This is a genomic window from Sphingomonas sp. HF-S4 (assembly GCF_032911445.1).
In the GTDB taxonomy this organism is placed as follows: domain Bacteria; phylum Pseudomonadota; class Alphaproteobacteria; order Sphingomonadales; family Sphingomonadaceae; genus Sphingomonas; species Sphingomonas agrestis.
The window spans coordinates 1,776,663-1,834,333 of sequence record NZ_JAWJEJ010000001.1 but is presented as its reverse complement, the minus strand read 5'-3'; the positions used below and the strand labels follow the sequence as shown (position 1 = coordinate 1,834,333).

Genomic DNA, 57,671 nt, shown 5'->3' with positions numbered 1-57,671 from the left:
TCGCGAATCCAGCGGTCGGACAGAATGCTCATGGTTTCCCCTCGAATAGGGTGTCCGTTTCGCCGGAAGCGCGCGGCGGAGCAAGCGGGCAATTCCTCCCCGAGACAAGCTGGGGGAGGAATTTACTTCACTTCCAGTTCGAAGGGCGTCGCCGGCAGGCCGGTGGCATCGGTGAGGTTGCAGATCGGGCTGTCGCCCCAGCAGAAGCGGACGCGGCTGGCGGAGCCGGGGCTCACAGCGACGAGTACGTCACTGGCGTCGATGGTTGCGGCGGCAAAGCGGCAGCTGCCCGGGGTGGTGCCGCAGAGCTCGAAACCGATCGGCTGCGCGGCACTGAGCGCGACCAACCCCTTGTCGACGCCGGTGAAGCGGATGCGGATGACCTTGCCCTCCAGTCGTGCCTCGACCGGCCAAGGCCCTGAGGGCGAGGCCTTGCCACGATAGGTCAGCGCCTCGGCGCCGCGGGCGAGGCGATGGCCGACATCGGCCTTGTTGGCCGGGTGGATATCGACAACGTCGCCGAGATCGACCGTCACCGCGAGCGCGGCGTTCCTGTCGGCTAAGACGGCCTGGCGCTGCTCGTCGCGGATTTGCGCGAAGCCGCTTTCGACCGGCCGGGGCACGCGCGGCCCCCAGCTCGATAGCTGGGCGATGAGGAAGGGCATGTCGGGCTTGGCGAACTGGCCGCGCCACGCCGCCATCATGCTCGCGAGTTTTTCGGCATAGCGTTCGGGGGTGCCGGCATTGGCTTCGCCCTGATACCAGGCGACGCCGCGCAGGCCGTATGGGCCGATAGGGGCGATCATCGCATTGTAAATACCCGAGAATCCGGCGATGGCCTCCCACGGCGCGTGCGGCGGGTCGCCGACGCCTGCCGGGGCGCGAAGCCATTGCCAGTCGGCGGGGTCGGGCAGCGGTATGCTAGTGCCGTCGACGAAGCGGAGCGCGCGCTGGTCGGCGCTTCCGAGCAGTCCGCCCTCAGCCCAGGTGTCGAGCACGCCGACGGCGATCCTGTTCTTGCCGGTCTTGAGCGTGCCGGGCGCGAGCGCATAATGCCGCGGTACACCCCAAGCATAGGTGACGCCTACCGGCACGCCGTTGACAAAGCTCGCATCCATGTCGTCGGCAGGACCCAGCGCCAGCGTGGTGCCCGTGGCGGCCTGCTCCGCAGTCAGCGTAACTTCGGTGCGATACCAGAGCATGCCGTTATACGCAGCGAGCTCGGCGAAGCCCCATCGCTCCCAAGGATCGAACGAGGGCAGGGGCCGCCACTTTCCCGGTGCAGCCGATTGCCACGGCTCCGCGCCGACGGCGTCGCCCGACGTTGCACGATACCAATCCGTCCACCGCGCGCCGAATTGTCGGCTCGCGGCGGCGGGATCGGTGCGATAGGTGCGCAGCAGTGCGAGATCCGCCTGCGCGGCGGGATCCTTGACGAGCGCGGTCTCGGGGCGCCACGCATCGATCGCAGTGCCGCCCCAACTCGCGTCGATCAGCCCCATCGGCACCTTTTGCGAGGCGCGCAGGTCACGCGCCATGAAATAGCAGGCGGCAGAGAATTCGCGCACGGTTTCGGGCGTGGTGCGTTGCCACTGGACCGAAGCAGGGAAGTGACGCTCGGGGACGAGGCTCGTCTTCTTCTCGATCGTCATCAGCCGGAGGTCGGGATCGTTGGCCTTGTCGATCTCGCCCGACGCACCGAGCGCCCGGGAAACGGGAAATTCCATGTTGGACTGTCCCGAGCACAGCCAGACATCGCCGATCATCAGATCCTCGGCACGCTGGCTTTGGCCGCCGCGTATGGTGGCGGTGAGCGTGTACGGTCCCCCGGCGGGAAAGGCAGGAAGGTCGGCACGCCAATGGCCGTCCGCATCGGCGCGCACCAGCGTCTTTCGGGTGCCGAGCGTGACTTCGACGCGGTCGCCGGGCGCAGCGTCGCCCCAGACCGCGATCGGCCGGTCGCGCTGGAGCACGCCGTGATCCTGGAACATCGGATGGAGCAGCGGAGCCTCCTGCGCAGCCGCAGGCGTGGCGAGCAGCAGCAGCGCGGGCGCGCACCGGGACATCGGCCTCATAGCATCTCCTCCGTTAGCGCTACCAGACAGGCTCGCAGAGCGTATTGCAAGCGTTCGCGAAACTCAGCCGTCGGGCTGTTGCCAGTGCGGGTAGGTGACATAAGCGGTGACCGCGCCTTGGGCGTGCGAGCGGATAGTGACCTTTTCGCCTTTCGGCATGTGGACGATCTCGCCGGGGCCGGCGGTGACTTCGACACCGTTGCTCGACACCGAGAGGCTGCCTTCGAGCACAATCATCACGTCGTCGACCGCCATCGTCTCGTCGAGGCGCTGGTCGGGCCCATAGCGGCCATAGCCGATCGTGATCGGCGCGCCGTGGCGCTGGTCGACCACGTTGCCGGCATAGACTTCGCCGTCCTGTCCGGGAGAGCGCTCGAACGGCGCGTCGGCGAGGGCGAATTTGCGGACGGGCATCGGGTTTCCCTTCGTTGCGGTTTTTGCTGCAACGCACGCCGATGCTTATGGGGCTCAGGCCATCCCGAGGTCGGCGGGACCAAAGGCGTGGGGCAGGAGTTCGGAGAGCGTGTAGCTGGCGAAGTCGTCGCCCGCCGCGCCGCCGCAATAGATCGGCAAGTCGCGGCCGCCTAGTTGGGCCGCCTCGTTGATGATCTGGCGGCAGCGACCGCAGGGGTTGACCGGAGCGCTATCGGCATGGCCGATCCGTCCGCCGATCACCCCGATCGCGACCACCTCGCGGAACTTGCCCTGCGCGTTGACCGTGGCGAGCGCTACCGTTTCGGCGCAGAGCGAGAGGCCGTAGCTCGCATTCTCGAAATTGGCGCCAGTCACCACGCTGCCGTCGCTGAGCAGCACCGCAGCGCCGACCGCGAAGTTGGAATAGGGTGCGTAGGCGTTCTTTGCCGCGTCGCGGGCCGCCTCTATCAGGCTGCGGGGGTCGGTCATGGTCATCCCTTGATATGCAGCACGCAGATTAGTGTGAAGAGCCGGCGGGCGGTGTCGAAGTCGAGGTCGATCTTGCCTTCGAGCCGCTCCTGGAGGAGTTCGGCGGACTGGTTGTGGATGCCCCGCCGCGCCATGTCGATCGTCTCGATCTGGGCGGGGGAGGCGGCGCGGATCGCCTGGTAATAGGAATCGCAGATCGCGAAATAGTCGCGGATCGGGCGGCGGAAGCGGGCAAGGCCGAGGACCAGCGTTTCAAGCGGCGTATCGTCGGCGCGGTGGATCTCGAGCGCGAGCCGGCCTTCCTCGACGCGGAGATGGAGCTTGTAAGGGCCTTCATAGCCATCGGGATGCTTGCGCTGCGGAGCGAAGCGATTTTCCTCGAGCAGGTCGAAGATCGCGATGCGGCGCTCCTGCTCGATATCGGCCGAGCGCCACAGGATCGTGCGTTCGTCGAGCGTCACGTCTATGATGCGCGGATCGGCCATTCCGGCAGTGCTTTGCGGCCTATCACCGCTTTTCACAAGCGGGGCAGTTGATGCCGGAGCTCGGCTGCGCGACTAGGGTCTCACATGGCACAACCGATTCCCTTTCCCGCCCCCGAGACTCCCGAGGGCGTCAGCCTCCCGCAGAATGTCGAGGCGGAAGCCGCTTTGCTCGGCGCGATGATGATCGACAACCGCGTCGCCGAGGACGTGCTCCAGAAGCTGCGGCCAGAGCATTTCTTCGAGCCGCTGCACGGGCGGATCTACGAGACGATTTCGGCGATGGTCGGCGACAACCGGCTGGCGACGCCGGTGACGTTACGGCCGCTGTTCGCGACCGATGCGGCGATGAAGGAAGTCGGCGGGCCGGCCTACCTAGCGCAGCTTACCGGCAACCCGGCGAGCCTGATCGGCGCGCGCTCGTTTGCCGACCAGATCTACGACCTCGCGATGCTGCGCGCGCTGGTGAGCGTGGGGCGCGACCTGGTAGAAGGGGCGCTCGACACGAGCCAGGACATCAACCCGGCCAAGCAGATCGAACAGGCCGAAATGAAGCTCTACGAGGTCGCCGAGAAGGGCGATTCGGACGCGGGGCTCAAATCGTTCACGCGGGCGGCGACGCTGGCGGTGAAGCAGGCCGAGAAGGCGATGAACTCGGGCGGCGGCATCTCGGGCATCACCACCGGGCTGACCGACCTCAATGCGAGCACCGGCGGGTTCAACCGATCGGACTTGCTAATCCTCGCCGGGCGCCCGGGCATGGGCAAGACCTCGCTCGCGACCAACATCGCGTTCAACGCCGCCAAGCGCTGGGCCGACGACATGGAAGCCGGCATCCCCGAGGACAAGTCGATCGGCGCACCGGTGGCGTTCTTCAGCCTCGAAATGTCGGCCGACCAGCTCGCGATGCGTATCCTGTCCGAGCAGGCCGAAGTCGTTTCGGAGAAGCTGCGCACCGGGCAGATCAGCCATAGCGAATTCCAGAAGTTCGCGCGCGCGGCGGGCGACCTCGAACGGCTGCCGCTGTTCATCGACGACACGCCGGGCCTGACGATCGCGGCACTGCGTACGCGCGCCCGCAGGATGAAGCGGCAACATAAAATTGGGATGGTGATCGTCGATTACCTCCAGCTGCTGAGCGGCAGCGCCAAGGCTTCGGGCGACGGGCGCGTGCAGGAAATCTCGGAGATCAGCCGCGGCCTGAAGACGCTGGCCAAGGAGCTCCATCTGCCGGTGCTGGCGCTGTCGCAGCTAAGCCGCGGCGTCGAGAGCCGCGAGGATAAGCGCCCGCAGCTTTCCGACCTTCGTGAATCGGGATCGATCGAGCAGGACGCCGATATCGTGCTGTTCGTCTATCGCGACGAATATTATCACGACTTCAAAGCGCCCACGAAGACGCCCGACGGCACCGAGACCGCCGAGGAGCGGATGGCGTACGAGGCGTGGCAGGCCAAGCAGCTCGAGGTTTCGGGCAAGGCGACGGTGATCATTGCCAAGCAGCGCCACGGCGCGACCGGATCGGTTCACATGCGCTTCGACCGTCAATTCACCAAGTTCAGCGATCTGGCGCACGAGGATTATTGACGCGCGAATGGTTGCCCAGTCGGTGGCATCGCTTTCCGGGATTGGGCAATAATTTCTGCCCATCATCCGGTGGAGATCGCGCTCGAATCCCCTTCGAAGAATGACTGAAGATTCCATCGGGAAGCAACTTCTCCGGTAGAGTTGCCGTCGTTGTACAAATGTCACGTTTGTTACATTTTGTTTCCATCGTCGGCGAGTATATTGCTGTCGCGTTTCATCCCATGCAACATTGACGCGCTGCACTATGATGCGGCCGGATCGCCAAGAAGCGATCACGTCATGTTAGGGGGCTTTCATGAAAAATAGCATGCGCCAGACGCTTCTGGCATCGACTTTCTGTGTCTCGCTTTGGTCAGTACCGGCATTTGCCCAGGTGGCCGTCCCGGCCGAAGGTGCTGTAGCGCAGGCAGAAGACGGGCAACCCAGCGGCGACATCGTCGTTACTGGATCGCGCATCGCCCGGCCGGATCTGGAGCTTGCAAGTCCGGTCAGCGTCATAGGTCGGGAGGAAATTCAGTTTCGGCAGCCGGGTAGCGCTGACGATCTGCTCCGCAGCCTGCCTGCGATCCGCCCGTCGATCGGCGCCGGGGTCAATAACGGTTCGGACGGCTCCTCGACGCTCAACCTGCGCGGTATTGGCGAGGAGCGCACGCTGGTATTGCTCGATGGCCGCCGGCTGGTGCCCTATGGCCTCAACGGCTTGACCGACACCAACAACATCCCCGTCGCGCTGCTCGAGCGGGTCGAGGTCCTGACCGGCGGTGCTTCATCGACTTATGGCGCAGACGCAGTGGCCGGCGTGGTCAACTTCATCACCCGGCGCGACTTCAACGGCATCGATGCAACGACGAGCTACCGCGTCTCCGAACGCGGTGACGCCCAGCGGTTCAAGGCCGACGTCACCGTCGGCGGCGACCTCGGCGACCGCGGCAACGTGGTGTTGAGCGTCGGCTATACCGACACCAAGCCGCTGCTGCACACGGCGCGCGATGTCAGCCAGGTGCCGATCAGCTCGACGACCGGCCTGTTCTCGGGAGCGACCGCAGCGCAGGTCACTATATTCGCGTCGCCGACCAATGCGGCGCTCGGCGTACCGGCAAGCAGCTTCGGCGCAGTGGTCGATCCGGCGACGGGCCTGCTGCGCGCGGCGACCGCGGCAGATACCTACAACACCAATATCGGCACCTACTTCCAGACCCCGCTGGACCGCGTGAACGTCTATGCGGCCGGGCACTACGAGGTTACCGACGGCGTGGAGTTCTACGCCAATGCGATGTTCACGCGAAACCGGATCGCGACGCAGCTTGCGTCTTCGGGCACGTTCGGCAACACGTACCAACTGTCGCTGAACAACCCCTATCTCCCGGTTGGCGTCCGCAACCAGCTGTGCACCGCGCGCAGCATCGCCGCTCCGGCCTGCAGCGCGGCGGCGGCGGTCCAGGGAGGACCAGGCACCCCAGGCTATATCGAGGTGCCGGTCATCGCCCAGCGGCGCTTCACCGAATATGGCCCGCGCGGCAATCTCTTCGAATCGCAGATGTTTCAGGTCGCGGGCGGCTTCCGCGGCGATCTGACGCCCAGCCTCACCTATGACGTCTCGGCGCAATATGGCGAGACGACGCAGAACCAGACCCGTGAGAATTGGGGCTCGTTCAGCAAGGTGCAGCAGGCGCTCCGAGCTTATCGGACGCCCGGCGGCATCCGATGCGTGGATACGGCGAACAATTGCGTCCCGCTGAACCTGTTCGGGCCCAATGGCTCGATCACGCAGGAGCAGCTCGGCTTCATCGATCTGGATGCGATCATCAACCGCAAGGTGCGCCAGACGGTGGTCACCGCCAGCTTGGCGGGCGACCTGTTCACCTCGCCCTTTGCATCGACCGACATCGGCTTCGCGGTAGGCGCGGAGTATCGCAAGATCAGTGCGGCCAGCCAGCCCGACGGCCCGTCCCAGATCCAGGGCGAAGTGCTCGGCACCGGCGCGCGTACCCCGCCGGACGTCGGCGAATACAACGTCAAGGAAATCTTCGGCGAGGTCATCGTGCCGCTGATCGAGGACCAGCCCTTCTTCCACAGCCTGACGGCCGAAGGTGGTATTCGCTATTCGGATTATACCACCACCGGTGCCAGCACGACGTGGAAGGCCGGCGGCACCTGGGAGCCCTATCAGGGGATCAAGCTGCGCGGCACCTATCAGGTCGCGGTCCGCTCGCCCAACATCCAGGAACTGTACCAGTCGCCGGTCCAGGCGCTGGGCAACCTGACCGTCGATCCGTGCCAGGGCGCGATCTCGGCCGCGCTCGCGGCGCTCTGCGTCGCCACGGGCGCTCCCGCGGGAACGATCGGATCTATCCCTGCGCCAACCTCGGGCCAGATCAACAACACCACGTCTGGCAATCGTGATCTCGACGTCGAGCGCGCGAAGACTTGGACGCTGGGCGGCGTGATCGCACCGGCGACGCTGCTCCCAGGCTTCGCGCTCACAGTCGATTACTTCAACATCCGCATCGATCAGGCGATTACCCAGCCGGCACAGGCCGACATCCTGAACGGCTGCTATTCGGCTACGCTCAACCCGAGCCTCACCGCCAATGCCTTTTGCCAGCTGATCGGGCGCAATCCGCTCACGGGTAGCCTGAACGGCGCGGGCGAGACCCCGGGTGTAATCCTGAGCTATTCGAACCTCGGTAGGATCGAGACCGCGGGCATCGACCTCGGGGTGAGCCAGCGGATCAAGATGGAAGACCTGGGCGTCGGCGGCGGTGGCGCCTTCACCCTCGGGTTCAACGCGACGCGCCTGAACTATTATCATTTCCAGGCGACGCCCAACGCGATCAACCGCGACTGCACCGGCTATTACAGCGCCGGCGGCTGCACCAATCCGCGCGCCAAGTGGCGTTGGAACGGTCGGGCCACCTATGGCAACGACATGTTCGACGTGTCGCTGCTGTGGACGCACATCAGCGCCGTGCAGCTCGAGCCGTTCCGGGCGACACGCTTGGCCGGCGACGTCCCCCAGCCGGGCGGTCCGAACCCCAGCACCATCCTCGATGCGTACGAACGGATTCCCGCCTATGACTATTTCGATCTCGCGCTTCGTGCAGCGCCGACCGAGAATATCGAATTGGCGCTGACCGTGAACAATTTGTTCGACAAGGATCCGCCACTGGTGGGCTCGGGCGTCGGCGGTACGGCTTACAATAGCGGCAACACCTTCCCGACGATCTATGACCCGATCGGGCGTTCGTTCACCCTGAGCGTGCGCCTCAAGATGTGAGCGTTGCAAGCTGCAGCGGCCGGACCGGCTGCTGCAGCTAGCAGACCCGTACAGCGATCGAGACCCGGCCTGCCGAATTGCGGGCCGGGTCGCATTCGTATCTTGCCCAGCGGTGCCACGGGCGGCCATAGGCGCCGTCCGCCTTGCTATCGATTGGACGCCGACGTGATCGCCACTGCCCTTGGGCTCGATTTCGGGACCACCAACAGCGTGGTCGCGCTGGCCGGGGCGGGGGAGGCGCCCGAGATGGTCGAGTTCGCCGGTCCCGAGACGACCAGCGCGGTGTTCCGCTCGGCGCTGTGTTTCTGGGAGGATGGTGGGGTTCAGGTCGAGGCCGGGCCCTGGGCTATCGCCGAATATCTCGAATATCCCGAGGGCAGCCGGTTCCTCCAGTCGTTCAAGTCGGTCGCGGCGAGCAGCGCGTTCGAGCATGCCTCGGTCTTCGACAAGCGCCTGCGCTTCGAGGAACTGGGAAGGACCTTCCTGCGGAAACTGGTCGAGCATTCGGGTGGCAGGCTCGATCATCGGCCCGAGCGGATCGTGGTCGGGCGGCCGATCGAATATGCCGGGAGCCGGCCCGATTCCATGCTGGCGCGCGAACGCTATGATGCAATGTTCGCGGGGTTCGGCGCCGAGATCCACTATGTCTACGAGCCGATCGGCGCGGCGTTCAGCTACGCCAAAAGGCTGAGCGACCCGGCGACCCTGCTGGTGGCGGATTTCGGCGGCGGCACCAGCGACTTCTCGGTGGTGCGCGTCGATGCGCCGGGAGCGGCGCGGCGCTGCACCGCGCTGGGGCATGCCGGTATCGGCATCGCCGGTGACCGCTTCGACTATCGCATCCTCGATCAGCTCGTGATGCCGATGCTCGGCAAGGGCAGCGCATATCGCTCGTTCGACAAGATACTCGAGATCCCGGGCGGCTATTTCAGCGACTTCGGCGACTGGTCGCGGCTGGCGCTGATGCGTAACCGGCGGACGCTCGAGGCGCTGCACAAGCTCCAGCGCTCGGCCGAGGACCCGGCAGCGATCGGGCGGATGATCGCGATCATCGAGAACGAGCTTGGTTATCGATTGTACGACGCCGTGGGCAAGTTGAAGCGCGCGCTGTCGGGCGTTGCGCAGGCCGAGTTCCGGTTCGAGGGCGGCGGGATCAAGATCGCTACCGAAGTGCAGCGCGAGCAGTTCGAAGGCTGGATCGCACCCGAACTCGCCAAGATCGAGGCGACAGTGGACCGTGCGTTGGCGGCGTCGGGCGTCGGCGAGGCGGGGATCGACCGGGTGTTCCTGACCGGAGGATCGTCGCTGATCCCGGCGGTGCGCGAAATCTTCGTGCGGCGCTTCGGCGAGAACCGGATCGGCAGCGGCGGCGAACTGACGTCGATCGCGCACGGGCTGGCGATGGTGGCGCAGGAAGACGATATCGCCGCCTGGGCGAGCTAATCGAAGCGATTACCCCGCCTAGTCGGAACGCGGAGCGCGCGGCTCGCCGTGCGGCGGTACCGTCCTGTCGAACTCAAGGACAGGGAACCGCGACATGACTGCCATCGGTGCGAACGCCAACGCTTCCTTCGGCGCCTTCCAGGCGCTTGCCGCCGGATCGGCCTCGGCCAATTTCGTGCTGGCGGCCGGGATCATGGGCAAGATGCTCAGCCCGCTCGGCGCCGGGCCGTTCGCGTCGGGTTGCCTGCCGCGTGACTGGAACGTCGATGCGCGCTGCGGCGGCGAGACCAAGGCGAGCTGGAGCGTGCAGACCGGCGGCGACGGCAAGGCCGCGATTGATCTCGGCGACGGCTACAGCCTGAAGCTCAACGAGCATAACAGCGAGATCACGATCACCAACGCTAATACCGGCGAGACCACGCGGATCTGGGGCGATCCGCATGTCGAGATCGACGGCAAGCAGGCGTACGATTTCTGGGGTACGACGACCTTCACGCTCGACAACGGCACCAAGATCACGATCAACACCGAGCAGGGCCACGACAATCCGAACGTCTATTTCGCCAGCTCGGTGGCGATCACCAAGGGCGACCAGGCGATCGAGGTGACCGGGATCAGCCAGCAGGAGATCGGCGATCTCCAGGTGACAATGGGCAATAACGGCCGCGCGCTCGACCGCGCCAATGCCGATGGCTTCGTGCTCCACGAGAATGACAGCGGGGCGGGCTGGCGCTCGGCCTATACCGGCGAGGTAGCAACGCAGGCCGATCTGAACGCGACCAAGCCGGGCGAGATATTCGGGCCGGGTTCGAACGAGGGTGAGACGCTGGCCGGGCTGAGCCTGCTGCTCGGCGCGTTCTTGGGCGGGGCGCTGCTCGCCGGGTTCGGCGTCAGCGCAGATGCGCGCGGCGGCGACCGGGTGCGCGACCTGATCGTGCCGCGTTCGCCGATCTTGTTCTAAAGTTCGTCAGCGGGCGCCGCCGGGGTCATCGCGAGGTGGCGTCGGCGGCATTTTCACCTTTCCCCGAGCGGGAAGTAGCTGCATTCGGCGGCGGGCGCTCGAGGATGCGGGGCAATCCGCTTCCTCGTGCCATCGGGTCGAACGCTAGTTCAGCAGGGCCTTGGCTGCGGCGTATTCGCGCGCGAGCCGCTCGATCTTGACCACGGCAGGCTCGACGGCGGTCACGGCACCGATACCCTGACCCGACCCCCAGATTTCCTTCCAGGCCTTGGCGCCGCCGAAATTCATTGCGCTGGGATCGCTCTCTGGCAGCTTGTCGGGGTCGAGCCCGGCGGCGACGATCGAACTGCGGAGATAGTTGCCGTGGACGCCGGTGAACAGGTTCGAATAGACGATATCCGACGCGCGCCCCTCGACAATGCCCTGCTTGTAGGCGTCGACCGCATTCGCCTCGTCGGTCGCGATGAAGGGCGAGCCGATATAGGCCAGGTCGGCACCGAGCACCTGCGCGGCGAGCACCGCGCGGCCGGTGGCGATCGCGCCCGACAGGATCAGCGGCCCTTCGAACCAGTCGCGGACTTCCTGGACGAAGGCGAAGGGGTTTAGCACGCCGGCATGGCCGCCCGCGCCGGTGGCGACGAGGATCAGCCCGTCGGCGCCCTTTTCGATGGCCTTGTGCGCGAAGCGATCATCGATGACGTCGTGGAGGGTGATCCCGCCCCAGCTGTGCACCGCGTCGTTGAGCTCGGGGCGTGCACCCAAGGAAGTGATGACGATCGGCACCTTCCACTTGGCGCAGGTGTGGAGATCCGCTTCGAGCCGGTCGTTCGAGCGGTGGACGATCTGATTGACCGCGAAGGGCGCCGAGGGCGCGTTGGGATTGGCGCGGTCCCAGGCGGCGAGTTCCTCGGTGATGCGGTGGAGCCACTCGTCGAGCAGGCTCTGCGGGCGCGCGTTGAGCGCGGGGAACGAGCCGACGATCCCCGCCTTGCACTGTGCGATCACCAGATCGGGCACCGAGATGATGAACAGCGGCGAGCCAATGACGGGAAGCCGAAGGCGATCGAACAGCGGAGGAAGGGCCATGGACCAGTTTTGTAGCGCAACCGGGTCAGCTGTCTATCCCGCCGCCGGCGACGCTACGGCAGGGCCACTTGCCTCTGCCGGCTGCTCAATCGACTCGGCGGAGTTCCCGCGCATAGTCACGCTGCTTGGTGGCATAGAGCGTCGCGGACGCCTTGAGCATCGCCTTCTGCATGTTGTCGAGCGGGCGGATCGCCTTGGCGGGCGAACCGACGATCAGGTGGCCGGGCGGGAAGGTCTTGCCCTCGGTGACCAGCGCGCCGGCGCCTACTAGGCAATCCTCGCCGATTACCGCGCGGTTGAGGATCGTCGCGCCCATGCCGATCAGCGTGCGGTCGCCGATCGTGCAGCCGTGGAGGATCGCGTGGTGGCCCACAGTGACGTCGTCGCCGAGCATGCACGGCGCGCCGGGATCCGAATGGAGCATCGCGCCGTCCTGGACATTGGTGCGCGCGCCGACCCGGATCGGAGTATTGTCGGCACGGATCACCGCGCCGAACCACACGCTAGCCAGTTCGGCGAGATGGACGTCGCCGATCAGGTCGGCGCTCGGGGCGACCCAGGCGTCCGGCGCGATCTGTGGCTGCTGGCCGCCCAGTTCGTAGAGCGGCACGGCCTCAGAACAGCGGGGCGTTGAACGTCGCGGGAAGGGGCATGTGCAGCCCCAGCATCAGCGCGAGGCCGACGGCGCCGAGCAGGATTGCCAGCGTCGAGGAAAGAGAAAACAAGCCCCAGCCTACCAGCGTCACCATCTGCGGATTGGGCCGCTGCTCGCGCTGGTTGCGCTGCATCGCGAACAGGACGAACATCGCCAGCATCGCATAAAGTGAAATGAAGAATTCGGTCATCGTCTCCAAACACCGCCCCCGCGTGATCTCGCGGATTTGGATAGCCGGACAAGGTTAATGCTTCAATGCCGAGCGCCTGCGGATCACCGCGTAGGGATGGGCTTTCACCGTAGACGGCTGAATTGAAAATGCATAGCATAGATAAAAAGCAGGAGACTTGGCTTGAAGAGGATGTTGGGGGGCGTGGCGTTTGCGGTGCTGCTGTCGGGCACGGCGCTGGCGTCTGAGGTCGAGCGCGTGCCGCACGGCGTTGTGGTGACCCCCGACCAAGGCGCCGCCAAGCGCGTGCGCGTGCTGGCCTATGGCGATGCGGGCTTTCGCGTAACTGCGGTGCCGACGAGCGACCTCACTTTGCCTAAAAGCTTGATGGTGACGGCGGACGCTGTGGGCGATCCGGTGGTCAGCGAGGCGCGCGGGCTGGTGACGCTCAAGCTGCCCAAAGCGAGCGCGGAAATCCGGCTCTCGGACGGGCGGGTGCAGTTTCGCGATGCGAGCGGCAAGCTGGTGCTCGACGAGGCGCGGCGGCGCTTCACCGCAACCAGCGCCGACGGCAAGCCGTTCCTCGCCACCGAGCAACAGTTCAACCGAGGGACCGACGAAGGGTTCTACGGCCTGGGCCAGCACCAGAACCGGCAGATGAACTACAATGGCGAGGACGTCGAACTCGCCCAGCACAATATGGACATCGGCATCCCGTTCCTGGTGTCGACGCGCAATTATGGGGTGCTCTGGGACAACAACTCGATCACGCGGTTCGGCAACCCGGTGCCCTATGCGCATGTGGGGCAGGGGCTGAAGGTTTCGAGCGGGGGCAAGCCTGGGTGGAAGGCCGAGTATTTCCTGGGCGAGAAGCTGGCGGTGACGCGGCAGGAGCCGTTCATCGACTATCAGTTCATCAAGGACCAGGCGAACTGGCCCGAAGCCGCCAAGGCGCAGACGGTGGCCTCCCCGCAGAGCGGGCAGAATACCGCCGGCGTGGTCGTCGGCAAGCAGAGCGTCGTCTGGTCGGGCAGCGTGACACCGGACAAGACCGGCACGCATAAATTCCGGCTTTATTCGTCGAGCTATGTGAAGGTGTTCGCCGACGGCAAGGAAGTGCTGTCGCGCTGGCGGCAGAACTGGAACCCGTGGTTTCACAATTTCGAGCTGGCGATGACAGCGGGCAAGCCGGTCGACCTGCGTATCGAATGGGAACCCAATGCGGGCTATCTGGCGCTGTTTCATTCCGATCCGCTCGCCAAGCTCGACCGCAACTCGCTGTGGTTCTCGTCGGACGTCGGCCGCGCGATCGACTATTATTATGTCGGCGGGCGCAGCATGGACGAAGTGATCGCCGGCTATCGCGGGCTGACCGGCAAGGCCGAGATGATGCCCAACTGGGCGTACGGCTTCTGGCAGAGCCGCCAGCGCTACGAGACGCAGGAGCAACTGCTCGGCGTCGTGCGCGAGTATCGCAAACGCGACATCCCGATCGACAATATCGTCCAGGATTGGTTCTACTGGCCCGAGGACCAATGGGGCTGCCATTGCTTCGACGCCAAGCGCTTCCCCGATCCGGTGGGAATGGTCAACGAGGCGCATGCGCTCAACACGCGCGTGATGATCTCGGTCTGGCCCAAATTCTATCCGGGGACGAAGAATGCGCAGGAACTGATGGCGAAGGGCCATCTCTATCTCGGCAACCTCAAGGCCAAGGAGAAGGACTGGGTCGGCCCGGGATACGAGAATACCGACTACGATCCCTATGCGGCCGAGGCGCGCGCGATCTATTTCCGCCAGATGAAGGAAGGGTTGGCCGACAAGGGCTTCGACGCGTGGTGGATGGACGCGACCGAGCCCGACATCCATTCGAACCTGTCGATCGAGCAGCGCATCGATCGAATGGGGCCGACCGCGCAGGGGCCGGCCGCCGCCTTCTTCAACAGCTTCCCGCTGGTCCATGCCGAAGGCGTCGCCAACGGGCTGCGTGCAGCATTCCCCGACAAAAGGCCGTTCATCCTGACCCGCTCGGGCTATGGCGGGATCCAGCGGACCAGTTCGGCTTTGTGGTCGGGCGATATCACCGCGCGCTGGGACGATCTCCGCGATCAGATCTCGGCGGGCATCAACCTGTCGATGTCCGGCGTGCCCAACTGGACGCACGACATCGGCGGCTTCGCCCTCGAGGATCGCTATACCAATCAGGAGCCGGCGCATGTCGCCGAGTGGCGCGAATTGAACCTGCGCTGGTTCCAGTTCGGTGCCTTCTCGCCGCTGTTTCGCAGCCATGGCGAGAGCCCCAAGCGCGAGATCTTCGAGATCGCCGCCGGCGATCAGGCGATGTACGAGTCGATGATCGCCTATGACCGGTTGCGCTACCGGCTGATGCCCTACATCTACACGATCGCCGCCGACACCTGGCACAAGGACGGCACGATGATGCGCGGGCTGGTGATGGATTTCCCGCGCGACAAGCGGACCTGGAACATCGACGACCAGTACATGTTCGGGCCCGCATTCCTGGTAGCGCCGGTGACCGAATTCGGGGCACGGACGCGCGACGTGTATCTGCCCGAGGGGGCGGGGTGGTACGACTTCGCCAGTGGCGTGCTCTACAAGGGCGGGCAGACGGTCAAGGCGGCGGCGCCCCGCGAGACGATGCCGCTATTCGTGCGGGCGGGATCGATCGTGCCGACGGGCGCGGCGATCAGCCATGTCGGCGAACAGCCCGATGGGCCGATCGTGCTTCATGTCTTCACCGGGGCGGACGGCGCCTTCTCGCTCTATGAGGATGACGGCGTCAGCCCGGCGTACAAGCAGGGCAAGTTCGCCCGCGTGCCGGTCAAATGGGACGAAGGTGCGGCCACGCTGACGATCGGCGCGCGCCAAAGCGGGTTCGACGGCATGGAGAAGAAGCGCGCGGTCTCGGTGCGCTTCTACACGCCGGGGCGGGCGGTGGTCCCGGACTTTGCCGAGTCGCCGCAGAATTTCGTCTATGACGGGACGGCGATCACGGTGCGGCGACCTTGAAAGGTGTGCCGCACTGGTAAAGCGCAGTCCGGCACCCCATATCGAGATCACTGCGCCGACCGATATTCGAGCATGGCGCGGCTGAGAGATGCGTGCGCTCCCGCTCTGACGGGAGACTCATGTGTCGCGAGCAATCAACATCGATGCCGAGCAGGCCGACGTCGTCGCGATGGCGGCGAAGCACCAGGCCGCGATCAGCGCGATCGAATCGCTGCACCCGCGTGGCACTCGCGTCGTGCTGATGAACATCGACGGCGCCAATGCCGTCGCCAAGGCGTTCGGCAAGCGCGTCCTCACCGGCGCGGTCACCCGGACCAGGCTGCGGCCATGACACTGTCCGCGGACCCGCACCCTTTCGGGCAGGACGGGCCGGCGGACAGAATCGAGCAGGATCTTCGCCCTGCCGGCCAGGCCATGTTCGAGATATACCGCGCCAATCGCATCAAGCTCACCTCGATCCTGTTCTCGGGCGAGGACTGGCGCTGGCGCTTCCGTTCGGAGACGGGGCTCGTCGTCGCATCGGGCGACGGATTTGCCAGCGAGCGCGAATGCCGGGCTGCGGTGGACGCGCTGCGCGCAGGCGCCGGCACGGCGATCGTGCGCGAACTTTCTGTTCCCGGCTGATCGCTCAGCCTATCCGAGAGGAAATTCCCATTCCCCCATCATCGATCCTGTGCCGCGCGCAGGAAGCGCTCCAGCGCGCCCGCGCAGCGGCCTCGACGCTCAATAGCGTCCGCATTCAGGCCGAAGCCGCGGCGACTGCCTGGGGCAAGGAAGCCGTGGCCGCCGAGCACCGCGAGCGCCGCAAGCTGCGCGTGGTCGCGACGCGCGACGCCGAGGCGGAAGCCCGCAGTTTCAGCGAGAACCCCGATCGCGGGCTCGCCAACGCCTGATCAATTGGCGGTCGGCTCGCGCCGTACCGGTGCCGGCGCCGTCTCCCAGCCGCCGCCGAGCGCATTGAACAGCGCGACCTGGGCCTCGGCCAGCGCGGCGTTGGACTGGGCGAGCTGGGCGCGGGCGCTGGCGCGGTCGCGTTCGGCGTCGATGCGCTGGAGCAGGGTGTCACGGCCGGCCGAGAAGCGCAGGCCGGCGATGCGCGCGGCGTTGCTCGCGGCGGTCTCGGCGCGGCGGAGCGCGACGTTGCGCTCGATCTCGCCCGAATAGCGCGCGAGCGCCTGCTCGACTTCACGTAGCGCGGCCAACACCGCACCGTCGAAGCTGGCGAGCGAACCCTCGGCGGTCGCCTCGGCCTGACGCAGGCGGCTGCGCGCCTGGCCCATATTGGGGAAGCTCCAGCTGATCAGCGGCCCGAGCGAGAAACCAAACGAGTCCGACTTTGCGAGATCGCCGATGTCCTGCGCGCCGAGCGTCACCGAACCGAGCAGCCGGATCGACGGGTAGAGCGCGGCCGTGGCGACGCCGACGCGCGCGGTGTCGGCAGCGAGCTGACGCTCGGCCTGGCGGACGTCGGGTCGGCGGGCGAGCAGCGCGGTGCCGTCGCCGACCGGGATCAGCCCGCTGACCTGCGGCGCGGCGGTGCAGCTCGCGGCCGCAGCGTCGGTCTCGGCAGGCGGGCGGCCGGTAAGCGTGGCAAGCGCGTAGAGCGCGGCGCGGCGCTCGGCTTCGAACTGCGGAACCTGGGCGCGGGCGCTTTCGGCAAGGACGAGGGTCTGGTCGACGTCGCGCTGGGTGCCGCGGCCGGCCTCTAGCAGGCGGCGGGTGAGGCCGAGCGTCTGATCCTGGAGTCCGGCGGTCTCGCGCGCCACCGCGGCCTGCGCGGCGAAGCTGCACGCCTGGGCGTAGGTGCGCGCGGTCTCGGCGGCGATCGCGATGCGGGCGGCGTCGAGCCCGGCCTGCGCGGCGGCGACGTCGCCGCGCGCCGCCTCGATCGCGCGCGTGACCTGGCCGAAGATGTCGACCTGGTAGCCCGCATCGAGCCCGACCTGGAAGAAATCGAACTCGCTGCTCTGCACGCCGGGGAAGTTGACCGCGTTGCCGCCCTGGCGCTGGCGCGTGTAGCTCGCGCTCAGATCGGTGGTCGGCAATCGCTGGTTGCGCGCTTCCGACAGCTGGGCGCGGGCGCGGCGCAGGTTGGCCGCGGCGACGCGAATGTCGGTGTTGTGCGCCAGCGCATCGAGCACGAGGCGGTCGAGCACCGGATCGCGGAACAGCCGCCACCATTCGCCCTCGACCGCGCCGAGCGACACCTTGGTCACGCCCGGATCGACGAAGGTGCCGGCTGCGGTTTTCGGCGTCTCGGGCCGTTCGTAGTTCGGGCCGACGGCGCAGCCTGCGAGCAGCCCGGCGGCGAGGAGCGTCAGGCGCTTCATGCTGCGGCCTCCGGCGTGGGGGCATCGTGCGGCTTGCGGCGGAAGCGGTCGCGCTGCTTCTCCGACCAGCCCGCGAGCTTGCGGACCATCACATAGAAGGCCGGGGTGAAGAGCAGGCCGAAGAAGGTCACGCCGATCATCCCGAAGAACACCGCGACGCCCAGCGCCTGGCGAAGCTCGGCCGCGGCGCCGCTGGCGATCACCAGCGGCAGCACGCCGAGGATGAACGCGATCGAAGTCATGATGATCGGGCGCATGCGCTGGTGGGCGGCCTGTTCGGCGGCGGCGCGCGGCTCGAGCCCCTGCTCCTCTTCGCCCTGGCGTGCGAACTCGACGATCAGGATCGCGTTCTTGGCGGCGAGGCCGATCAGCACGACGAGGCCGATCTGCGTGAGGATGTTGTTGTCCAGCCCCATCACGTTGACGCCGAGGATCGCGGCGAGCAGGCACATCGGCACGATCAGGATCACTGCCAGCGGCAGCACCAGGCTCTCATAGAGCGCAGCGAGCAGCAGGAAGACGAACACCACGGCGAGGCCGAAGGCGATCATGCCGGTATTGCCGGCCTGGCGCTGTTCGAAGGCGAGCTCGGTCCATTCGAAGCCCATGCCCTTGGGAAGGGTCTGGTTGGCGAGCGCTTCCATCGAATCGAGCGACTGGCCGGTCGAGAAGCCGGGCTTGGTGTCGCCCATCAGCTCGGCCGCCGGATAGAGGTTGTAGCGCACCACGCGATAGGGGCCGGCGTCGTTCTTGAGCGCCATCACTGCGCTCATCGGCACCATCTTGCCTGCCGCCGAGCGCGTCTTGAGTTCCTGGATGTCCGAGGCATCGTCGCGATAGGCGGCATCGGCCTGCGCGGTAACGCGGAAGGTGCGGCCGAGGTAGTTGAAGTCGTTGACGTAAGCCGAGCCGAGATACGAACCGAGCGTCGAATAGATGTTCTGCACGGGCACGCCCATCCGCTCGGCGCGATCGCGATCGACTTCGGCTGAGAGGCGCGGCGTGCCGACGTTGAACAGCGAGAAGGCGCCGGCGACGCCCTCGGCCTGGTTGGCGCCCATCATCATGCCGAACGACGCCTGCGCCAGCGCCTGATAACCCATGCCGCTGCGGTCCTGGATCATCATCTTGAAGCCGCCGCCGGTGCCGATCCCGGGAACAGGGGGCGGGGCGATGATCATGATGTCGCCACCCGTGATCCCGCCGAGCGCCGGATAGAGCGCCTGCTGGATATCGTCGGCGCTCTGGTCGCGATCCGCGTGCGGCTTCAGCGCAAAGAAGATCACGCCAGCATTGGGCGCGGTGGAGAAGCTGGCGCCGTCGAGACCGGCGAAGCCGATCGAAGTCTGGATGCCGGGGAGCTTGAGCGATTCCTTGATCGCCTCGCGGACCACGGCGTCGGTGCGCTGGAGCGACGAGCCGGGAGGCAGCGAGACCACGCCGATCAGATAGCCCTGATCCTGTGGGGGGATGAACCCGCTCGGCGTGGCGGAGAAGCGCCAGCCGACGACGACGATCAGCACGAGATAGATCACGCCGACGATGACGAGCATCCGTACCAAGCGCGCGGTGAGGCGGCTATATTTGTGCGACAGCCAGGTGAAGCCGGCATTGAACTTCTTTCCGGCACGCGTCGGCAGCCCGCGCCAGCCGGGACGCGGCTCGCGGCCATGCTCGGGCTTCTTGAGCACCAGCGCGCAGAGTGCGGGCGATAGGGTCAGCGAAACGAACGCCGAGATGATCGTCGCCGATGCGATGGTGATCGCGAACTGCTGGTAGAAGGCGCCCGAGATGCCGGGGATGAACATCGTCGGCACGAACACGCCGACGAGGACGAGCGAGATCGCGATGATCGCGCCCGACACCTCGTCCATCGTCTTGTGCGCGGCTTCGCGCGGGCCGATGTCTTCCTCTTCCATCAGGCGTTCGACATTCTCGACGACGACGATCGCGTCGTCGACGACGATGCCGATCGCGAGGACGAGCCCGAACAGCGAGAGGGTATTGAGCGAGTAGCCGAAGGCGAGCAGCACCGCGAACGCACCGACCAGCGAGACGGGGATCGCGATGATCGGGATCAGCGCGGTTCGCCAGCTCTGCAGGAAGATCAGCACGACGAGGACGACGAGGATCAGTGCCTCGATCAGCGTGTGCTCGACCGCGGTGATCGATTCGGAGATATATTCGGTCGGGTTGTAGTCGATCGAATATTTCATCCCCGGCGGGAAGCTCTTCGACAGCGTGTCTAGCTCCTTCTTGACCGCGTCGGCAGTGGCGAGCGCGTTCGAGCCCGGCATCTGGAAGATGCCCATGCCGACGGCGCTCTTGCCGCCGAGATAGCCGTTGAAGCTGTAATCCTGCGCGCCGAGCTCGATCCGCGCGACGTCGCGCAGATAGGTCAGGCGGCCCTCGGTATCGCGCTTGACGACGACCTTGCCGAATTCCTCGGGCGTGCTCAGGCGGCCCTTGGCCTGGACGCCGAGTTCGAAGGCGGGGCTGGCCTTGCCGTAGGGCGGCTGGCCGACCGCGCCAGCGGCGACCTGGAGGTTCTGGCCGCGGATTGCGTTGACGACTTCGTCGACGGTCATGTCGCGCGCAGCGGCAAGGCCCGGATCGATCCACACGCGCATATTGTAGTCGCGGCCACCGAACGCCTGCGCCTGGCCGACGCCGGGGACGCGGGCGATGCGATCGAGCACCTGCAAGGTAACGTAGTTGGAGATATACGGGATTTGCAGGCTGTTGTCGGGCGAAGTGAAGAACACGACCATCAAGAAGTCGGGCGAGTTCTTGTTCACCGTGATGCCGAGGCGGCGAACGTCCTCGGGCAGTCGCGGTTCGGCCTGCGAGACCTTGTTCTGCACCAGCACCTGTGCCTGATCGACATCGGTGCCCTGCTTGAACGCGATCGTGATCTGCGTCTGGCCGTTACCGGTCGACGACGAGGTCATGTAGATCATGTTCTCGACGCCGTTGATCGCCTGTTCGATCGGTGCGGCGACGGTCTCGGCGAGCGTTTCGGCGCTGGCGCCCGGATAGGTCGCGGTGACCACGACGGTGGGCGGCGCGATGCTGGGATATTGCGCGATCGGCAGCGCGGGATAGGCGATCGCGCCGACGATCACGATCAGGATCGACAGCACCGCCGCGAAGATCGGCCGCTCGATGAAGAAATGGGGGAATTTCATGTCGAGCGGTCCTTAGCGGACAGTCGCCTGGCTCGAGGCCGGCTCCTGCGTCGGCGCGGTCGGCGCGGCCTGCTTGGCCCGATCGGCCTTGATCACGCCCTTGACCGGGGTGACCGGTGCGCCGGGCTGGAGGCGGCCGACCCCGGTGATGACGACGCGGTCGGTGGGCGCGAGGCCGTCGCGGACGATGCGCAGCCCCTCGACCTTGGCACCGACCTCTACCGGGCGCGGCTGCGCCTTGTTGTCGTTGCCGACGACATAGACGAGGCGGCGGGTCTGATCGGTGACGACGGCTTCGTCGGGGATCAGCATCGCCTTGTACGTGCCCGAGCCGAGCAGACGCGCGCGGCCGAACATGCCGGGGGTGAGGAAGCGCGTCGGATTCTGGACGACGGCGCGCGCGCGGATCGTACCCGAGCTGGGATCGACCGCGCTGTCGAGGAATTCCATCCGGCCGTTCCAGCGATACTCGGCCTCGTCGGCGAGCTGGATCTGGACCGGATTGGCAGTGGTGCGCGAGGAGCCGCGCTCGCCGCGCTGATCCTGGCGGAGGTTCTTGATGTAGAAGCTCTCGGCGCCTTCGAACTCGAACCAGATCGGATCGAGCGAGACGATGCGGGTGAGGATCGTCTGCCCGTCGGCGACCGAATCGCCGATGCTTACCTTGCGATCCGACATGCGGCCGCTGAACGGCGCGCGGACCGTGGTGAAGCTCAAATTGAGCTGGGCATTGTCGATCGCGGCCCGCGCGGCGGCGAGGTCGGCCGCAGCGGTGCGCTCGGCCGCGATATTGGCCTCCAGCTCCTCCGTGCTCACCGCCTGGGCGGTGGCGAGCTTGCGGCTGCGTGCGGTGACCTGGCGTGCGTTCGACAGCGCGGCCTGGGCGCGCGTCGCCTGTGCCTGGGCCTGGGCAAGCGCCGCGCGATAGGGGCGCGGATCGACCGTGAACAAGGGCGCGCCCTGACGCACGTCCTGCCCGTCGCGGAAGTGGATCGCGGTGATGACACCGTTGACGCGCGGACGGATCTCGACGTCCTGCGGCGCGACGAAGCGGCCGGTATAATCGTCCCAGTCCTCCACCTCGCGCTGGACGGGCGTGGCGACGGTCACCTGCGGCGGGGGCGGGGCAGGCGGGGCCTGTTCTCCGCCGCATCCGGCAAGCAACGACAATCCGAAAATTCCGAGCACGAGCCGCACAGGCTTCCCCTTTCTTGCGCTGCAGCAATTAAAGCAGCCAGCCCGGGTTGCAAGAAGATTCGTACCTATCGGTAGGAATTGCTGGACTATTGCTTGCCGGTAAACGAGCGCATCGGATGGGAAAACTCCAAAAGTCCGCCGCCATCGGCTTTCCGGCGGCATTCGCGGTGCTGAATGGGGGGGTGGGTGTTAGTTCTCAGTCCGCTTTGATCATTATTCTCCCTCTCCTAAGTCTGCGCCATATCGAGCACAGCATCGAAATCGTCGCGCCCTTATCGGTCTTCATAGGCAGCATGATACGAACAAGGTGCGACATAGAAATCATTTGAAGACGGAGAAACAAGACGATGATCACCATATGGGGCGGGCAGACCTCGCGATCGATTCGGGCCGTCTGGTTGTTGGAGGAGATGGGCCTCCCCTACTGCTTGCGGCACGTAGACATGCTAGCTGCGGAGAAGGACCCGGCGTGGCTCGCCGTCAATCCTGGCGACTTCCTGCCCGCGCTGCAAGACGGCGACGTCACCATGGTCGAGTCCGTGGCGATCATGGAATACCTGATGGGGCGCTACGGACCCACGCTGCTGCAGCCCTCGCCCGACGATGCGGCCTTCCCAACCTATCAGCAGTTCCTCCACATGGGCGAAGCGGGCCTGGCGACGTTGATCATGGTGCCGCTGGTGAGTGGGTTCATCGCGCCCGAGGTGGAACGGGACAATTGGGGTGCCCGCTGGGCGCGTGAGTGCGTCGAGCGACGGCTGCTGCTCGTGAGGCGGCAGCTTGCGGCGGCTCCCTACATGGCCGGTGACAGATTTACGGCCGCCGACATTTCGGTGACCTACGCGCTGAACTTGGCCGCGAACCACGCCGGGTTCGTCCTCAGCGACGCCGAACAGGGCTATCTCACTCGCACTACGGGCCGCAATGCATACACGCGCGCCATCGATCGCTCGCATGAGGGAGTGGCAGCCTAGACTAGCGACCGCCCTAATGATGCCCGGGTTTCTCCGCCGGCAGGATCAGGAAATTCTGCATCATCCCGGTGTCTTCGTGCGGCAGGATATGACAGTGGAACACGGTCTTCCCGGGCCAGCCGATGAAGCGCATCCGCACCACCACCGTGGTGTCCTTTGCCACCCAGATCGTGTCCATGAAGGTGCCGGGCGGCTGCGCGACGCCGTTGATCGAAATCACTTCGAACGAGATTTCGTGGATGTGGAAGGGGTGGCCCTCGGTGCCGCCGTGGTGTGCGCCCTCGACGACGAGGTGCCATTCCTCGCAGGTCTCGAGATTGACCACCGTCGGAACAGCCTGCTCGCCATATTGCATGTTGTTGATCAGGAAATCGATGCCAACATAGGGATTGACCACCCCCGGGAAGGTGCCGCCGAACTCGATCGTACGGATGTTCTTGATCTCCGAGGGCTTGATCAGCGGGTAGTAGCGCGCCGCGGGCGGCAGCTTCGTCGGCAGCGCCATGTTGGTCGGGGTGCCGACGACTTCGATCTCGGCGATCACCTTTTGCGGGCTGGCGAGGAATTGCTGCGATTGTGCGAGCTGGAGGATGCGGTAGATTCCCGGCTTGGCTGCACCCTTGATCAGGAACTCGGCGCGGTTGGCGGGGGAGAGCATCACCTGCCCGGAGCCGTCGGCGCCATAAGGCGCGATCGTGCGCACCGCATCGAAATTGATCCCGTCGAGCGCGATCAGATGCAGGTCGTGCCCCTCGACCAGGATCGGCATGAGATTGTCCGAACACCCGTTGAGCATGCGGAAGCGGACGACCTCGCCGGGGCGTACCTTGATCCGCTGCGGCTTGAGCTGCGTCGGCGTCGGTGCGGTCGGGTTGGCGTTGTCGTGGACTTCCTTGAAGAAGGGCTCGCTGTTGAGCAGGTAGTAACGCAGCGCATAGTCGCCGGTGGTGAAGCCGCCCTTGAGCTTGGTCGGTTCGGCCTGGCCGGTCTGGGGATTGTAGATCGTGACGTTGCCGCCGAAGGTCTGCCAGATCGCGTTCTGCTTGGGCTCATAGGTCCATAGCTTCGACTCAGTCTCGCTCGGAAACAGCCCGATATCCTGGATCACCAGCGGGATGTCGCGCGCGGCCTTGATCTCGGGCACCTCGTCGATCTTGCCGCGGACGATGATCGGCCCGGCCATGCCGGTGACGACCTGCACCGCGGTCGAGCCGTGATGGTGCGGGTGATACCAATAGAGTCCGGGCGGGTGATCGTCGGGGATCTCGAACGTGTAGTCGAGATGCTCGCCCGGCCCGATCCCGATCATCGGCGCGGTCGGATCGCTGGTGCCGATCGGCTGGAAGAGGTGTGGGATGACGTCCATGCCGTGGACGTGGAGGTTGGTCCTGTCGAGCTTGTGGGGCACGTTGTGGTTGCCGGTCCAACCGCGCGAATCATAGGGCTCCAGGTCGTTCTGGAGGCGGATCCGCATCGTGTCGCCGGGCCGCGTCGTGATCAGCGGCCCGGGCACCTGGCCGTTATAGGCGCGCAGCCGCACGCGGTTGCCGTCGAGCACGGTCTCCTTGAAGCCGCATTTCAGCTCGAAAAAGTCGCCGGGCCGGGCCTGTGCGGCCTCGGCGCTGGCGGGGGCGAGCGTCGCCCCCGCTGCGGCGACGGTGACGCCCTTGAGCAGGTCGCGGCGCGATACCGGGCCCGGCATCAGCTCGGATCCTTGCAGGGCTTGGGCGCCTTGGTCGTCGCGTACTGGCCGTATTCCTGATACGCGACCTCGAGCTGGAGCGAAGTGTCGAGCGACATCGCGTTGGGATAATGGCCGCTCGAATAGCTCTGCGGCGGCCGCGTCGTCTGGAAATAGGCGGCGTTCTCGGCTGAATAGGCGGTGCACAGCCCGTCGAAGCCGAACGAGGGTGGAACGTTGGTCCCCATCACCGAGAGCGATCCCGGCTTCGCGGCATAGGCGCTGCTGTGGCACGACATGCACGAGGATTGCGGATTGTCGACCGGACCGGCGAGGCGGCCCTGGCAGCCCATGTGCTGGAAGATGTCGATCTTGGGATTGGCGACCGATTGCTGGAGCGGCAGGCTGTCGCGCTTGGGCACTGCCGGGAAGGTCCAGGGATCGGCGCCCCATTGCACCCCGAGCGGCATCAGCCGGTCCCAGAAGGTCGCGCCCTTGAGCGTGCCGTTATAGGCATAGGTGCCGTAGACCCATCCGCTAGGGGAGCGCGGATCGGTGACGGCGACGTCGATCTGGACGATGCGCGAGACCTGCACCTCGCGCTTGCACATATATTCCTTGGTGTTGGGGTTCTGGACGTGGCGGTTGACGCGCCATTCGGGCGAGCCGGCGAGGAAGGGCACGCAATCGACCGGCGCATTGGTGGTGAGCACCTTCATCACCGCGGTGCCGACCGGGAAGGGCAGGCCGTCGGGCATCGGCGAGCCCATATACTCGCCGACCCGCGGCACGCCGTCCTTGGGGATCGCCTTGCCGATCGCATAGCCGCCGTGCGGGTTGTAATAGCCGACCGACCAGGTCTCGAACCCGCGCGGGTAGCGCTGCTTGCACGCGGTGGTCATGTGCGGGAGGAAGTGCGCGGCGCCGATCGAATCCGCGTCCGCCGGAAGCGGCTTGCCGTCGGGACCGACCAGGTCCTCGAGCTCGGCGGTGCGCTCGTTGGTGGTGCCGTGGCGATATTCGCGGCCGACGCTGGGGTCGAACGCCATCCAGGGCACGTTGAACCAGCGCGTGCTGCCGCCGACATCGACGAGGAAGCCGACTTCGTCACGCAGATTGGGATCTTGGCCCTGGCGGACATAGCGCAGGATCGAGGCGAGATATTCGGACCATCGGCCCTGGGTCCATGCGTGTGGCGATTCCTTGGGCGGAAAATTGGCCTCGAAGCTCACCGGGATCTTGAGCCATTCGCATTCGGCGCACGGCCCGGGCATCGCCTTGGGGTAATCGGCGCTGAGCTTGAAGATCCGGCCCGGATCGGGCGGCGGCGTATCGGCCGAATTGCGGAAGGCGAATTGCGCGGCGGGCGAGTTGCCGCCACCCTGCGCCTCGGCCTGCTTGCAGCTCGTGGTGCCGAGCGCGACGAGCCCGAAAAGGGCGGCGAGCCCCGATGCCCGGGCGAACCCCCGATACGCATGCTTCATGTCAGCCCCCTAGTTTGCGCGTCACGCCGAACGGGCGAGGCGCGTGGTCACATAGTCGTAGAAACCCGGTTGATCGGCGAAGCTCAGATAGACGTTGTGCGACGGCCGCTCGGACATCGGCGGCGCGGGCCGCATCCAGCCCTGCTCGAAGCCCCATTGGACGACCTCGAGCGTGGTCTGGTGCGGCGCGGCGTATAGTTCGGGCGCGTCGAGCCACACGGTCGAAGTGACGTTCCACATGTCGTAGAAGGGCTCGTCCGAAACGAGACTGTACGCCTCAAAAGCGAATTGGGAGAAGCTGTACTGCGCGCCCTGCGCCTGGAGCGTCGCCATGAATGCCGGCGTGATTGCGGCGGTATCGGTGATGTCGAGCGGAAACACCGCGATCTCGCCGAAGCTGGCGAGCGCGTCGTCGGCGGCGAAGGGATCCCAGAACACGTTCCACTCGGCGTGCTTGTTGGCGATCTCGGGCGGGATCGTCGTCGGGTCGAGATTGCCTTTCACGTCGAGCGCGCCGCCCATCCACGCGATCCGGCCGATTCCCTGCGCCAGATCGGGTTGCGCGGTGAGCACGTTGGTAAGCGGGGTGAAGCCGGTGGTGAGCAGGATGGTAAGCGGCGTGCCCGTGTCGATCGCGGTCTGGAGCATCTCGGCGAGCAGTGCGTCACCCGATGCCGGCGGCGTCGGCACGTTCGACTGGAAGGGCGCGAGGATCGGGATCGCCCCAAGCCGGATGCAATCGCCACGATAAGGCCAGGGAAAGGGGTTCCAGCCGCGTGCGCTGCTGAGTCCCAGCGGCAGATCGGGGCGGCCCATGAACTGGTTGACCCGAGAGGCGACGTCGATCCCCGGCTCGGGCACGCAATCGGCATTGGCGATGATCACGCCCTTCAAGTCGAATTGCGGCATCGATTCGATCAGAAGTGTCGCGACGAAGTCGTCGATCGCGGCGTCATGGATGAAGACAAGCGGCGTCATCGCGTCGACGGTGTCGCGCGCAAGCGGAGCATCAGTCATGTCATTCCCCAGGACGTGGAAATAAATCTTCCGATTCGCATGAAATGCTATGCCAGTTGTAGGTTGCGCGCAACTTGCTCGGGTAAATATCATGGCAATAAATATGCGAAATTCATTGATTTGAAGAAAATCGTCTCATGATCGGGTGCGATTTGTTCAATATTGAATCGAGTATCGATGCATCTCCCGTGCAATAGCTCGGGCGGGCTCCACCGGGTTTGAGAGCGCGTGTCACATCAGCGAAACAAGTCCCCGCTTGACAGCGGCGCTCGCGACGGGCGTGGAGGCAGGGCTATGGCAAAATCGGCTACCGACCTGATGCAGGAGATATTGTTCTCCACCGTCCTCGATTCGATCGTGGCGCTGAAGGGCGCATCGAACGGGCTTCCCAATTTGCTCGTCCGCGAGGTCAACAGCATCCATCCCAACACGACCCTTGCCGACCTGCCTAAGGACATGCAGGCGGCGATCGCGGCGAATGTGCGCTCGGCCTTCGCCAAGCTGCTCAAGGAAGGCTATTCGGTCGCGCCGCAGGGCGCCGAGCCGCGGCGTGCATCGCCCGCTGGCGCGGCACCGGTGCATCGCCCGCGTGGCGGTGGCGGCGAACGCAGGCCGCCGCGCGGCGGCGGGCAGGGCCCGAAGCGCGGTCCCGGCGGCCTCGGCAGCAAGCCACCGCGGCCGCCGCGCGGCGGCTAGGCGGGATCGCGGCCTAGCGCCGCGCCGATATCGTGCACCGCCTGAAGCACTTGCGGGGCGATCTCGCGCATCCTGGCATCGTCGAGATACTGGACCGGGCTGGCGACGCTGAGCGCGGCGACGATCACGCCGGAGGCATCGCGGATCGGCGCGGCGACCGAGCGGATCGTGTCGTCGCTGGTGCTATGATGGAGCACCACCCCGGCCGCAACATGCCTGCGCATCTCGTCAATCGCCGCGGCGCCGTCATCCTGCTCGGGCTTTGCGAGCATGAACAAGCGGGCCCAGGAGGCAGGCGTGTCGTCGAACATCAGCGCCTTGCCGAGCCCGGTATCGGCGAGCGCGCGGCGGGTGCCCGGCTTGGTCGAGACCTCGATCCGCTGGCGGCCCATCGCGCGGTGGAGGTGGAGCGCCATGTCGCCGTCGCGGGCGCCGATGAACACGCAGAGGCCGATCGATTCGCATAACGATTCGGCCCCGGAGCGCGCGATATCGAGCATGTCGATCTGCTCGCGGGCGAGGAAGCCGAGCTGGACCAGCTTGGGGCCGAGGGCGAGCTGGCCGCGGGGGAGTTTCTTTAGAAAGCCACGATCTATCAACGCAGTAGCCAGGCGTTGGGTGGTCGGGAAGGTCAGGTCCAGGCGGTCCGAGACCTCGGCGATGCGCAGCGGTTCGCCGCTCAATTGCTCGAGGATGTCGAGCCCGCGCAGCAGCGTCTGGCTTCCACGGGGCGTGTCGCTCATCCGCCGCAGGACTCGCGCACGATCAATTCGGTAGGCAAGCGCTTGCTCTCCTGGTGGTCGTCTTTGTCCATGATCCGCGAGACGAGCAGGCGGCCCGCCGCAAACGTATCCTGGCGGACGGTGCTCAGCGTCGGGGTGCTCAGTCGGCTGAGCAACATGTCGTCATAGCCGACCACCGAGACGTCGCCGGGCACCGACTTGCCGCCGCGCCGCAGCGCCTGCATCGCGCCCAGCGCAATCAGGTCCGACGCCGCGACGATGCCGTCGAACGCCACCCGGCGCTTGAGCAGTCCGCTGACGGCGGCATCGGCCGATTCGAGCTCGAATTCGACCGAGACTGTCAGTTCCGGGTCGGATTCGAGCCCGCTTTCGGCGAGCGCGTCCATGTAGCCGCGGCGGCGCTGCATCGCTTCGGGATCGCTGCCGCCGATGAACAGGATGCGCCGGCGCCCGAGCCGCGCGAGGTGCCGCGTCGCGCGTCCGCCGCCGAGCAGATTGTCCGAGCCGATCGAGCAATAACGCTGGCCCGGCAGCTGCGCGCCCCAGACCACGAAGCGGGCGCTGGTCTCCGCCAGCCGGTTGAACTCGTCGTGGAGCGTGGACTGGCCGAGGAAGATCACCCCGTCGGCGCGGCTGGTGGTGGTCGCGACAACGAGGTCGTCATAGCTCGTCGGCGCGGTGTGGCTGACGGTGAAGTCGCAGTCGCGCTCGCGCGCCGCCTCGCCGATATTGGCGAGCAGCTCGAGGAAGAAGGGGTGCGACAGCGGCAGCGGCCGGCCGCGCATCACCGGCGTCACGATCGCGATCGATCCGACCGCGCCGATCGGCCCGGCGGGCATCGTCGGCTTGAACGGATAGTCGTGGTCGCGCGCCAGCGCCCAGACGCGCTGCTTGGTCCGCGTGCTGATCAGCGGGTGATCGTTGAGCGCGCGCGACACCGTCGACACCGACACGCCGGCCAGCGTCGCGAGATCCTGCAGGGTGGTATTGTTGTTGCTATTGCTACCCATCGGACCCAGACTGACGGCCAACGCCGAACACGGCCATAGTTGCGCATCGTGAGGGGAACTTTGCAAGCGACCAGAAGACGATCGGCCGGCGCCGGGCGTTCTTCGCCGCGTCCCGCCGCCTGGCATCTGTGGAACATGTGCCTCGGGCTGTTCGGCGTCCAGATCGTCTGGGGGCTCCAGAACGTCAACACCAGCCGCATCTTCCAGACGCTCGGCGCCGATGTCGACGAGCTGGCCTTGCTGTGGATCGCCGCGCCGATCACCGGGCTGCTCGTCCAGCCGGTGGTGGGGCATCTGAGCGATCGGACCTGGGGTCGGCTGGGGCGGCGGCGGCCCTATATCCTGGCGGGCGGGCTGCTCACCGCGCTGGCGCTGCTGGCGATGCCGAGCGTGACCACGCTGTGGTCGGCGTGCGTGATGCTGTGGGTGCTGACGGCATCGATCAATATTGCGATGGAGCCGTTCCGCGCGCTGGTGGCGGATACGCTGCCCGAGCCGCAGCGGACCTCGGCCTTCGCGCTGCAGGTGTTCTTTATCGGGGCAGGGGCGGTGTTCGCCTCGGCGCTGCCCTGGATGCTGACCAACTGGTTCGGCGTCGGCGGCGGGGCGGAGACGGTCAGTGCGGCCTATGCGGTCGGCGCACTGGTACTGGTGGTGACGGTAGGCTGGTCGGTCGCGACCACGCTCGAGCGCCCGCCGGGAAAGCTCGCCGCGGGCTCGGCCGACATTGCCCATCCCGAGGTGCCGAGCGCGCGCGGCGCGGTCGCGCTGGCGCGAAGCGGCGTCGGCTGGGCGATCGGGGGAGGGCTGCTCGCCGGGCTGACCGGGTGGGTCGGCGCGCCGCGCGAGCTGTACCTGGCCGCGGGAATATCCGCCGTGTTCGGTCTGCTCCAGCTCGCCGCGGTGCTGCTGCGGCGGCGCGGGCGCACTTCGATCGGGATGGTGGTGATCGTCGAGGACATCCTCCACATGCCGCCGGTACTCAAGCGGCTGGCGCTGGTGCAGTTCTTCACCTGGTTCGGGATGTTCGCGCTGTGGGTCTATGCGATCCCGGCGGTCGCGGCGCTCGATCCCGCCGCGCGCGATCCGGGCTCGGCCGCCTATGGCCGGAGCGCCGACTGGGTGGGAATGTTGTTCGCCGAATACAACGCCGTTGCGGCGCTGATTGCGCTGGCGCTGCCCGCCGTCGCGCTGCGCGTGGGGCGGCGGGCATGCCATGCGCTGTGCCTGGGCTGCGGGGCACTGGGGCTGCTGGGGTTTGCGACCTTCGCCCGAGCGGACGATCTGTGGCTGCCAGCGATCGGAATCGGCGTGGCCTGGGCGGCGACCCTGTCGCTGCCCTATGCGATGCTCTCGGACGGCGTACCGGCGCGGAAGATGGGGGTGTATATGGGCATCCACAACATCTTCATCGTCCTCCCCCAACTCGTTGCCGCAGCGACTTTGGGGGTGCTGGTGCGCGTGCCGTTCGGCGGGGCGCCGGGCGGGGCGCTGATGGTCGCGGCGGTCGCGCTGGCGGCGGGGGCGGGGCTAGCGCTGACGATACCGAAGGCGCCGGACGCATAGCTTGATGCGATAACAGGATGCGTGGGGACGTGGTCGCGCGAGCGGCCAGCGTTCGCACCATGCCGCGCCGCGCCTTGCTGTGCTCCGGCGAAAGCCGGAGTGCTGGCTCGCATGCTGCTTCGATCGCCTACGCTCCGGCCTTCGCCGAAGCACGGGGTAGGCTAATGGTTGTGCAATATTGCATAAATATGATCGGCAAAATCACCTGAAAGGCATATTCACGGGCTATTTCGCGCTTGCATCGCATGCAAATATACGCAAAGTTATGCAAATCGGAGCAAGCGGTGACCAGCCGCGCCCGACACGCATCCGCGCAAAAGCGGAGCCACAGGGGAGGTTTGCATGAGGGAATTCCATTCGAAGCGTCGGTTCCGCGTGCTGCAGGGCGGCGTCTCGCTCTGCGCGCTGATCGCATTGGGCGCGGCATCGGCCGCGGTTGCGCAGACTGCCGACGCGCCGGCGCAGCAGGCCGATCCGGATGTGCAGGATAGCGGCCCCGACATCGTCGTGGTCGGCGTGCGCGCCGCGCTCGATACCTCGCAGAATATCAAGAAGAACGCCGACACCTTCGTCGACTCGATCACTGCGACCGATATCGGAGCCTTCCCCGACAAGTCGGCGGCCGAAGCGCTGCAGCGCGTGCCGGGCATCACCGTCAACCGGCTCCAGTCGGCTGACGACAGCACCCACCCCTCAGGCGAGCCGACGGGCGTGCTGATCCGCGGCCTCACCCAGGTGCGCACCGAGTTCAACGGCCGCGACAGCTTCTCGGCGGATTCCGCGCGCGGGCTCCAGTTCAACGACGTCTCGCCCGAGCTGCTCGCGGGGGTCGATGCGTACAAGAACCAGACCGCCGAGATGATCGAGGGCGGCATCGCCGGCACGGTAAACCTGCGCACGCGGCTGCCGTTCGACCAGAAGGGCCTGCTCGTCACCGGCAATTTCCGGATGAACTATGGCGACCGTTCGGATCGCTGGACCCCCGAATTTTCGGGGCTGATCAGCAACGTCTTCGAGACGCCGATCGGCCGCTTCGGGCTGCTCGCGAGCTATGCCGAGAGCAAGGTGGTGACGCGCACCGAGAGCGTGATCATGGACAAGATCAACACCTATTGCACGGCGGGCTTCGGCACCCCGGCGGCGGGATCGGTGGCGGCCGACGGCAGCGTGAACTGCACCGCCAATCCGTTCGGCGGCACCGGCTTCGCGCTGGCGCCCGACGGGGTGCGCTTCTCCGAAGTCGATTACGACCGCAAGCGCCGCGGCATCGCGCTCGCCGCGCAATATGAGAGCAACAGCGGCAACGTCCGCGCGACGCTGCAATATATCGACTCGCACTATCGCAATGCCTGGCTCGAGCGCGCCAGCCACGCCAAGCTCGAGGGCGGCTATTTCGGCACGCCCGCGTTCAATCCGCGCACCGGGACGGTGCTAGGCCCGGCGGACGGCAGCGGCGCTTTGGTGTTCGGATCGAACGGCATGCTGCAATCGGGCATTCTGACGCAGGGACATGGCAGCTTCAGCGGCACCTGGGAAAGCACGCAGGCTGCGATCAATGCGGGCTCGGCGGTGCCGGGCCTGCCCTTCGTCAACAACTGCGCCGCGCCGTCGGTGTGCACCACGCTGCGCGACGGGCTGTATCTCGAGAACGAGGCGCGCAACTTCGCGCACCGCGAGGGGACGCGCGACTTTTCGGGCAATCTCAAATGGGACGTGTCGGATCGCGTCCACGCCAATTTCGACGTCCAGTATATCGACGCCTCGACCTACAATAACGACATCCTCGTCGCTTCGGGATCGATGGCGAATTTCGACTACAGCACCAACGAGGACGGAACCCCTCAGATCGCTTTCCTGCCCGGCTCGAACGTGAACTACGCGTCTGGCGGGCTTTCCAACCCGCATAATTACTGGATCCCGTTCATCCAGGGCCATGTCGAGGACAATGACGCGACCGAGCTCGCGCTGCGCACCGACCTCGAATACGAGTTCGGCGAGGGCGGCTGGTTCAATTCCTTGAAGGCCGGCGTGCGCTATGCCGACCGCAAGCAGAATGTCCGCTATTCGACCTTCAACTGGACCCCGATCGCGCAGCCCTGGTATTGCAACGGGCCGGGCTTCAACGCCGACAACACCACCGGCGGCGCCTATCCCAGCAATACCGGAAACTGCGGCGGCAATGCCGGGCGCGCGCCGTTCCGCGGCTATGGCGCCGGGATCTGGGAATCCTATGCGATGGGGGATTTCTACGACGGCAAGGTCTTCCCCAACGACTCGCTGGTCTTCCTCAACCGCGCTACGCTGAACGACTTCAACAAGCTGCTTGGGTCGCTGGGCGGCGCGGCGACCAACTCGCCGATCGCGCCGGGCTACACTGCGATCTGCGACCGGGCCGAGGCGACCGTCGACGACTGCTTCACCCCCGGTGAAGTGCTCAAGGTGCGCGAGCAGACCGAGGCGGCGTATCTGATGCTGCGCTTCGGCGGCGACGACAAGACGATCGGCGGGATGAGCGTGGTCGGCAATGTCGGGCTGCGCGTGGTGCGGACGCGCGAGACCAGCGAGGGCAGCGTCGCCTTCCCGCTGGCCGGCAACATCTTCAATGGCCTCCAGCCCTGCGGCACGCCGCTCAGCGGCACCGCCATCGTCAATCCGAGCTGCTATCTGACGCCAGCCATCCAGGCCTTCGCCAACGGCGCGGCGCTGGCCGATACCTACAAGGCGTCGAGCACGCAGTGGCTGCCGAGCTTCAACGTGCGGCTGGGGCTGGACGACAAGAGCTTCGTGCGCTTCGCCTATTCGCGGGCGATGTCACGGCCCGATATCGGCTTCCTGCGCAACAGCGTGGCGATCAACGCGCCGATCCTCAACACCGGGCCGGATTCGCCGTATATCGTGTTCAATTCGCCGACCGCGCCGCGGACCGCGGCGAACGTCACCGGCTACAACTTTGTGTTCCAGGCCAATGCCGGCAATCCGGCGCTCCAGCCGATCACCGCCGACCAGTTCGACGTGTCGTTCGAGCATTATTTCGGGCGGAGCAGCTCGTTCACGCTGACCGGCTTTTACAAGAAGCTCAACGGCAGCATCGCCTTCGGCCAGATCGCGCGGACTTTCGCCAACAATGGGTCGAGCCAGACGGTGCAGATCCTCGGGCCCGCCAATTCGGACGAGGGCGGCAAGCTGACCGGCGCCGAAGTGGCGGTGCAGACCTTCTTCGACTTCCTGCCCGGGCCGCTGAGCGGGCTCGGCGCGCAGCTCAACTATACGTTCGTCCACCAGTCCGACATCAGCAACTCGAACCTGCTCAATGCCTCGTCGAGCGCCAATCTGGGCGCGGTGGGGGCGGGGCAGCCGGCGCTGGGCGGCACCGGTTCGGTGATCGACTCGCACCAATTGGCCGGCATCTCGAAGCACACGTTCAACGCGGTGGCATTGTACGAGAAGGGGCCGGTGGGCTTCCGCCTCGCGTACAATTGGCGCTCGCGCTACCTGACGCAGAACCTCGACTGCTGCATCGGGCTGCCGGTGTTCCAGAAGGCGGCGGGGTATCTCGACGGGTCGCTGCGGCTCTCGCTCAACCGCTTCTTCGAAGTGTCGCTCGACGCGTCGAACCTGCTCAACACCACCAGCGTGTACCAGCAACAGATCTTCGGGGACTCGCCCGCGACCCCGAATGCGCGGCCGGTGTACCTGGATTCGGCGTGGAGCCGAGTCGATCGCCGCTTTCAGTTCGGGCTGCGCGCCAAGTTCTGAGACCCTTCCTCGCGCCGCTGCCCCAACCCCGGCAGCGGCACTGTTTTTTCGGGACTCCCACAAGGATTGATCATGCGTGTTCGTGTTGCCGCCGTTTCGCTTGTTGTCCTCGCGCAGGGCATCGCGTCCGCGCAGGCGCGCGAGTGCGTCCAGTCACCTGGGAAGGTGCTCGAGCTGTGCGTCGCGGTGGACCAGGGCAGGGCAACCTATCAGGTCAGCCGGGAGGGCAAGCAGGTGCTGGCGCCCGGCGAGCTGGGGCTGAACTTCGAAGGCGAGCAGGTCGCGCGCTTCGCCACGCTTACCGATCCGCGGCGCAAGTCGGTCGATACGCGCTGGGAGCTGCCCTGGGGCGAGGCGCGGGTGATCCGCGATCGCCACAACGAACTGGTGGTGACGCTTGGCGGGGACACGCCGCGCAATCGCGCGGTCGAGGCGACGTTCCGGGTGTTCGATGACGGCGTCGGGCTACGCTATGGCTATGCGATCGCCGATGGTCAGGCAGTCAAGGTTACCGGCGACCGCACCCAGTTCCGCCCGGTCGGGCCGCACCAGGCTTGGTGGTATCAGGCGCTGGGGCAGGAGCGCGACGAGTATCTCTACACCCAGACCGACGCGCGACGGATCACGCTGGCCGAGACGCCGCTGACGCTGAAGGGCGACAATGGCGTATACCTCTCGTTCCACGAGGCGGCCCTGGTCGATTTCCCGAGCATGCTGCTTGCGGGGAACGGCACCGGGACGCTCACCGCCTCGCTGATGCCCGCGCCCGACGGCACCGCCGCGGCGAAGACCGGGCCGTTCGTCACGCCGTGGCGGACGGTGCTGATCGGCGACAGCCCCGCGGCGCTGGCCGACAGCCGGATCGAGCTCAACCTCAACGAACCCAACCGGCTCGGCGATGTCTCGTGGTTCAAGCCGGGGAAGTATGTCGGGATCTGGTGGGAGATGCACCTCAGCCATTCGACCTGGGGCAGCGGCTGGCGCCACGGGGCGAACACCGACAATGTGAAGCGCTATATCGACTTCGCCGCGAAGAACGGGTTCGGGGGGGTGCTGGTCGAGGGATGGAATCGCGGCTGGGACGGCGACTGGATCGCAAACGGCGACAAGTTCAGCTTCACCCAGGCCTATCCCGATTTCGACGCACCCGGGCTTGCCGCCTATGCCAAAGCCAAGGGCGTCCAGCTGATCGGGCACAACGAGACGGGCGGCGGCGTCGAGAATTACGAACGCCAGCTCGAGGACGCGATGGCGTTTTACGCCCGGCTCGGGGTCGGTGTGGTCAAGACGGGCTATGTCCGCCACAGCGGCGAGATTCTAGACGCGAACGGTGGCAAGCAATGGTTCGCGGGGCAGTATATGGTCCGCCACCACCAGCGTGTCGCCGAAGTCGCCGCGAAGCACCGCATCGCGATCGATGCGCACGAGCCCGTCAAGGAGACCGGCCTCCGGCGCACCTGGCCCAATCTGGTCAGCCGCGAAGGTGCGCGCGGGCAGGAGTTCAACGCCTGGGGCGTGCCGACCAACCCGCCCGAGCATCTCACCATATTGCCGTTCACCCGGATGCTCGCCGGGCCGATGGACTTCACGCCCGGCATCTTCGACCTCGCTCACGGCCAGACCGAACTTACGCGTCGGGTGCAATCGACCCTGGCGACGCAGCTCGCCGAATATGTCGTGCTCTATTCGCCGGTGCAGATGGCCGCCGACCTGCCGGAAAATTACGAGGCGCGGCCCGACGCATTCCAGTTCATCAAGGACGTGCCGACCGACTGGGAACAGTCGCGCACGCTGCAGGCGGCGATCGGAGACTATGTCGTCGTAGCGCGGCAGGCGCGCGGCGGGGCCGACTGGTATCTTGGCGCGATCACCGACGAGAATGCGCGGGCGTTGCGCCAGCCGCTCGATTTCCTCGCACCCGGCAAGCGCTACGAGGCGCAGATCTATGCCGATGCGGTGGGCGCCGACTATCGCACCAATCCCCAGGCCTATCGGATCGAGAAACGCGTGGTGACGCGCGGCGACATGCTCGAGCTCGCGCTGGCGCCTGGTGGCGGCACCGCGATCCGCTTCCGCGCGCTCCCCTAGGCGCGGCGCGATCCTCTGCTAAGACGAGGGCCCGGATGTCGGGTTTGCCCCGTTCGCGCGTCTTGGAAGTGAAGGAGCCCGGAGCCGGCGATGTCGAGTTGGATCGAGATGTTGGCCAGGGCGAGGCGCGCGGTGCTGCGGCATGGCGCCTCGGAAGAGGATGCGGACGAATTGGTGCAGGATGCGTTCCTGAAGGTCGAGCAATATGAGCGGACGCACGCCGCGCGGTCGCGCGAGGCGCTGCTGGTCACGGCTGCGGTGAACCTGTCGATTGATCGCGGCCGCCGCCGGGCGCGCGCGCCGTTCGTCGAGATCGACGATTTCCATGCGATCGCCGACGCTACGCCCGATCCCTCGCAGATCGTCGAGCAGCAGGCGCGGCTGCGCCATGCCGCAGCCGGGCTCGAGCAATTGCCTGAGCGCACGCGGCGCATCCTGCTCAAGCGGCGGCTCGAGGACATGAGCTACGCCGAGATCGCCGTGTCGGAGGGCATGTCGGTCGCCGCAGTCGAGAAGCAGGTCGCGCGTGCGACGCTGCAATTGATGCAGTGGATGGCGGAATGGTGACCTCGCATCCGCTGCTCCGCAAGGGTGCCGATGCCGAGGCGGCCGCCTGGCTCGCGCGGCTCCAGGACAAGGATCGCAGCCCTGCCACCGAAGAAGCGTTCAAGGCCTGGGCGCATGCCGATCCTGCGCATGAAGAGGCGTTCGAGCGCGCGACCGAGATCTGGGCAATGATCCCCGGTGCGATGCTCTGTGCGGATGCGCCGTCCGCCACGCCGGTGCAATTGCCGGTTCGCCGGGCGCCGGCGTGGCGGGTCGCTGCCTATGCGATGGCGGCCTCGCTGCTGGTCGCCATCGGCGCGGGAGGCGGCTGGTGGCTGCTCAGCGATCCGCACGATTATGCCACGCGCGTGGGCGAGCAGAAGGTCGCGACGCTCGAGGATGGCAGCCGGATCGCGCTCAATACCGACACCGAAATCGACGTGGCCTATGATGCGAAGACGCGCCGGGTAACACTGTCGCGCGGCGAGGCGATGTTCGAAGTCGCGCCCAATGCCGCTCGCCCGTTCCTCGTTCGCGCGGGTAACCGGCAGGTCCGTGCAATCGGTACCAGCTTCATCGTTCGCCGCGATGCGAACGGGGTGGTGGTGACGCTGATCCAGGGCAAGGTTTCGGTCACCGATGTGTCCCAGCGCGCTGCGCGGCCGACAATGCTGGCGCCGGGAGAGCGGCTGACCGCCGGCCCAGGCAGCGCGACGCCACTGATCGACCAGCCGCAGATCGACGCCGCGACGGCGTGGCGCCGCGGCCAGGCGGTCTTCAACGATACGCCGCTAGCCGCCGCTATAGCCGAGCTAAACCGCTATGGCGGTCCACGCATCTCGGTAGACGATCCCCATCTCGCTTCGTTGCGGATTTCAGGGGTGTTCGCCACCAACGACACTGCCGAATTCGCCAATGCGGTCGCGGCGTTGCATCGCCTTCGTGTCGAAAAGATGGGCGCAGAGCTGCATTTGTTGCGCTGATTAATGCGACGGTGACATTTTTGTTTCCCCAGCATGTCGGTTTCGCAATGCACCATCGTCTGAGAAGTGAGGGGTCGTAATCCTCGCGGTCCCGGACTGGGGGGAATCGATGGTATCGAAGGTATCGCTTTCGGCGCTTGCGGTGGCATGCGCGCTCACGGCGCCGGTGGGGGCTTTTGCGCAGGCGCGCTATTCGTTCGACTTGCCGTCGCAGCCCTTGGAAACGTCGCTCAATGCCGTGGCGTCGCGTACCGGCACCAACATCGTATTCTCGAACGACGCGGTCCGGGGCAAGAAGGCGCCGGCGCTGCGCGGCGATTTCGACGCCAAGGGCGCGTATCGCCAGCTTCTGGGTGGGTCGGGGCTGACGCTGAGCGTGACGAGCGGGGGTTCGTATGTCGTTGGCCAGGCGCTGACCCAGGGTAGCGCAGTCGATGGACCGGCAGGCTCGATCGTCGGCCATGTCGCCGAGGCGGATGGCAGCCGCAACGTCGCCGGCGCGCTCGTCCGGATCGTCGAGACCGGGCAGACCGCCAAGGCTGACGATCTCGGCGACTTCCGTTTCCCGAGCGTGCGGCCGGGCACCTACACGGTTGAGATCTCGTTTCTCGGTTTCCCGACGATCACGCAGACGGTGCAGGTGAGCAGCGGCAGCGCGGCGACGCTCGAGCTGGCGATGGGCGAGACCGGCGCGGCCGAGATCGTCGTCTATGGCTCGCGCAGCGCGACCGCCAATGCGCTCAACCTCCAGCGCACCGCATCGAACAATTCCGAAGTGATCTCGGCCGACGACCTCGGCAATTTCACCGGCACGACCTTTTCCGACGCGCTCCGCCGCACCGCCGGCGTGTCATTCCAGCGCGACAGCGTGACCGGCGACGGCACCAACGTCATCGTCCGCGGGCTCGATCCGGACATGAACAACGTCAAGCTCAACGGGCTTCAGCTTCCCGTCGGCAACGGCACCGGGCGTTCGGCGGACCTGAGCAACCTGCTCGCGGATTCGGTGAGCAAGATCACGATCAGCAAGAGCCTGCTGCCCAGCCAGGACAGCGCCGGCACCGGCGGGCTGATCGAGATCGAGACGCTGTCGCCGCTTAACCGTCCACGCCGCTATGCCAATTTCCAGCTCGAAGGCGGGCTGAGCGGCAAGGATTTCAGCAAGGATCTGCTCGCCTCGGGCACGATCGCCGGCCGCTTTGGCGCGCAGGAGAATTTCGGGATCAGTGCCTCGGTCCAATACCGCCGCAACTCGGTGCGCAATGTGTCGTACGGCACCGTCACCCGCTACGGTGCTTTCCTGCCTAATGCAGCGAACGGCACGCCGACGCTGACGTCCGCGGAGGGCCTGGATCCCCGCGCCACCTTTCCTTTCGTCGCAGGCGACGATCGCGCGTACGTCCTGGAGTTGATGGCCAGCTTCAACCATGTGAAGCAGGCGACGCTGGCGGCGACCGTTTCGGCCGAATGGCAGGTGGCGGATCACACCAATTGGAAGTTCGACTTCCAGCATGCCGAGGCCAAGCGCACCACCTATGACATGACCGACACGTTCGGCGCGCTGAGCGAATATTCCGATATTCCGGGAGGCGAGGCGATCTCGGCCTTGCATCTCGATCTGGCGCCCGGCAACGCGGGGCTGCGGCGGCAGCAAGCCTATCATTACGACCCGGACGCCAAGACGATCACCGATACGTACAGCTTCAACGGCAAGACGACCGCGGGCAAGCTGACCTTCGTCTATCTCGCCGGTTACGCGCACGGCAGCGAGCGGCACGACCGGAATGCCACGCTGGACATGCGCACTCCGGCAATCGACGCGACCGCGGCCTATTTCCAGCCCGGCGCGACCGATTCAACGCTCGGCTATATCGTCAGCCCGTTCGGCCGACGCAGCGGCAGCGGCATCCCGATCCCGCTGCTCAGCGCTGCGGGCTGGGCGCTGATCAACGATCCCTCGCTCTACACGATCACCCAGGGCACCGGGCAGATCGACGCGAGCACCGGCAGCAACGATCGCTATACCGGCGATGTCAGTTTGCGCTGGGACATCGGCGCGGGCTTTCTCAAATATATCCAGGTCGGCGCGCGTTTCGAGCGCGCCGAGTTCAAGAGCGACAATGCGCGCATCCAGTTCAGCGGCAATGCCTCGCTCCAGGCATTGGGTCTCCCGTTCGAGCCGACCGACCTGACCCGCATCGGCGTTACCGGCGCCAATTTCACTGCGCTGAGCGAAAAGACCTTCATCGACTTCATCGACAATATCGGCGACTATCCGGCGGTGATCCTGTCACCGATCGCGCCGGTGCCCGGGCAGGACGAGCAGGCGACGCGCGAGGACAATTACGCCGCCTATATTCAGAGCAGCCTGCAGTTCGGCAAGCTCGAGCTGATCGGTGGGGTGCGTTACAACCGCACCGATCTGCGCGCGTCCAACCTGCTGTTCCCAACCTATATCGGCCCCATCCTGCCGGCGAATGGCGGCGGGTTCGGGATCGATCTTGCCTTCCAGAACCAGTTCAGCCGGCTGGTGACCGAGAAGGCGACGTCGGAGGATTTCCTGCCGCGTATCCTGTTCAACTATCGCGAGAGCGACAATCTTATCTTCCGCGGCGGCTACTTCCTCTCCGTCGCGCGGCCCCAGATCGGCAACCTGTCGCGGCAATCGCGGATCAGCTTCATCAATATCCCGATCCCGGGACCGAACGGCGTGCAGCCGATCCTCCAGATCAATTCGGGCAATCCGAACCTGAAGCAGGCGACGACGCACAATTTCGACCTGAGCGCCGAATATTATCACAAGATCGGCATCATCAAGCTTGGCGGCTTCTACAAGCGGATCAACAATCTGCTCCAGGCCAACGAGACCAACGGCCCCGCCAGCCTGGGGAACGTCACGCTTCCCGATCACCCCTATTTCCAGGGGCCGCCCTATTTCGATCCGGCGAACCCGCAGAACTTCTTCATCAACGGAGGCTCGCCGATCAACAGCGAGCATCCCGCGACGATCTGGGGCGTGGAGGGCCGGTTCGAGCGCCAGTTCGATTTCCTGCCCGGCGCGCTGAGCGGGCTGGGGGTGATCGCGAACTATACCTACACCAAGAGCAGCCGCTGGCAGCGCTATAGCTGGGCCGCAGCCCCGGCGGGACAGAACAACCTCTACGAATTCTCCGGCCTGCCGTTCAATCAGCAGCCCAAGCATACAGGGACGGTGGCGCTGAGCTACAACAAGTTCGGCTTCGACGGCACCTTGGCCTACAGCTTCCAGTCGCAGACGCTGAACAACTTCATCCCGCGCGGACTCTCTGTCTATGACAAGGGCGTGCAGACGCTCGATCTGCGCGCCGAATATTATTTCGATCCCAGGACCCGCAACTATCGGATCTATTTCGAGGGCGCGGACCTGCTCAAGGGCACGCAGACGCCCGACGTCCAGCAGTTGGTTGCCGGCTATTACACTCGCGCGACCTATCTAGGAGGGCGCAAGTTCAAGGTCGGCGCCGCGGTCACCTTCTGAAACCCCATGTGCGTATCCCTGCCGGCTTTCCCATGCGGGGGCCGGCACTTTTCCCCGAGGAACTCAGCGTCATGAAGTCCAGCAAACTGCTTCTCGCAGCGGCGGCGCTCGCCCTTGCCGCAGCCCAGCCCGCGGTCGCGCAGGAGCTCGCACCCTATCAGCAATTCACGCTCGCCAATGGGCTGCGCGTGGTGGTGCACGAGGATCACAACACGCCGAAGGTGGCGGTGTCCGTCTGGTATCACGTCGGGTCGATGAACGAGCCGCAGGGGAAGTCTGGCTTCGCGCATCTGTTCGAGCATCTGATGTTCAACGGATCGGAGCATCACGACAAGGAATATATGCCCCCGCTCCAGGAAGTCGGCGTGTCGCAGGTCAACGGCGCGACGGCGTTCGACCAGACCTGGTATTACGAGATCGTGCCGACCGGCGGGCTCGAGCGGGTGCTGTGGCTCGAGAGCGACCGGATGGGCTATCTGCTCGGCGCTGTGACCCAGGCCAAGCTCGACGAGCAGCGCGCGGTGGTCCAGAACGAGAAGCGCACGCGCGAGAACCAGCCCTATGCGATGATGTCCGAGAAGACCGGGGAGGGGGTGTTCCCGCACGGGCATCCCTATCACCACTCGATCATCGGCTCGATGGAGGATCTCAACGCCGCGTCGCTGGACGACGTGAAGTCGTGGTTCCGCGAATATTACGGCGCGTCGAACGCCGTGGTGACGCTGTCGGGCGACGTCACGCTCGATCAGGCCAAGAAGCTGATGGAGAAGTATTTCGGCAGCATCCCTGCCGGCCCGCCGACCGGGCGTACGACGGCCTGGGTACCGGTGCTCGATCGCGACAAGAGCGAAGTGATGCAGGAAGCGGTGCCCGAGACCGCGATCGCGTGGAACTGGCCGGTGCCGGGGCGCGGGACCGCCGAGGCGCCGGCGCTGCGCATGGCGGCGCAGATTCTTGGCCGCGGCAAGACCTCGCGGCTGTACCAGGCGCTCGTCCGCGACCAGCAGATCGCGACCTCGGCCTCGGCGACCTATGGCGCCTATGCAGTCGCGGGCACCTTCACCGTCGACGTGCGGCTCAAGCCCGGCGTCGATCGCGTGCAGGCCGAGGTGGCGGTCAAGGCGGTGCTTGCCGATTTCCTCGCCAAGGGGCCGAGCGTCGCCGAGCTCGAACGGACCAAGACGAGTTCCTATGCCGATACCGCGCGATCGATGGAGTCGATCTACGTCAAGGCGATGGCGCTGTCCGACGGCGCGCTGTTCGCGAACAATCCGGGGCAGTATCGCGTCGAGGAGGCCCGCTTCGCCGCAGTCACCGCGCCCGAGGTGCGCAGCATCGCCGGTAGCTGGCTCGCCAAGCCCAATTACCGGTTGACCGTGCTGCCCTTCGGCACGCGCAGCGTCGTCGCGGATAGCGCCGACCGAACCAAGCTGCCGCCGCTCGGGCCGTCGCCCGAGTTGAAGCTGCCTGGATTGCGCGAGGCGCGGCTGTCCAACGGCATCCGCGTCGTCCTGTCCGAGCGTCCCGGGACGCCGACGGTCGAGATGGCGATGGTGTTCGACGCAGGCGCCGCCGCCGAGCAACATATGAAGCGCGGACTGCAGGGCTTCACTCTCGGCATGATGGACGAAGGCACCGTGAAGCTCGGTGGGCAGGCGTTTGCCGAGAAGCAGGCGATGCTCGGGGCGCGGATCTGGGCCACCGGCGATTCCGATACCGCGGATTTCGCGCTCTCGGCGCTGCCGCGTGCGCTGCCCGAGACGGTGGCGTTGTGGGCCGACTATATCCGCAATCCCGGCTTCCGGGCGGAGGATCTCGAGCGCGACCGCGCACTGCACCTCTCGGGGCTGTCGCAGTCGCTGAGCGACCCGGGCAATATCGCCGAGCGGACCTTCGGGTACCTCCTCTACGGCGCCGACCACGCCTATGGCGTCCCGCTCGCCGGGCGCGCGGAGACGATCAAGTCGCTCAGCCGCGAGGACCTGATCGCGTTCCACGAAAACTGGATCCGCCCCGACACCGGCGTGATCTATGCGTCGGGCAACACCGACATGGCGACGCTGACCGCGGCACTCGAAAAGGCATTCGGCGACTGGAAGACGCCAGCGCGGGCCAAGGGCGTAAAGACGCTCGACCCCGTCGCCGGACAGGCCGCGCCGCGCGTAGTTCTGGTCGACAAGCCGGGGGCGATCCAGTCTGTAATCCGGGTTGGGCAGATCATGCCCACTGGCCTTGAGGCGGGAGACTTCGAGCTTCGCGCGATGAACGATGTGCTTGGCGGCGGCTTCACCGCGCGGCTCAACATGAACCTGCGCGAGGGCAAGGGCTGGACCTATGGCGCCAACAGCTACCTCGCCGATGCGCGCGGGCCGCAGGTGTTCGGCGTCGCCACCAACATCCAGACCGACAAAACCGCAGAGGCGCTCAGCGAGATCGACAAGGAGATCCGCGGCATCCGCGCCGGCCGTCCGGCGACGCGGGCCGAGCTCGACCTACTGACCAAGGGGCAGGTGCTGTCGTTGCCGGGGCAGTTCGAGACCAATCAGGCGATGGTTGGCTACCTCCAGTACATCAACCGGTACGGCAAGCCGTACGACCATGTCACCACGCTGCCCCGGCGCTATGCCGCGCTCACCCCCGAGACGATCACCGCCAATGCCGCGACGATCCGGCCCGAAGGGTTGACCTGGGTCATCGTCGGCGACCTCGCCAAGGTCGAGGCAAAGATCCGCGCGCTCAAGCTCGGCCCGGTCGAGGTGTGGGACGCGGAGGGCCGCAAGCTGCGTTAATCCGGCCGGCGATAGGCGCGCAACGCTTCGGGGGTGTTGATATTGGCCGGAGGCTGGTCGAGCGCCACCGGGACCGCATTCGCGACGCAAGCCCAGTATCGCATCGATCGGTCATCCTGTGCATCCAGATGGGCGCGCAGGCCGTCGGCGAGGGTGCAGGGCCAGAGCCCGATCACCGGCAGGCCGGCGACATAGCTCGCTGGGCGGGCGGAGAGCCTGGCGAGCAAGCCGGCGGGCAGGTCCGGCACGTCGCATGGCGCGCTGAGCACGGCCTCGAACCCGTGGTCGCGCCCGTGCAGCAGCGCCGCGCACAGCCCGCCCAGCGGGCCCAGCCCGGGGCGGGGAAGGTCGGCCAGGAACGGGATCGCGGCATGGCTGCGGCCGCACACCACCAGTGCGTCGCAGTCGCGGGCCAACGCCTCGGCGACATGCTCGATCAGCGGTCGCCCGTCGAGCAGCGCCGCTGCCTTGTCGCTGCCGAAGCGGCGCGACTGGCCGCCGGCGAGGATCGCGCCGAGCAGCTTCGTCACAGCGGGCGCAGCAGCGCGTCGGGGCGGGCGAGCACGCGCAGCTCGATCCCTGCCGCGCGGGCGCGGTCGAGCGCGAGCGCTGTGGGAGCGGAGATCGTCGCGAGCATCGGACAATCCGAGCGCGCGGCCTTTTCGACCAGTTCGTAGGAACAGCGCGAAGTGAGCAGCGCGAAGCCGTCGTCCCAGCGCAACCCGGCACGCAGCATCGCGCCGATCAGCTTGTCGAAGGCGTTATGGCGACCGACATCCTCGCGCACCAGCCTGATCGCCCCCTCGGGCGTGCAGGCCGCGGCGGCGTGGACTGCGCGGGTCGCGGCGCCGAGCGGCTGCGCCGTCTCCAGCGCCTCGAGCGCGGCAAACACCGCCGTATCGTCGCCGGCCCAACGCGTGGTGCGCACGGGCAGGGGGCGGAGCGCCTGTTCGAGGCTCTCGACGCCGCACAGCCCGCAGGAGGAATCGGCGGTGCGGTGACGGACGCGGTCGGCGACGCGATCGGCGACGCGGGCGGCGAGGGTCAGGCGTAGCAGCATGCCGTGTTCGAGTGCGTGCGCCTCGGCATCGAGCACGTCGTCGGGGGTGTCGATCAGCCGCTCGGTCAGCGCGAAGCCATAGCCGAGATCGAGCGGATCGCCCAGGCTCGCCATCAGCACGGCATAGCCCAGGCCGTTGCACTCGATCGCGACGGGCACTTCCTCGGCGATCGCCCGCGGCTGCACGGTCACCGCGCCGTCGGCGGCGACCTGCGCGAATTGGAGGGTGCGGGCGTCGTTCAGGCGCGGATCCTCACCGGCACCGATTTGGCCGCAGGGACATGGCTTTCCTCGGCATGATGCTCGACCGGCATCAGCACGTTGGCCTCGGGATAATAGGCTCCCAGGCAGCCGCGCGGAATGTCGTAGGGCGTGACGATCAGCCCTTCGCGTCGGCGCAGCACGCCATCGCCAGCGTCGCTTACCAGCGCGACGATCTGGCCGTCGGCCAGCCCCGTTGCCGTCATGTCCTCGCGGTTGATGAAGAGGACGTCGCGCGTGCCCTTCACGCCGCGGAAGCGGTCGTGATAGCCGTAGATCGTGGTGTTGAACTGGTCGTTCGAACGAAGCGTCATCAGCCGGAAGCGGCCCTCTTCATCGGCGAAACCGGTGGCGCTGAGGCCGGTAGGGGCGAGGAACTCGGCCCTGCCGCTTGGCGTCTGCCAGAGGCGCTCCGATGCCTTGTTGCCCTTCCAAAAGCCGCCGGGGGTGAAGAGGCGCGCGTTGAAGTCCTTGAAGATCGCCGGATAGGTCGCCTCGATCGCGTCGCGGATGCGGCCGTAATCGGCGACCCAGCTATCCCAGTCGAGCCGCGGGTTGGGCGGCAGGATGCGCTTGGCGATCTCGGCGACGATGCGCGGCTCGGAGAGGAGATGGGGGCTTGCCGGGGTGGACTTGCCGCGCGAGCCGTGGATGCAACTGGTCGAATCCTCGGTCGATACCGCCTGCGGGCCGCTTTCCTGCAGGTCTGCCTCGATCCGGCCGAGGCAGGGGAGGAGATAGGTGACTTTCCCCGCGAACAGATGGTTGCGGTTGAGCTTCGTGGCGATCTGGACCGAGAGGTCGAGCCTTGGCCAGGCAGCTTCCATCGCCCCGGTCTCGGGCACGGCGCGGAGGAAGTTGCCGCCCAGGCCGATCACGGCCTTCACCGATCCGTCGATCACGCCTCGACACGTTTCGACGGTGTCGAGGCCCTTCTCGGTCGGCGGATCGAAGTCGTAGAGTTCCTTGAGCTTGTCGACGGGGACGAGCTCGGTCTTCTCGGTGATGCCGACGGTGCGCTGGCCCTGGACGTTCGAATGGCCGCGAACCGGGGTAGGGCCTGCGCCTGGCTTGCCAATATTGCCGCGCAGCAGCAGCAGGTTCACGACCATGCGGACATTCTCGACGCCCTTGACGTGCTGGGTCAGCCCCATGCCGTAGATCGCCATCACTGCCTTCGACCGAGCGTAGACGCGCGCCGCCGCCTCCAGCGCCGAGCGTGCGAGCCCGGATTCGCGCTCGATGGCGGCCCATTCGGCACCGCGCGCGGCGGCCGCGAAGGCATCGAAATCCTGGGTGTGCTGCGCGATGAACTCGACATCGAGCACGCGCGGATCGCCAACCGCGAACGCGGCATCGTCCCATTCGATCAGGAACTTGGCGATGCCGAGCATCGCGGCGATGTCGCCGCCCGCCTTGACCTGGTGATATTGGGTCGAAATCGCGGTCTCGCCGCCGGTGAGCATCTCCACCGGGTTCTGCGGATCGGTGAAGCGTTCGAGCCCACGTTCCTTGAGCGGATTGAAGGTGACGATCTCGACGCCGCGCTTGCGCGCGCTACGCAGATCGTGGAGCATCCGCGGGGCGTTCGATCCGACATTCTGGCCGAAGAAGAAGATCGCGTCGCACTTCTCGAAATCCTCGAGCCGCGTCGTTCCCACCGGCACGCCGATCGCCGCCTTCAGCCCGACCGACGTCGATTCATGGCACATATTCGAGCTGTCGGGCAGGTTCTGGTTGCCGAACATCCGTGCCATCAGCCCGTACATGTACGACGCCTCGAGGCTGGTGCGGCCCGAGGAATAGAAGGCGACCGATTTGGGGTCGAGCGGGCGCAGCGCGGCTCCGATCGCGTCGAACGCCTCTTCCCAGCCGCACGCGACATATTTGTCGGTGGCGGCGTCGTAGCGTAGCGGATGAGTCAGCCGGCCGTGCTGCTCGAGGTCGTAATCGGTCCAGCCGCGCAGCTCGGCGAGCGTGTGCTGCGCGAAGAATTCGGGGGTGGTGCGCAACGTGGTGAGTTCCCAGGCGGTCGCCTTGGCGCCTTCCTCGCAGAACTCGGCGGGATGGTGGTCGGCGGGCTTGGGCCAGGCGCAGCTGACGCACACGAACCCGTCGGGCTTGTTCTGGCGGGCGAGCTGGCGGATCGCGTCGGGCTTTACGCGCTCGCGCGGCAGGATCTCGGCGAGCGAGCGGACCGATCCCCAGCCGCCGGCGGGGCCGGGAAAGGGCTTGATCTCGGGCTTGTCCGAACGCTGCTTCGCCATCTGTGCACCCTTTGCCGCTCGAAATCCCCGGAAGTTTCGAACGGTCGAGCGCGACAATGGTTCGGGCATCTGCGACTGCAAAGCGAAATCGCGTGGGGCCTGCGCGCGCAGATGTGGATAAATGCAGAGGAGCGCTTGACCCCGACCGCATCCTTCCCTAACCGGCGCTTCCACGCTCCGGCATGGCCCCTTCGTCTAGCGGTTAGGACGCGGCCCTTTCACGGCTGAAGCACGGGTTCGATTCCCGTAGGGGTCACCATCGTCAGTTCGCATGCCTTGTCGCGCGGTTGACTCTGGAGCCAGCGCATTCACTGTCGGTTGGCCTCCAGACCCACCAGATACTTCTCGTGATCCTGCGCGGTGCCGACGAAGCGGCGCATGCGCTTGAGCCGTTCGGGCGGCAGCGCCGCCTCGGCTTCGGCGAGCCGCGTCGCGATCCGGTCGGCGCTGAAGTCGGGCACGCCGGCACGCTTTAGATTGGCGGCGTTGCGGATCGAATCGCCGCTGCACAGCACGAGCGCCCAATTCCTGCCGCTCCGCTCGAACAGCGCCCGGCCGCCGAATTCGGCTTGCGTCCAGTCGGCGATCGCATGGTCGCCGCTGATCACCACCGGCCCGACTTCGAGCGGGAAGCGCGCGCTGCCGAAATGCAGCTGGGTAGCCCCGCGCACCTGCCCCTCGTCGAGCACCGCATTGGGGATGCAGCCGGCGAGGAGCAGTGCCGCGGCGGGCGGCCACCACCGCCTAGCCACGGATCAGCTGCTGCAGTTGCCCGAGCGCCTCGGGCTCGGGCGCGTGGCTGTCCATCGTCTCTACGAAGCCGCCGTTGCGATCGAACAGCAGGATGCGCGCGGTATGGTCGATCGTATAGTCGCCATTGGGCAGCGGCACCTTCTCGATATAGACCTTGTACGCCTTGGTCATCTTGTCGAGCTCGGCGGGCTCGCCGGTGAGACCGATCACCGGCGCGTCGAACATCGACAGGAAGCTGGCGATATCCTCGCGCTTGTCGTGCTCGGGATCGACGGAGACGAAGACGATATTGAGCTTGTTGCCTTCGGTACCCAGCTTGCGGTGGAGCAGCGCCATGCGGTTCATCGTAGTCGGGCAAACGTCGGGGCAGCGCGTGAAGCCGAAGAACATCGCGGTCGGCTTGCCCTTGAGCGTCTGGTCGGTGACGCTCCGGCCCTTGGTGTCGACGAGCCGGAAGGAACCGCCGGGCGTGGAGGCGGTCGCGGCGGACGATTGCCGGTTGCCGTCGCCGGTCGGCCCCGAGCAGGCGGCGACGGCGAGTCCCATCGCCAGCGGCGCGAACAGGCGGTTGCGAATGCCGCGCATCACTGGTGCCCCCCGCTGCCGGAGGGAGCCGGGGCACCTGGCGCGGCGACGGCGAGTTGCACCTGGATGGTGCCGGCGCGCGCGAAGCGCAGCGTCGCGGGCACGAGATCGCCTTGCTTGAGCGGTGCTTTGAGGCCGATCAGCATGAGGTGATTGCCGCCCGGGGCGAGCGTAGCGACGCTGCGGGCCGGGATCTCCAGCCCATCGGGCAGCGGCCGCATCCGCATCACGCCGCCATCCATCGACATGGTGTGGATCTCGACCTTGGCGGCCCGCGGCGAACTGGCGGAAAGCAGCCGATCGGGCCGGGCGTCGGTGTTGCGGATCGTGAGGAAGCCGGCGCCGACCTGCGCGCGCGGTGCGGTGGCGCGCGACCAGGCCTGGCTGATCAGGATCGTCCCCTTGCGCGCCTGTTGCGCGGCGGCGGGGGCGTGGGGAAGCGCCCATCCACCGGCGAGCAGCGCGGCGGCGGCGAGGAAGGAATGGGGAATACGCAAGCGGCAATCTCCTTTGGTTGCGCTCAGGATGTAGGCACGGCCGCCCCGCGGCGACGCAGCAGCCGGAGGACGAGGCGGTCGAGGACGAAAAGGACCAGCAGCGAGGCGCCGAACAGCGGCAGCAGCAACCCAAGCATGATCAGCGCAACGATCGGCCAGCGCCGGCCCAAGCCTTTCGTTGCCGGCGGCGCGCCAAGTGTGCCCGCCGGGCGGCGCTTGAGCCACATCAGCGTTCCGAGGGTGCTGATCGCGATCAGCGCCAGCGCCGTCGCGACCCCGAGCAACTGGTTGGCGAGCCCGAACAGCTGGCCCTCGTGCCAGGCGACGCCGGTGTTGACGACGCGATCGATGACATGGCCGTCGGCGAAGCCGCCACGGCCGGTCTCGGCGCCCGATGCCGGGTCGTAGGTCACTTGCCGCATAAGCGGACGGTTCTGGGTCTCCGACTTGGCAGTCCAGACGTTGGCGGTCGGCGGGCCGAAGCGCTGGGGCGCATGCGGCGGCAGCACGATCGCCGGATAGGGCAGGCGTTCGGCCTGCGCCCGCGCAACGAAGGCGGAGAGGGGCAGGGCGGTAGGCGGCGCTTCCCCGGCGGCGGCGCGCAGCATTGCGTCGTGATCGTGATCGGCAAAGGGATCGGCCGCGCCGACCTTCCATTGCGACTGCCCCTGGACCAGTCCCAGCTCGGTGCGCACCCAGCGAAACGCGCCGCCCCAGGCGCCCGCCCAGGGCAGGCCGCTGGCGAGCATCGCGAGCACCAACCCGGCGACCCAGAAGCCGGTGACCCGGTGCAGATCCTTGAGCAGCGGCCTCCCGCGCAGCGAGAGCCGCGGCCATAAGGTGCCCGCCGCGCGAAACGGGCGCGGCCACCATAAATACAGTCCGGTAAGGATCATCACGATCGTCCAGCTCGCCGCGAGCTCGACCAGCCGGTCGCCCCATTTGCCGAGCAGCAGCGAACCGTGGATTCGCGCTACCGTGTCGGCGATCCGTGCATTGGGGACGAGGCTGCCGAGCACCGCGCCTTGGGGCGAGACGAATATCTGGCGCACGCTGCCGTCCGCCATGCCGAGCTGGATCATCGCGGCGTCGCCCGCGCTTTCGGGCAGCCTGTAGTTCTGGAAATTGCTGCCGGGATTGGCGGCCAGCGCGGCGTCGAGCTGGCGATCGGGCGACACGGCGCCGGCGGTGTCCAGCCCGCGCCAGGCGCGCTCCTCCCAGCGATCGATCTGTGGCTTGAACAGATAGATCGCGCCGGTCACCGAGAGGATGAGGATGAAGGGCAGCACGAAAAGTCCGGCATAGAAGTGCCAGCGCCAGATCGTGCGATACGGGCCGGGCGTAGCAGTGCGCCGGGTCTCGGGGTTGATCACTTTTCGGGGTTCCTGAACCGATAGGGCCGTCATCCGGCCTCCTGTTCGGACCGGCGAGAGGCTCGCCGATGCCACGGAGCAGCGCCCTGCGGACACGCACGCGGGGAGGCGCAGCACCAAGGCTGCGGCAACGCTGGCTCCAGACGGGATCAGGAAAAGGCGGGCGGGCCCCTTAGCGGGGGACGAAGCCGGAGGGCAGCGCCAAGGCTCGGTCGTGCTGGCACCTGCGCAGCGAGCAGCATGAGGAAAACGAGAGCAGCCGCTAGCACGAGCGAGTAAGCGCCCGGTAGCGCCGGCATGGTCGAGCCGGCAAAGGCGCAGGGCGCATCGATTCCCGAGCCCTCATGCCGGTCGGCGTCGGCGGGCGCCTGTGGGCCCATTCCGACATGCGCCATGTCGTTCGTTTCGTGATGCGTCATGGCGGGGATCGCCATTGCGGGCGGCGGGGCGATGCCGGAGCAATGCACGATCGCGATCCCGCCCCGCTCCAGCACGGGCATGAAGCCGGCCGGCACCAGGATGCGGATCACCAGCGCCATCGCAAGGATCATGGCGGCGAGCGAGCGATGGTTCGCGGCGAGGCGGCGGAAGCCGTTCACCCGCACCTGCTAGCGCGTCCGGACCCCGAAGTCATTCGGACAACTTGTCCACGGGTGGCCGCAGCGCGATGCGGGAGTAAGGGGGGAGGCAAGCGCGGCATGGCGGCAGCCACGGAATCTGTTTGACCTGGAGGTGCGCCGATACCCGAATTGCCGCGCCGCAAGGTGCGAATTTTGCAATTTTGTGCGCAGCATTTCGCGGCTAGACAGCGCCGCAAGCGACGGGCGACAGACCCGAGCAGGAGAGAATGCCATGAACAACGCGACGCTGCTTGCCGCAGCAACGATCTGCCTCGTGCTGGGCCCCTCGGCTGTGGCGACCACCGACCCGGTCCGTACGGTGCGCGTCCCGGTCGCATCCAATGACTTCCACACGACCGAAGGGCGCGCCGCATTGGAGGCGCAGGTCGAGCGCGCCGTCGATGCCGTGTGCGGCAAGGTCTCGGATCCGCAGGAGAGCCGCAAGCACGAGGCGTATAGCTGCCGTCGCGATACCGTGCCCAATGTCCGCGCGCAGATGGCGAGCCTCACGGATCCACGGCTGCGAAAGGTTACGATCGAGCATGGCTCCGGTGGTCGCTAACCCGACCCGGGCCGTCGCTGAAACGGATTGGCAATGTAATATTTCCGCAATGCTCTATTGCACTGCAGCAATCGATATGATTGTTTCTCTCTTAGACCGCTGATTCTGAGCAAGGAAAATACCTTAGGCGCGATTTCGAAGAAATAAATGAACGGAGAGGTCTGAAGTAGCTTTCGCAGCAAATGTGCGCGGGGGTTCCTGACTGGCGTTGTTTCCTGGTGAGGGTGCCTGTGCGGTGAGAACCGAACAGGGGGAAACAATGGTCGAAACCGGGTCGAAACTGCGCGGCGGGAACGCCGTGCGCCGAATTCGTCTGCTTGCATTGACTGCAACCGCTACCGCCGCGCTGATCGCCGGCTCCGCCGCGCAGGCGCAGGAAGCGTCGCCTACCGAGCCCGAAATCGCCCAGGCCACGGCCCCGGAGGAGGCGGCCGATCCGACACAGGAGATTACCGTCACGGGCACGCGCATCGTGCGCGACGGCTATAGCGCGCCGACCCCGGTGAGCGTGATCAGCGCCGAGGAGATCCAGCGCGAGGCGCCCGCCAACATCACCGATTTCGTCAACACGCTTCCCGCAGTGCGCGGCAGCGGCACCGCGGCAAGCTCGAACGGATCGCTGAGCAACGGTGCCGCGGGTATCAACACCGTCAACCTGCGCAACCTCGGTGCGGCGCGCACGCTCGTCCTGTTCGACGGCCAGCGCTCGGTCGCCTCGGCAACCACCGGCGTGGTCGACGTCAATACCTTCCCCCAGGCGCTGATCGAACGCGTCGAAGTCGTGACCGGCGGTGCATCCTCCGCCTACGGCTCGGACGCGGTTTCGGGCGTGGTCAACTTCATCCTCGACAAGGATTTCACCGGCTTCAAGATGGACTATGAGTTCGGCGTCACCACCTATGGCGACGGCCCGAACCACAAGGTCTCGGCGACTGCCGGCCAGAGCTTCGCCGACGGGCGCGGCCACATCCTGCTGAGCGGCGAATATTTCACCCAGAAGGGCATCCAGTCGATCGACCGCGACTGGAACGACGCCGGCTTCTTCCAGATCGACAACCCCGCCTACAGCGCCGCGGCCTGCACCGATAACAATTCGGCGACGCCTTGCGTGCCCGCCCGCCTGATCCAGGGCGGGATCGGCACTGGCCAGTTCACTCCCGGCGGGCTGATCAGCACCGGCGCGTTCCGCGGCGTCTATTTCGGCGACGTGGATCCCACGACAGGCCGTGCGAGCGTCAACCAGCTCAACTTCGGCGCGACCAACGGGCAGTGGATGGTCGGCGGAGACTATGACATCACCAGCGACGGCCATCGCAGTAGCGCCACTCTGCTCCCTGCCGAGAAGCGCAGCAGCCTGTTCGGGCGGCTGAGCTACGACTTCGCTGACGCGTTCAAGCTGTTCGGCCAGGTGTCGTACAGCCATTATCGCGGCCAGAGCTATTACCAGCAGACGCCGACCACCGGCGTGACGATCCAGGTCGCGCCCTCGGCGGCGAATGGCGGGCTGATCAACGCCTTCCTGCCCCAGGCATTCCTCGACCGCGTCAACGCCTACAATCTCGCAAACCCCGCGACGCGCGTCACGTCGGTGCAGATCGGCACCAGCAATATCGGCATCCCGCCCCAGGGCAGCGACAACACCCGCGAAGTCACGCGCTACGTCATCGGCGCGAACGGCGAATTCGGTGCGCTGGGCATCAACTGGAACTGGGATACCTATTATCAGCGCGGCGAGACCAAGACCAACGAGCTGCTGACCAACGCCTGGAACCTCGCGCGGATGGCGGCGGCGACCGACGCGGTGGTGGCGCCGATGGGGAATGTCGGCGGCTACGCCGCGGGCACGATCGTCTGCCGGATCAATGTGGACGCCAACGCTGCCAATGACGACCGCAACTGCGTGCCACTCAACCGGATCGGCGTGGGCGGCATGTCGTCCGAAGCGGTCAACTACGTGCTCTATGGCGCGCTGCAACCGGTCCGCGAGCAGACGCTGAGCCAGGACGTCGCGGCGTTCAACCTCTCGACCAACAATCTGTTCGATCTCTGGGCCGGCCCCGTCAGTATCGCGTTCGGCGGCGAATGGCGGCGCGAGACGGTGTCCGGCAGCGTCGATCCGCTGTTCCAGCCGATCGTCTCCGGCGGCGTCACCAGCGGCACCTGGATCTATGGCAACTATTTGCCGACCGTTGGCGCATACGACGTCAAGGAAGCCTATTTCGAGACGCTGATCCCGCTCTTCAAGGGCGCCGACCTCAACGGCGCGGTACGGGTCACCGACTATTCGACCTCGGGCACGGTGACGACGTGGAAGGGCGGCGTGACCTGGCAGGTGATCCCCGACATCAAGCTGCGCGGCACGATCTCGCGCGACATTCGCGCGCCCAATCTCGGCGAATTGTTCGCGCCGGGCGTCGGCCGGACCAATACGGTCAACGTGCCGCTGGCCGGCGGCGGGTTCCGCACCGACCAGTTCAACGAATCCACCGTCGGCAACGCAGCGCTCGCGCCCGAAGTCGCCAAGACCTATGGCATCGGCGTCGTCGCCACGCCCACCTTCCTGTCCGGACTGGCGCTGTCGGTCGACTATTTCGATCTCCAGCTCGACGGCGCGATCTCGTCGCTCACTGCGCAGACGTTGATCGATCAATGCTACATCCAGGCGATCGCCGACGCCTGTACCTTCGTCTCGACGACGGGCGGGCGCGGCGTCACCACGCCGGGCCTCGCGGTCACCAGCATCGAGATCAAGCCGACCAACTTCGTCGGCATCGAGGCCAAGGGGCTCGATATCGAGGCGAGCTATCGCCATCCGGTCGGCCCCGGCAACCTGACGCTGCGCGCACTCGCGAGCCACGCGATCAGCCTCTACACAAACAATGGTGTCGACGTGCCGACCGAGGCCGCGGGCCAGAATTCGGGCAGCCTGCCCGACTGGACCTATCGCCTCTCGGCCGGATACGATGTCGGCGGCTTCAGCACCCAACTGGTCGGCCGGGGCGTGAGCGGCGGCGTCTATGACAACAGCTATATCGTCTGCTCGACCGACTGCCCGGTCTCGACCGTCGCGAACCGCACGGTGAATCGCAATGACATCGCCGGCGCCCTCTATGTCGATTTCAACGCGGGCTACGAGTTCGAGGCGGGCGGCGGCAAGTTCGAGGCGTTCGTGTCGATCCGCAACCTGTTCGACAAGGACCCGGTGCTCGTCGGCAACGGCCCCACCGGCAACAACACGCCGGCGTACCCGCAGACCAACCGTGCGCTCTACGACGTGCTCGGCCGTGTCTTCCGGATGGGCCTGCGCGTCCGGATCTGACCTTCCCGGCCGGCGCGAACGTCACGCGCCGGCACCTTCTTTACATCGTCAACAGGAGAGCTCCCCATGAAGATGAAGCTTCGTACTGCGCTCGCGCTCGGCACCGCGCTGATACTGCTTCCCGCCACCGCTCATGCCCAGGCCTCGGCCAAGCTCAAGGCGGAAGCAGCCGCCAGCGTCGATGCCAAGGCCAAGCTGGTCCAGGAAATGGTCGATTCGGTGTTCAGCTTCGCCGAGCCCGGTTTCCAGGAGGTCAGGACCTCCGATTATCTGACCGGCATCCTCGAAAAGAACGGCTTCAAGATCGAGCGCGGCGTCGCCGGCATCCCGACGGCCTGGACCGCGACCTGGGGCGAAGGCGGCCCGCTGATCGCGCTGGGCAGCGACATAGACGGGCTGCTCGGGCTCTCGCAGACGCCCGGCTTGCCGTATCTCAAGCCCCAGGTGCCCGGCGCGCCGGGGCATGGCGAGGGGCATAATTCGGGCATGCCGCTGATCGTCGCGGCAGCGCTAGCGGCCAAGGAAGTGATGACCAAGCACGGCATCAAGGGCCGGCTGATGCTCTGGCCCGGCGTCGCCGAGGAGCTGCTCGCGACCAAGGCCTATTATGTCCGGGCCGGGCTGTTCAAGGACGTCGATGCATCGATCTTCACCCATGTCGGCTCGGGCTTCGGCACCGGCTGGGGGGACATGGGCAATAACGGCATGGTCTCGGTCGAATATACCTTCAAGGGCAAGACCTCGCACGCCGCCGGCGCGCCCTGGGCGGGCCGGAGCGCGCTCGACGGCGTCGAGCTTATGGACATCGCTTGGAACATGCGGCGCGAGCACCTGCCGGTCACCCAGCGCTCGCACTACGTGATCACCAATGGCGGCGGCCAGCCGAACATCGTGCCGGGCGAGGCGAGCGTCTGGTATTATTTCCGCGAGCAGAAGTTCGACACGATCCGCGAGCTCTACGAGACCGGCAACACGATCTCTGAGGCCGCGGCCGCGGCGACCGGCACTAGCGTCAGCCGCCGCGTGCTCGGCTATGCCGCGCCCAATCACGGCAACCGCCCGCTCGCTGAGGCGGCGCAGAAGAATATCGAGCTGGTCGGCATGCCCAAATGGACCGCCGACGACCAGGCCTTCGCCAAGGCCG

43 protein-coding genes and 1 tRNA gene (2 of these 44 cut by a window edge) are annotated in these 57,671 nt (G+C 66.4%); 20 read left to right on the top strand and 24 right to left on the bottom strand.

The window, feature by feature from the left end; translation table 11 throughout:
• The 5 genes from dcd to RZN05_RS07915 form a co-directional block, all read right to left on the bottom strand.
• Positions 1–32, bottom strand: the beginning of a protein-coding gene (gene dcd, locus RZN05_RS07935; RefSeq protein ID WP_317226075.1) for a dCTP deaminase. 523 nt of this gene lie to the left of the window's left edge; the window shows 32 of its 555 coding nt (coding positions 1–32); the start codon lies at positions 30–32; its stop codon lies beyond the left edge, outside the window.
• A gap of 90 nt (positions 33–122) precedes the next feature.
• Positions 123–2,075: a sialate O-acetylesterase gene (locus tag RZN05_RS07930; RefSeq protein WP_317226074.1), complete on the bottom strand. Its 1,953-nt coding sequence runs from the start codon at positions 2,073–2,075 to the stop codon at positions 123–125.
• A gap of 63 nt (positions 2,076–2,138) precedes the next feature.
• Positions 2,139–2,489: a hypothetical protein gene (locus RZN05_RS07925; RefSeq protein WP_317226073.1), complete on the bottom strand. Its 351-nt coding sequence runs from the start codon at positions 2,487–2,489 to the stop codon at positions 2,139–2,141.
• Positions 2,490–2,543: 54 nt separating this feature from the next.
• A complete protein-coding gene (locus RZN05_RS07920) occupies positions 2,544–2,984 on the bottom strand; it encodes a cytidine deaminase (protein ID WP_317226072.1) in 441 nt (146 codons plus the stop codon).
• Positions 2,981–3,463: a UPF0262 family protein gene (locus tag RZN05_RS07915; protein ID WP_317226071.1), complete on the bottom strand. Its 483-nt coding sequence runs from the start codon at positions 3,461–3,463 to the stop codon at positions 2,981–2,983. The genes RZN05_RS07920 and RZN05_RS07915 overlap by 4 nt, the downstream gene beginning before the upstream one ends.
• An 84-nt stretch (positions 3,464–3,547) precedes the next feature.
• Here RZN05_RS07915 and RZN05_RS07910 point away from each other — a divergent pair, with 84 nt between their 5' ends.
• The 4 genes from RZN05_RS07910 to RZN05_RS07895 all read left to right on the top strand — a co-directional run bounded on the left by RZN05_RS07910 (position 3,548) and on the right by RZN05_RS07895 (position 10,725).
• Complete coding sequence (locus RZN05_RS07910; RefSeq protein WP_317226070.1) at positions 3,548–5,044, top strand: replicative DNA helicase; 1,497 nt, start codon at positions 3,548–3,550, stop codon at positions 5,042–5,044.
• A 295-nt stretch (positions 5,045–5,339) separates the two neighbouring features.
• On the top strand, positions 5,340–8,321 hold the full coding sequence (locus RZN05_RS07905) for a TonB-dependent receptor domain-containing protein (RefSeq protein WP_317226069.1): 2,982 nt from the start codon (positions 5,340–5,342) through the stop codon (positions 8,319–8,321).
• A gap of 165 nt (positions 8,322–8,486) precedes the next feature.
• On the top strand, positions 8,487–9,764 hold the full coding sequence (locus RZN05_RS07900; protein WP_317226068.1) for an Hsp70 family protein: 1,278 nt from the start codon (positions 8,487–8,489) through the stop codon (positions 9,762–9,764).
• Positions 9,765–9,858: 94 nt separating this feature from the next.
• The gene (locus RZN05_RS07895; RefSeq protein WP_317226067.1) at positions 9,859–10,725 is read left to right on the top strand and encodes a DUF1521 domain-containing protein; all 867 of its coding nucleotides are present in this window, start codon (positions 9,859–9,861) and stop codon (positions 10,723–10,725) included.
• A 144-nt stretch (positions 10,726–10,869) separates the two neighbouring features.
• Here the strand turns inward: RZN05_RS07895 and RZN05_RS07890 are convergent, their stop codons facing one another.
• From RZN05_RS07890 to RZN05_RS07880, 3 genes are all read right to left on the bottom strand, one after another.
• A complete protein-coding gene (locus RZN05_RS07890) occupies positions 10,870–11,811 on the bottom strand; it encodes an NAD(P)H-dependent flavin oxidoreductase (protein ID WP_317226066.1) in 942 nt (313 codons plus the stop codon).
• Positions 11,812–11,896: 85 nt separating this feature from the next.
• Complete coding sequence (locus RZN05_RS07885) at positions 11,897–12,421, bottom strand: gamma carbonic anhydrase family protein (RefSeq protein ID WP_317226065.1); 525 nt, start codon at positions 12,419–12,421, stop codon at positions 11,897–11,899.
• Between the two features lie 4 nt (positions 12,422–12,425).
• Entirely contained in the window at positions 12,426–12,656 is a 231-nt protein-coding gene (locus RZN05_RS07880; RefSeq protein WP_317226064.1) for a hypothetical protein, read from the bottom strand.
• Between the two features lie 171 nt (positions 12,657–12,827).
• Here RZN05_RS07880 and RZN05_RS07875 point away from each other — a divergent pair, with 171 nt between their 5' ends.
• The 3 genes from RZN05_RS07875 (at position 12,828) to RZN05_RS07865 (ending at position 16,289) form a co-directional block, all read left to right on the top strand.
• Positions 12,828–15,665 (top strand): TIM-barrel domain-containing protein, encoded by a 2,838-nt coding sequence (locus RZN05_RS07875; protein ID WP_317227588.1) that lies wholly within the window; start codon positions 12,828–12,830, stop codon positions 15,663–15,665.
• Between the two features lie 121 nt (positions 15,666–15,786).
• Positions 15,787–15,996, top strand: coding sequence for a hypothetical protein (locus RZN05_RS07870; RefSeq protein WP_317226063.1), 210 nt, complete (start codon positions 15,787–15,789; stop codon positions 15,994–15,996).
• The gene (locus RZN05_RS07865; RefSeq protein ID WP_317226062.1) at positions 15,993–16,289 is read left to right on the top strand and encodes a YegP family protein; all 297 of its coding nucleotides are present in this window, start codon (positions 15,993–15,995) and stop codon (positions 16,287–16,289) included. The genes RZN05_RS07870 and RZN05_RS07865 overlap by 4 nt, the downstream gene beginning before the upstream one ends.
• A gap of 269 nt (positions 16,290–16,558) precedes the next feature.
• Here RZN05_RS07865 and RZN05_RS07860 read toward each other — a convergent pair whose 3' ends face one another.
• Genes RZN05_RS07860 through RZN05_RS07850 form a run of 3 tightly spaced genes read right to left on the bottom strand, consistent with a single transcriptional unit; the run spans position 16,559 to position 22,293 of the window.
• A complete protein-coding gene (locus RZN05_RS07860; protein ID WP_317226061.1) occupies positions 16,559–17,995 on the bottom strand; it encodes a TolC family protein in 1,437 nt (478 codons plus the stop codon).
• On the bottom strand, positions 17,992–21,183 hold the full coding sequence (locus RZN05_RS07855) for an efflux RND transporter permease subunit (protein ID WP_317226060.1): 3,192 nt from the start codon (positions 21,181–21,183) through the stop codon (positions 17,992–17,994). The genes RZN05_RS07860 and RZN05_RS07855 overlap by 4 nt, the downstream gene beginning before the upstream one ends.
• A 12-nt stretch (positions 21,184–21,195) precedes the next feature.
• On the bottom strand, positions 21,196–22,293 hold the full coding sequence (locus tag RZN05_RS07850; protein WP_317226059.1) for an efflux RND transporter periplasmic adaptor subunit: 1,098 nt from the start codon (positions 22,291–22,293) through the stop codon (positions 21,196–21,198).
• Between the two features lie 434 nt (positions 22,294–22,727).
• On the opposite strand from RZN05_RS07850, the gene RZN05_RS07845 reads away from it, so the two are divergent.
• Positions 22,728–23,354 (top strand): glutathione S-transferase family protein, encoded by a 627-nt coding sequence (locus RZN05_RS07845; RefSeq protein WP_317226058.1) that lies wholly within the window; start codon positions 22,728–22,730, stop codon positions 23,352–23,354.
• A gap of 13 nt (positions 23,355–23,367) precedes the next feature.
• Here RZN05_RS07845 and RZN05_RS07840 read toward each other — a convergent pair whose 3' ends face one another.
• Genes RZN05_RS07840 through RZN05_RS07830 form a run of 3 tightly spaced genes read right to left on the bottom strand, consistent with a single transcriptional unit; the run spans position 23,368 to position 27,536 of the window.
• Positions 23,368–25,056, bottom strand: a complete 1,689-nt coding sequence (locus tag RZN05_RS07840) for a multicopper oxidase family protein (RefSeq protein ID WP_317226057.1) — start codon at positions 25,054–25,056, stop codon at positions 23,368–23,370.
• Complete coding sequence (locus tag RZN05_RS07835; protein WP_317226056.1) at positions 25,056–26,519, bottom strand: hypothetical protein; 1,464 nt, start codon at positions 26,517–26,519, stop codon at positions 25,056–25,058. The genes RZN05_RS07840 and RZN05_RS07835 overlap by 1 nt, the downstream gene beginning before the upstream one ends.
• A gap of 21 nt (positions 26,520–26,540) precedes the next feature.
• The gene (locus RZN05_RS07830) at positions 26,541–27,536 is read right to left on the bottom strand and encodes a nucleoside hydrolase (protein ID WP_317226055.1); all 996 of its coding nucleotides are present in this window, start codon (positions 27,534–27,536) and stop codon (positions 26,541–26,543) included.
• 294 nt (positions 27,537–27,830) lie between these two features.
• On the opposite strand from RZN05_RS07830, the gene RZN05_RS07825 reads away from it, so the two are divergent.
• Entirely contained in the window at positions 27,831–28,232 is a 402-nt protein-coding gene (locus RZN05_RS07825) for a hypothetical protein (RefSeq protein WP_317226054.1), read from the top strand.
• On the opposite strand, the gene RZN05_RS07820 is transcribed toward RZN05_RS07825, so the two are convergent.
• Positions 28,229–28,975: an IclR family transcriptional regulator gene (locus tag RZN05_RS07820; protein ID WP_317226053.1), complete on the bottom strand. Its 747-nt coding sequence runs from the start codon at positions 28,973–28,975 to the stop codon at positions 28,229–28,231. The genes RZN05_RS07825 and RZN05_RS07820 overlap by 4 nt on opposite strands.
• On the bottom strand, positions 28,972–29,985 hold the full coding sequence (locus RZN05_RS07815; protein ID WP_317226052.1) for a LacI family DNA-binding transcriptional regulator: 1,014 nt from the start codon (positions 29,983–29,985) through the stop codon (positions 28,972–28,974). Before RZN05_RS07815 ends, RZN05_RS07820 begins: the two co-directional genes overlap by 4 nt.
• 60 nt (positions 29,986–30,045) lie before the next feature.
• On the opposite strand from RZN05_RS07815, the gene RZN05_RS07810 reads away from it, so the two are divergent.
• The 7 genes from RZN05_RS07810 to RZN05_RS07780 all read left to right on the top strand — a co-directional run bounded on the left by RZN05_RS07810 (position 30,046) and on the right by RZN05_RS07780 (position 45,230).
• Positions 30,046–31,551, top strand: coding sequence for an MFS transporter (locus RZN05_RS07810; protein ID WP_317226051.1), 1,506 nt, complete (start codon positions 30,046–30,048; stop codon positions 31,549–31,551).
• Positions 31,552–31,893: 342 nt separating this feature from the next.
• Entirely contained in the window at positions 31,894–35,307 is a 3,414-nt protein-coding gene (locus RZN05_RS07805) for a TonB-dependent receptor (RefSeq protein ID WP_317226050.1), read from the top strand.
• Between the two features lie 72 nt (positions 35,308–35,379).
• Entirely contained in the window at positions 35,380–37,395 is a 2,016-nt protein-coding gene (locus RZN05_RS07800; protein WP_317226049.1) for a glycoside hydrolase family 97 protein, read from the top strand.
• A 90-nt stretch (positions 37,396–37,485) separates the two neighbouring features.
• Positions 37,486–37,962 (top strand): RNA polymerase sigma factor, encoded by a 477-nt coding sequence (locus tag RZN05_RS07795; RefSeq protein ID WP_317226048.1) that lies wholly within the window; start codon positions 37,486–37,488, stop codon positions 37,960–37,962.
• Positions 37,956–38,924, top strand: a complete 969-nt coding sequence (locus tag RZN05_RS07790; protein WP_317226047.1) for a FecR family protein — start codon at positions 37,956–37,958, stop codon at positions 38,922–38,924. Before RZN05_RS07795 ends, RZN05_RS07790 begins: the two co-directional genes overlap by 7 nt.
• A 109-nt stretch (positions 38,925–39,033) precedes the next feature.
• Positions 39,034–42,441 carry a TonB-dependent receptor gene (locus RZN05_RS07785; RefSeq protein WP_317226046.1) on the top strand — a complete coding sequence of 1,136 codons (3,408 nt, stop codon included), beginning with the start codon at positions 39,034–39,036 and terminating at the stop codon, positions 42,439–42,441.
• A 71-nt stretch (positions 42,442–42,512) separates the two neighbouring features.
• Positions 42,513–45,230 (top strand): M16 family metallopeptidase, encoded by a 2,718-nt coding sequence (locus RZN05_RS07780; RefSeq protein ID WP_317226044.1) that lies wholly within the window; start codon positions 42,513–42,515, stop codon positions 45,228–45,230.
• On the opposite strand, the gene mobA is transcribed toward RZN05_RS07780, so the two are convergent.
• Genes mobA through RZN05_RS07765 form a run of 3 tightly spaced genes read right to left on the bottom strand, consistent with a single transcriptional unit; the run spans position 45,227 to position 48,818 of the window.
• Entirely contained in the window at positions 45,227–45,760 is a 534-nt protein-coding gene (gene mobA, locus RZN05_RS07775; protein WP_317226043.1) for a molybdenum cofactor guanylyltransferase, read from the bottom strand. The two genes, RZN05_RS07780 and mobA, sit on opposite strands and share 4 nt — an antisense overlap.
• The gene (locus RZN05_RS07770; protein WP_394804819.1) at positions 45,757–46,533 is read right to left on the bottom strand and encodes a formate dehydrogenase accessory sulfurtransferase FdhD; all 777 of its coding nucleotides are present in this window, start codon (positions 46,531–46,533) and stop codon (positions 45,757–45,759) included. Before RZN05_RS07770 ends, mobA begins: the two co-directional genes overlap by 4 nt.
• Entirely contained in the window at positions 46,530–48,818 is a 2,289-nt protein-coding gene (locus RZN05_RS07765; RefSeq protein WP_317226041.1) for an FdhF/YdeP family oxidoreductase, read from the bottom strand. Before RZN05_RS07765 ends, RZN05_RS07770 begins: the two co-directional genes overlap by 4 nt.
• A gap of 184 nt (positions 48,819–49,002) precedes the next feature.
• Here RZN05_RS07765 and RZN05_RS07760 point away from each other — a divergent pair.
• Positions 49,003–49,077, top strand: a tRNA-Glu gene (locus RZN05_RS07760).
• A gap of 49 nt (positions 49,078–49,126) precedes the next feature.
• On the opposite strand, the gene RZN05_RS07755 is transcribed toward RZN05_RS07760, so the two are convergent.
• The 5 genes from RZN05_RS07755 to RZN05_RS07735 form a co-directional block, all read right to left on the bottom strand.
• Positions 49,127–49,570, bottom strand: coding sequence for a copper uptake system-associated protein (locus RZN05_RS07755; RefSeq protein ID WP_317226040.1), 444 nt, complete (start codon positions 49,568–49,570; stop codon positions 49,127–49,129).
• Positions 49,563–50,156 (bottom strand): SCO family protein, encoded by a 594-nt coding sequence (locus tag RZN05_RS07750; protein WP_317226039.1) that lies wholly within the window; start codon positions 50,154–50,156, stop codon positions 49,563–49,565. The genes RZN05_RS07755 and RZN05_RS07750 overlap by 8 nt, the downstream gene beginning before the upstream one ends.
• Positions 50,156–50,653 carry a copper chaperone PCu(A)C gene (locus tag RZN05_RS07745; protein WP_317226038.1) on the bottom strand — a complete coding sequence of 166 codons (498 nt, stop codon included), beginning with the start codon at positions 50,651–50,653 and terminating at the stop codon, positions 50,156–50,158. Before RZN05_RS07745 ends, RZN05_RS07750 begins: the two co-directional genes overlap by 1 nt.
• 23 nt (positions 50,654–50,676) lie before the next feature.
• Positions 50,677–52,059, bottom strand: a complete 1,383-nt coding sequence (locus RZN05_RS07740; protein WP_317226037.1) for a PepSY-associated TM helix domain-containing protein — start codon at positions 52,057–52,059, stop codon at positions 50,677–50,679.
• Between the two features lie 116 nt (positions 52,060–52,175).
• Complete coding sequence (locus RZN05_RS07735; protein WP_317226036.1) at positions 52,176–52,625, bottom strand: hypothetical protein; 450 nt, start codon at positions 52,623–52,625, stop codon at positions 52,176–52,178.
• A 253-nt stretch (positions 52,626–52,878) separates the two neighbouring features.
• Here RZN05_RS07735 and RZN05_RS07730 point away from each other — a divergent pair, with 253 nt between their 5' ends.
• The 3 genes from RZN05_RS07730 to RZN05_RS07720 form a co-directional block, all read left to right on the top strand.
• Positions 52,879–53,208 (top strand): UrcA family protein, encoded by a 330-nt coding sequence (locus tag RZN05_RS07730; RefSeq protein WP_317226035.1) that lies wholly within the window; start codon positions 52,879–52,881, stop codon positions 53,206–53,208.
• A 298-nt stretch (positions 53,209–53,506) separates the two neighbouring features.
• Positions 53,507–56,527 carry a TonB-dependent receptor plug domain-containing protein gene (locus tag RZN05_RS07725; RefSeq protein WP_317226034.1) on the top strand — a complete coding sequence of 1,007 codons (3,021 nt, stop codon included), beginning with the start codon at positions 53,507–53,509 and terminating at the stop codon, positions 56,525–56,527.
• A 66-nt stretch (positions 56,528–56,593) separates the two neighbouring features.
• On the top strand, positions 56,594–57,671 hold the 5' portion of the coding sequence (locus RZN05_RS07720; RefSeq protein WP_394804792.1) for an amidohydrolase. 515 nt of this gene lie beyond the right edge of the window; 1,078 of the gene's 1,593 nt are visible here — the first part of the coding sequence; the start codon lies at positions 56,594–56,596; its stop codon lies beyond the right edge, outside the window.

Excerpts from the sequence above, each read along its gene's own strand:
- RZN05_RS07855 (WP_317226060.1), bottom strand. The coding sequence starts at position 21,183 with ATGAAATTCCCCCATTTCTTCATCGAGCGGCCGATCTTCGCGGCGGTG.
- RZN05_RS07860 (WP_317226061.1), bottom strand. The coding sequence starts at position 17,995 with ATGAAGCGCCTGACGCTCCTCGCCGCCGGGCTGCTCGCAGGCTGCGCC.
- RZN05_RS07920 (WP_317226072.1), bottom strand. The coding sequence starts at position 2,984 with ATGACCATGACCGACCCCCGCAGCCTGATAGAGGCGGCCCGCGACGCG.
- RZN05_RS07765 (WP_317226041.1), bottom strand. The coding sequence starts at position 48,818 with ATGGCGAAGCAGCGTTCGGACAAGCCCGAGATCAAGCCCTTTCCCGGC.
- RZN05_RS07905 (WP_317226069.1), top strand. The coding sequence starts at position 5,340 with ATGAAAAATAGCATGCGCCAGACGCTTCTGGCATCGACTTTCTGTGTC.
- RZN05_RS07875 (WP_317227588.1), top strand. The coding sequence starts at position 12,828 with ATGTTGGGGGGCGTGGCGTTTGCGGTGCTGCTGTCGGGCACGGCGCTG.
- RZN05_RS07880 (WP_317226064.1), bottom strand. The coding sequence starts at position 12,656 with ATGACCGAATTCTTCATTTCACTTTATGCGATGCTGGCGATGTTCGTC.
- RZN05_RS07840 (WP_317226057.1), bottom strand. The coding sequence starts at position 25,056 with ATGCCGGGCCCGGTATCGCGCCGCGACCTGCTCAAGGGCGTCACCGTC.
- RZN05_RS07740 (WP_317226037.1), bottom strand. The coding sequence starts at position 52,059 with ATGACGGCCCTATCGGTTCAGGAACCCCGAAAAGTGATCAACCCCGAG.
- RZN05_RS07895 (WP_317226067.1), top strand. The coding sequence starts at position 9,859 with ATGACTGCCATCGGTGCGAACGCCAACGCTTCCTTCGGCGCCTTCCAG.
- RZN05_RS07865 (WP_317226062.1), top strand. The coding sequence starts at position 15,993 with ATGACACTGTCCGCGGACCCGCACCCTTTCGGGCAGGACGGGCCGGCG.
- RZN05_RS07825 (WP_317226054.1), top strand. The coding sequence starts at position 27,831 with ATGGCAAAATCGGCTACCGACCTGATGCAGGAGATATTGTTCTCCACC.
- RZN05_RS07925 (WP_317226073.1), bottom strand. The coding sequence starts at position 2,489 with ATGCCCGTCCGCAAATTCGCCCTCGCCGACGCGCCGTTCGAGCGCTCT.
- RZN05_RS07890 (WP_317226066.1), bottom strand. The coding sequence starts at position 11,811 with ATGGCCCTTCCTCCGCTGTTCGATCGCCTTCGGCTTCCCGTCATTGGC.
- RZN05_RS07800 (WP_317226049.1), top strand. The coding sequence starts at position 35,380 with ATGCGTGTTCGTGTTGCCGCCGTTTCGCTTGTTGTCCTCGCGCAGGGC.
- RZN05_RS07835 (WP_317226056.1), bottom strand. The coding sequence starts at position 26,519 with ATGAAGCATGCGTATCGGGGGTTCGCCCGGGCATCGGGGCTCGCCGCC.
- RZN05_RS07780 (WP_317226044.1), top strand. The coding sequence starts at position 42,513 with ATGAAGTCCAGCAAACTGCTTCTCGCAGCGGCGGCGCTCGCCCTTGCC.
- RZN05_RS07730 (WP_317226035.1), top strand. The coding sequence starts at position 52,879 with ATGAACAACGCGACGCTGCTTGCCGCAGCAACGATCTGCCTCGTGCTG.
- RZN05_RS07915 (WP_317226071.1), bottom strand. The coding sequence starts at position 3,463 with ATGGCCGATCCGCGCATCATAGACGTGACGCTCGACGAACGCACGATC.
- RZN05_RS07845 (WP_317226058.1), top strand. The coding sequence starts at position 22,728 with ATGATCACCATATGGGGCGGGCAGACCTCGCGATCGATTCGGGCCGTC.
- RZN05_RS07790 (WP_317226047.1), top strand. The coding sequence starts at position 37,956 with ATGGTGACCTCGCATCCGCTGCTCCGCAAGGGTGCCGATGCCGAGGCG.
- RZN05_RS07910 (WP_317226070.1), top strand. The coding sequence starts at position 3,548 with ATGGCACAACCGATTCCCTTTCCCGCCCCCGAGACTCCCGAGGGCGTC.
- RZN05_RS07820 (WP_317226053.1), bottom strand. The coding sequence starts at position 28,975 with ATGAGCGACACGCCCCGTGGAAGCCAGACGCTGCTGCGCGGGCTCGAC.
- RZN05_RS07750 (WP_317226039.1), bottom strand. The coding sequence starts at position 50,156 with ATGCGCGGCATTCGCAACCGCCTGTTCGCGCCGCTGGCGATGGGACTC.
- RZN05_RS07805 (WP_317226050.1), top strand. The coding sequence starts at position 31,894 with ATGAGGGAATTCCATTCGAAGCGTCGGTTCCGCGTGCTGCAGGGCGGC.
- RZN05_RS07930 (WP_317226074.1), bottom strand. The coding sequence starts at position 2,075 with ATGAGGCCGATGTCCCGGTGCGCGCCCGCGCTGCTGCTGCTCGCCACG.
- RZN05_RS07795 (WP_317226048.1), top strand. The coding sequence starts at position 37,486 with ATGTCGAGTTGGATCGAGATGTTGGCCAGGGCGAGGCGCGCGGTGCTG.
- RZN05_RS07830 (WP_317226055.1), bottom strand. The coding sequence starts at position 27,536 with ATGACTGATGCTCCGCTTGCGCGCGACACCGTCGACGCGATGACGCCG.
- RZN05_RS07815 (WP_317226052.1), bottom strand. The coding sequence starts at position 29,985 with ATGGGTAGCAATAGCAACAACAATACCACCCTGCAGGATCTCGCGACG.
- RZN05_RS07785 (WP_317226046.1), top strand. The coding sequence starts at position 39,034 with ATGGTATCGAAGGTATCGCTTTCGGCGCTTGCGGTGGCATGCGCGCTC.